Source organism: Clostridium liquoris (genome assembly GCF_002995785.1).
GTDB classification, from domain to species: domain Bacteria; phylum Bacillota; class Clostridia; order Clostridiales; family Clostridiaceae; genus Clostridium_AO; species Clostridium_AO liquoris.
Window position 1 is genome coordinate 1 of the sequence record NZ_PVXO01000068.1, and the last position, 51,101, is coordinate 51,101.

Here is a 51,101-nt window from a genome sequence, read left to right on the forward strand (position 1 = left end):
TCACCCGTCCGCCGCTAATCCATTCCCGAAGGAACTTCATCGCTCGACTTGCATGTGTTAGGCACGCCGCCAGCGTTCGTCCTGAGCCAGGATCAAACTCTCAATTTAAAAGTTTAATCAAAAATTGCCATAAGCTTCGCATTACTTCGTCATGTTGGCTTGCTCCGGTGCTCATTTACTGAAGTAAACTCCGCTCCTCACTGCACCACATTCCTTGTACTGCTTGTTTCTGTCAATTTTTTAGCTCATCGCTATTTTAACAGTTACCTGTTAAGAATTGACTGGTTTCTCTTCTCTGTTTAATTTTCAAAGACCAACTGCTGCATCACACAGCTTTTATATACTAACATATCTAAAATGTTTTGTCAACATTTTTTCGTGTTATTATGTTTTGTGTTTGCCGCCATATCATCTGACGACATTTGTTATTGTATCACATAGAATAGCTTGTACATTCTATCTATTTATCATTATTTAAGATTATCTCTTATATACTACTATATAATTTATATTCCTTTATGTTACGCATAATGACACACTAGAGTAAGTTTTCTTAATAATAACTTATACATTATTTTCAGATTTTTCAATAAATACTTGCTAAATTAATTTACATATATTTAGAAAGAGGGTATAATTATATTAAAACATTTATAGCTTTTAGAAATATAATTCTTATTAAAAATTAGAAAAGGTGGGGTATTCTATGATGAAAATAGTTATTTTTGAAAAAGGATCCTTAGATGGCTTACCTAATAATTATAGTGCTTACTTAGATTCCTTTATATGCAACTGTATAAAAGCTGGGGACTGCAGACTTTCCTCTATTATAAGTAACTATACAAAGGACTATGATATCTCAAAACGTCCCTTCTATTTTTCTGAATTATATTCAAACTATTGTGATAATCCCTATGAAAATTTTTCCCCTTTGCCTACAGTAAGATTAACTTTTTCCTCTCCTTATGAGGAAATTATTGATGCTTTCTGTAAAGGAGTAAAGGGAAAAACCTTTGAAGTAAACAATATTAAGCTAAAAGTATTGGACATATTAGACATGAGAAATGAAGCTCGTGAAGAACTCTTTAGTCTAGCATAATATTCCAGTGAAAAGTTAAAAGTGAAAAATTATTGAAGCTATTTTTTACAAAGTTAAAAAAATAGCAAAAGCCTTGCAAAATGCAAGGCTTTTAATTTTCCCTTAACCTATAATTTAATTACATTGGAAAATGCCATAATAAGAAGTATAGTTCCTATAATTATTCTGTATATAGCAAATATTCTCATAGGCTTTTTTTGAAGGAATTTTATAAATCCCTCAATAACAACTAAAGATACAATAAACGCTACTACAAAGCCTATTATCAATGAAATTATTTGAATATTACTCATAATAAGTTGACTTTTAATTAACTTAAATCCTGAAGCACCTACCATCATTGGTATGGCTAAAAAGAAGGAGAACTCAGCCGCTGCCACTGTGGAAAGCCCTGCTATCCATCCTCCCATTATAGTGGATGCAGACCTGGACATACCTGGCCATAAAGATAAACATTGAAATACACCTACAATTAATGATTGTCTCAACTTTATGTTATCTACAGATTTAGTTTTATTTCCTCTTCTATATTTATTTTCAATTATTATCATTAAAATACCGCCTACTAAAAGTGCTGCTGCTACGGTAACAGGATTAAATAATTTTGCATCTATAAAATCATTAAACAAAAATCCCAAAATAGCTGCTGGAAAAGCTGCTACAGCAATATTTATCCAAAACTTTAGACCTATTCTGTCCGGTACAAAAATATCTTTTACGCTTTTTACTAACTTGTCCCAATATAATACCACTACTGCTAGTATAGCGCCTAATTGAATAACTACTTCAAAAAGATTAGCAAACTCTCCTGTAAATCCAATTAAATTTCCTACAAGTATCATATGTCCTGTAGATGATACTGGCACAAATTCCGTTAGTCCTTCTACTATAGCTATTATAATAGATTGAAGTATAAGTAACATGGAATCACTCTCACTCTCTAAATTTTTTTAGCTGTCTTCCTTACATTTAAAAGGTTATAATGTAACCTTACTTTTCTATTTATATGACAAACTACTTTCCCATTATACTATTTTTTTGTCCTTATAGAAACAGGAATTTATTTTCTATATTCTATAGTTACTTCTCTTACAACACTTTTCTTATCTTCAGAGAGTCTAATATTGTTACTTCCATTGTTTAAAGTGAATGTGAAATATCTATTAACCTCTATCCAAGGCTTACCGTCAATACTTACATAATATCCTTGCAGCATACCACTATCTTTAAAAACCGCACCATTTAACGCTATGTCCTTAGTATTTTCATTTTCATCGGATTTCTTCTTAGAAAAAATAAGAGTAACTTTTTTATCACTATTATCATTTTTATACTCTATTCTAGGACATTTATTAAATAAACTATTATTTTTAACAAAAATGGTTGGTCTTATTTGATTTCCCTCTATTCTTATTTCAGGTAAATCCTTATCCCTGCTATATGTAATAAATGAATTACTTTTAGGTGTTCCATATATATTATTATCTATTTCTATAGTATAGGAATAACAGTAAGGTTTTATCTTTTTAATATATTTTTTTACATTCTTTACTCCCTTTGTATTTACATTTTCAAGCCCTGTATCTAAAATCTCCACTGCACTTAAAGGTTTCCCCCCTGCCTCCATATAGCAGTTATTCACTATATCTAACATGATCCATTTATTATATTTATCACTCCATATTTCACAAACTTTATAATAGGAGTCCTTTCCATCCTTTTGACTATTTTTTATTCTAAATTCTCCCCTTCTAGCATATATTCCCAAAGATGCAGCACACTGGCTATATACAATGGAAAAATCCTTATCTGAAAGAGTATTGTCATTTTCCGCTTCCTTTAATATACCTAAAGCATCTTCCTTAGTACTTATACTACTCTTACTATATTTCATTTTACTATTTACCCAATTCATAAGCTTTACAGCCTTTTCAAAATCATCTTTGCTATCCTTAACTACATCACCTAGCTTATAATTATTCTTTAGCTGTTGTAATTTAGGGTTTTTATCGCTTTCATAATAAAATTGTATATTTTGTTCTTCATAATAATTATCCCACTTAGTTACCACCACCCCCTTTTTCACATCTTCTTCCTTACATCCAGCAAAAATTGTGCATAATGTTACTAATATAATAAATAAACTAGTTTTTCTTATTAAACTCCTTTTGGGCATAATTATTCCCCCTTATCAACTAACCTTATGCTAATTATATCGAAATCATATGCTAAAAATAAATACTATGAAAGATAAAATAGTGAAAAGCCTTACGAAAAAAGCGCAAAGCTTTCCAATTATTCATTAATTGCCAACTTTTAGTTGTAAATTGCTAAACATTTGGCCCTGCCTGCACAATTTTCTCTGGCACATTTTTAAATTTCTTGAAGTTTTCTGTGAAGTTATTAGCAAGCTCTATTGCTTTTTCCCTATAAGCTTCTTTATCTTCCCAAGTATTTTCAGGATTTAAAAGTTCTTTTGGAACCCCTTCACACTCCTTTGGCATAAGTACTTTAAATATTGGATGCTCTTCAAACTCTACATTCTCCAATTTTCCCTCTAGGGCTGCACTTATCATAGCCCTTGTATAGGATAATTTTATTCTATCACCTTTACCATAGCCACCAAATAGCCATCCTGTATTTACTAAAAATACATTAGTGCCATGCTTTTCAATTCTTTCACCTAAAAGTTCTGCATATACTGCAGGGTTCATTGGCATAAAAGGTTCTCCAAAACAAGCGGAGAATGTTGCTTTAGGCTCTGTTATACCTCTTTCTGTACCTGCCACCTTGCTTGTGTATCCAGACATAAAATGATACATGGCTTGTTCCTTTGTAAGCTTTGATATTGGAGGCATTACTCCAAAGGCATCTGCTGTTAAAAATATTACTGTATGTGGTATTTCACCTACTCCGCTTAATTCTGCATTATCTATATAATTTATAGGATAAGCTGCCCTGGTATTTTCTGTTATACTCTCATCATCATAATCTGTCTTTTTATTTTCATCCAATATTACATTTTCAAGCACTGTACCAAATCTTATAGCATCATAAATTTCTTTTTCTCTCTCCCTAGAAAGTTTTATGGTTTTAGCATAGCATCCTCCTTCAAAATTAAATACACCTTTTTCACACCAGCCATGCTCATCATCTCCAATAAGATTTCTATTAGGATCCGCCGATAAAGTAGTTTTTCCTGTGCCAGACAATCCAAAGAAGATAGCTGTATCTCCACTCTTTCCTATATTAGCAGAAGCATGCATTGGAAATACTCCTTTTTCAGGAAGCAAGAAGTTCATTACAGTAAATACTGATTTTTTTATTTCTCCAGCATATTGAGTTCCACCTATTAATATTACTTTTTTATCAAAATTAATTATTACAAAAGCTTCAGAATTTACTCCATCTTCCTTTCCTCTGGCTTTAAACCCTGGAGCCGCAATAACTGTGAACTCAGCATTGAAATTATCTAACTCTTCTTTATTAGGTCTTATAAATAATTGATGTGCGAATAAACATTCATAAGCATATTCACACACTACTCTAATTTGCAATGTATGCTCTCTCATTGCTCCTACAAAACCATCAAATATATATAAATCCTTATCCTTTAAATATTCCAATACCTGTTTATAAAGTGAATCAAAAACCTGTTCCTCTATAGGCTTATTTACCTTCCCCCAGTTTATCTTGCTTTCCGTATTCTTTTGCCTTACTATAAACCTATCCTCCGGTGATCTTCCTGTGTATTTCCCTGTATTAACTACAATAGCTCCGTTTTCACAAAGTACTCCTTCTCTTTTTTCCAATGCCTTTTCTACTAGAGTAGATACAGGAAGGTTTCTATACACATTCCTATAATCCTTTATGCCTAAGTACCCTAAATTTACGCACATATCGATATCCCCCCAGATAATTTTCAAAATTTTCGGTTTATTTCTATTCTATAACATTTCTGTTAAAAAATAAAGTTAAAATTCTACCATAAAATAAAAATGAATAGCGCTGCACTATTCATTTTTTATTTATTCTTTGCCGTTGTAATGTTTCTAATAAAATAATATTAACTCAGGAATTTTTAATTTTTCATTTCCCTCAGATTTGCTATAGCTATCATAAAGTTTTTTAGATTTTTCATAGTTTTCTTTTATGGTCTTTCTAGTGTAATCATCCATAGTATTATCCATAGCCTTATAAGCCACCCCTAGATTATAAACCCCTCTTTGTAAATCCGCTGGAACCATTATATAATAGCATCCTGCATTATTTAACGTCAAAGGGTCATTTTTATCTGCATTATAAGCAAATCTTATTTCCTCTATAGCATCATTTGTGTTACCTTGAAGGAAATATATTGTTCCTAAAGTTCTATGGTATTTAGGCACATCATTTCTTAATTTTATACATTGTTTTAAAACCTTTATAGCTTCATCATCTTTTTTATTAGAAATGTATACTAAAGCTATATTATATTTAATTTCCACATCATTGGGTTTTACTATTTCCGCAAATTTAAAGTATTCCAATGCTTTATTCATATTATCAGTAGTTGCATTATAATAATTAGCAATATTCAACATAGTATTATAGTTGTAAGGTTCTTTTAACATGGCTGTTCTAAAATAAGGTTCTGCTTCTATGCTCTTTCCCTTTTGTCTAAGTATTTCAGGCATTAAGAATCCATAGTTATCAGGGTACTCTTGATTTTTATATAGGGATTTTGTGCAATACTCCTGGGCTTTGTCTAAATCTTTCTTATTAAGATAAAACCATGCTGCAGTATGCAATACTCTATAGTCATTACCATTTTCACTAAGAAGCTTATTTATAACTTCTTCAGCTTTATCCATTTGTTTATTATTTTCATAAATAGAGGCCTGTATTACATGCCCTTCTATTTTGCCTATATCCTTATCCTTTATTGATTCCATAATTTTAGAGGCCTCATCTGAAGTATCTGATGACATAGAATATATTTTAGCCTCCCACATTTTATAGGCTATGTCTTGAGGATTTTTGGATGAAAGCTCATGAATATATTTAAGAAGCTTGTCCTTATCATACATAGCAATCTGCACTAATACGTCATATATTTTGTACTCATCCTTATCTATATCCCAAGCCTTTCTAAGACTTTGAAAGCCCTTGTCCTTTTCTCCTATAACCATTAACATTCTTCCATACTCAGCCATATCATAAGATAATTTTTCATCCACAGGGTAGGAACTTAAAAGTTTATTAGCTTCTTCATATTTATTGTTAGCCATGTATACTGAAAACATGGTTTTTATTAAGCTCTTTTCCTTAGAATTATTTTTTAAGGCCTCTTCTCCATCCTTTAAAGCTCCCTTAAAATCCTTATTCATATATTCTGTAAAAATTATATAATTTAATACTTCTGGAGTTTTTTTATCTAGCCCTTTGCATTCATTAATATACTTTCTAGAATTTTCAATATCTCTCTTTACAGAATAAACTTGAGCAATCTTTGCCTTCCATAATGGAGATTTATCCTTATTATAAAGTATATTATATTCTTCTATTGCTTTATCAAAATCTGCAGCATAAAAATACTGTTCTGCCTTATTAGAAGCTATACTGTATTTATTTTTTGAAGTAATCTTATAACCTATTAATCCTCCTGCTACAGCTAAAGCTGCCAAAATACCCATAATAATATTTTTATTTTTACTTACAAAATTCTTATAATTGTTTTTTTTCTGCACACTAGTTATATTATTAGAAGTTTCTGCATTATTCATGTTACCCTCCTAATCATTTTTTAAAATTAATACAATATTCTATGATTTTATCAGATATGGTAAAAAAAAGCTACAAGTTTTTTTCTATTAAAATATATTTGAAAATACCCTATTATTAAGTATAATTTAAAGTTAAGGGTATAAAATTAATAATTATAACTGTTAATTTTTAGGGGGGTTGATTATGAGTAGAAAATTGAAATTTAACAGCAATGCGCTCTTATTTATACTATTGGGTTTACTTATTATGGCAGCTACAATCTGGTATGTAATATACTATTCTATAAACAATGCAGAAACTTCTACTAAAGATAAAGAAATTACCACATCAAAAGATAAGCTTGAGAATAAAAACACTAAGAAAGCTGCAAAAAAAGATGGTTACTCTGAGGTACTTATAAGCTTTGGAGGGGATTCTACCATTGGCCATGATACTAAATTTGCCTTTGCAAATAGTCTTCCTGATGTTTTAAGCAAAAATAATAATGACTTTTCCTATTTTTACAAAAATGTAGCTTCAATATTTAAAAACGATGATATATCTATTGTAAACTTAGAAACTGTCTTTACAAATTCAAAGGATAGAGCAGAAAAACAATTTAACTTTAAAGCAGATCCTTCCTATGCTCAAGCCTTACCTTTAGGACACATAGAGGGAGTAGATATATCGAATAACCATATATATGATTATAAGCAAAAGGGATTTGATGATACCTTAGAAGCTCTTAAAACTAATAATATAAATTATTTTGGAGAAGGTCATACATGGATTAAGGAGGTTAATGGCGTAAAATTTGCTTTCCTAGGCTACACTGGATATAATGACTATGCAGAATTTAGGCAAAAACTAGAAAAGGACATAAAAAAGTTAAAAGATGAAGGCTGCATTGTTATAATAAATCTGCACTGGGGATCAGAAAACAGTTATTATCCCACAGAAACTCAGGTAAACCTAGCTCACTTTGCCATAGATAAAGGAGCTGATTTAATTATAGGACATCATCCTCATGTAATACAGGGAATAGAACAATATAATGGAAAGATAATATGTTATAGTTTGGGTAATTTCTGCTTTGGCGGGAACTTTAATCCAAAGGACAAGGATACTTTTATATTTCAAGCTAAATATAAACTTAAAAACGGAAAAGCTGAATCCTATGGTGTAAAAGTTATTCCGTGCAGTATTTCCTCTGTAAATTATATTAATGATTATTGTCCAACTCCATTACAAGGAGAAGAAAAAGAACGTGTTCTAAAAAAACTAAATGGGCTATCTAGCAAAGCAGGTTTTAAAATAACCGATGAATTTTATAATATAGATGTAAAAAATTAATCTTTTGTATTATAATTATTAAATGTAATGACATTATTCTATACGAAGGATGTGTTTAAAATTAGTGTAAAATCTTATATCAGTATAATCAGTTCAAAATTAGTATTGAAACTTTCAAAAGCTTTATTTAAAGGTGGCACAAATTTCCCAGGAAAAGTGGCATTAAAATTAGATAAAGATATATTAAAAACTATAGCCAAAGACTATAAAGTAATAATGGTAACTGGAACTAATGGAAAAACTACCACCACTAGCATGATATATAATATGTTAAAGGATAGTGGGAAAAAGGTCATTACAAATAATACAGGTGCTAATATGCTTCCAGGCATAGTATCCTGCTTCATTGAACACTATAAATTTAATGAAGTTAATAATGGAGAAAAATATGCTGTAATTGAAACCGATGAAGCAAATGTACCATTGGTAACTAAATTTATCTCACCAGAAATAATAACTGTGACAAATTTATTTAGGGACCAGTTAGATAGATATGGAGAGGTATATACTACTTTAAAGAAAATACTTGAAGGTATAGAAAAGGTACCTTTTGCAGCTTTAGTCTTAAATGGAGACGAATCCTTGCTTGGAGATTTACCATTGCCAAATAGAACAGTATATTATGGATTTAATTGCCCTGTAGATGAGAATAATAAAATTGACGTAAATGCAGATTCAAAATTCTGCAAAAAATGCAAAAGCCCTTACAAATATAATTTCTTAACCTATAATCATTTGGGAGATTTTTACTGTGAAAACTGTGGATATAAAAGGCCTAAACTTAATTATACTTTAGATGAAATAAATGAGCTTACTCCTGAGGGATCTCACGTTATAATTGATTCTCAGAAATGTTATATAAATCAGCCAGGAATATATAACATATACAATGCACTATGTGCCTATGCCATAGGAAGGGAACTTAAAATTAATAAATCTACCATAATCGACTCACTAAAACGTCAAAAAAGTAGTTTTGGTAGGCAAGAAGAATTAAATATAGATGGTAAACAAGTTAAAATAATTTTAGTGAAAAATCCAGCAGGCTATGACCAAGCTATAAATACTATAACTTTAGATAAAAGAAATATAAATATTGCTGTGTTATTAAATGACAACTATGCAGATGGAAGAGATGTATCCTGGTTATGGGACGTTAAATTTGAAAAACTAGCTTTAATGGATATAGATAAAATAATGGTAGCAGGTATTAGACTTTATGATATGGCAGTTAGACTTAAAGTAGCAGGTCTATCCTATGAGAATTTTTCTTTATGCGAAAATTACGATACTCTTTTAGAAGAAATTAAAAGCTGTAAAAGTGGTGTGATATATGTTCTTGCTACCTATACTGCTATGATTGATTTCAGAAAATACCTACATTCTAAAAATTATATTGAAAAACTATGGTAAAGGCGGTGAAAACAATGGAGCTTAATATATGTCACTTATATCCAGATTTATTAAATGTATATGGTGATATGGGCAATGTATTAATATTAAAATATAGATGTGAAAAAAGAGATATACATGTAAATATAATAAACCTTTCTTTGAATGAGGATTTTAAAGGTGAAAACTATGACATTGTGTTTTTCGGCGGCGGTCAAGATTATGAACAATCCATAGTTTCAAATGATTTAATTGGAAATAAAAAAGAAGCTATAAAGGAATATATTGAAGATGGCAAAGTTTTTCTTGCTATATGCGGAGGATATCAACTTCTAGGAAAATATTACACTACACCAGAAGGTGAAAAGCTGGAAGGATTAGGTATATTGGATTTATACACTGAAGCAGGAAATACAAGATTTATAGGAAATACTGTAATCAAAAATGAAGAGTTTGATGAAACCTATGTAGGTTTTGAAAATCATTCCGGCAGAACCTATATTGGGAATTTAAAACCCTTAGGGAAAATCATACAAGGCTATGGCAATAATGGTAAAGACGGCTATGAAGGTTGTGTCTATAAAAACACCTACGGAACATATTTTCATGGTTCCCTGCTATCAAAAAATCCTGAATTAGCAGATAGGCTTATAAAAACTGCCTTGGAGAAGAAATATGGAAAAGAAATAATTCTAGCTCCACTTGACGATTCTTTAGAACTAAAGGCTAAAAAATTTATTATAAACAGAAATAACAACTAAAAACTTTTTAAATAAGAGGATTAGAAAGGGATTTTTTCAATGCAATTAATTAAAAGAAATGTTAACAATTATCCATCATTAAATTACTTTAAAAAAATGATTATTAGCTTGTGTAAGAATCACTGGCTATTTATATTAATTGTGCTTTCTCTCTATTTAAAGTCCTTAGCTTTTGTAGGATATATTGCCTCTTCTTCAGGTAACTATATTGCAATTGCTAAGATTCCCATGTATTTAATGAGTTTTATTCTTTACACAAGTATAATAGTAGCTTTTGTATCCCTTGGATACATTTTCAAAGGAAGAGCTCAGTATATTGCCTTTTGGTGTATTGATTTAATTATATCTTTGTTTATGTTCTTTGACATAATATACTATAGAGGCTTTCAAGGACTTATGTCGCCTTACAATTTATCTCAAAAGGCAAACTTAGAAAACCTAGGTGGTACAATTTTATCTATGATGAAAGCTTCGGATATTGTATTCTTCTTAGATTTAATAATTTTAGCTTTTATATTTTTCATAAATAGAAAAATTTATAGCAGTGTTAAAAGAAGAATAATACTTTTTTTTGTTCTCCTTTTACTAGGTAGCGGGACAGCCTTTTATTATCATTATAGATATGATGTTATAGAAGCTGGAGCTAATAAACGATATTTCTTTGTTTATTGGTCACCTCTATATAATGTTTCTAATATGTCTCCTTTAGGATACCACATTTATGACAACTATTTATATTTTAAAAATTCAAAAAGGCTTCAGCTTACTAAAAATGATGTAGGAGAAATAAAAAAATGGTATGAGGATAAAAAAGAAATTCTACCAGATAATGAGTATAAAGCATCCCTTAAAGGAAAGAATTTAATAATTATCCAAGTAGAATCTCTTGAAAACTTCTTGATTGGGCAGAAAATCCAAGGTCAGGAAATAACTCCTAACCTAAATAAATTATTAAAAAATAGTTTATACTTCTCACAAATATATGAGCAGGTAGCTGGTGGTAATAGTTCTGATTCAGATTTAATGACTAATACTTCTACCTATCCTGTAAAAAATGGTTCTACCTTCTTCCGTTTTCCGGACAACCAGTATAATTCTCTCCCTAATCTCATGAAGGGGCTTGGGTACTACACCTCTGCTTTTCATCCAGATGGAGGAGGATATTGGAATTGGATGCCAGCTTTAACTTCTATGGGCTTCGATAAATGTACAGATGTTACCGGTTTTAACGTAGATGAAACCATAGGTCTGGGCTTAAGTGATGGAAGTTATTTAAGACAGCTTGGAGATAAAATAATCAATCAGCCTCAGCCCTTTTATTCTTTCTTTGTAACATTAACTAGCCATATGCCCTTTGATATTCCAAAGCAATATAGGGAAATGAAGCTTACAGATAATATAGATAAAACTGTAGTAGGAGATTACTTCCAAAGTATGCATTATACGGACAAGCAGTTAGGCAGTTTTATGGACAAATTAGACAAAAAAGGTGTGCTTAATAATTCCGTACTAGTCATATATGGAGATCATTGTGGTATTCATAAATATTATAAAGATAAATTAGATAATATTACTCCTAGAGAAAATTGGTGGTATGAAAATAATTTACGTGTTCCTCTTATTGTTTACTCAAAAGACATAAAGGGTAAAGAAATAAATACTATAGGCGGCCATATAGATATTATGCCAACCATATCTTATCTTATGGGAGTAGATGAAAATAAATATATAAATACTGCCATGGGTAGAAATCTTCTTAAGACAGATAAAAGCTTTGTTGTTTTAAGTAATGGAGTATATATAGGAAAATCCAAAAATGAAAAAGAAAAAAGAACAGCTATTAATGGTCTTAATATATCTGATAAGATGCTTAGAAGTAATTATTTTAAAACTAACTAGGCATATAATAGGAACATGGAAAAGGATTGTCCTGAAGCATGGCTATACTTTAGACAGTCCTTTTTACTTGCTAAAAAAATTCTCATAAAGCAACAATACTCTATCTTCTATTCATTACGCCTATTCTAAGCATAGTTCCCCTCTCCCAAGCACTTACATCTGAAAAGGTTCTAAACTGAAAACCATTGTCTTTTAAATATTTTATAGTATAAGGCAGTGCTTCTACTGTAGTTACCTTGTAATAACCATCATGCATAAGTACCACTGCAAAATTCTTGTCTCTGCATTGATTAAATATGTTGCCTTTTATGCTGCTAGTTGGTACAGTCTCTGCTTCTGCATCTCCAGAACTAACATTCCAATCTACATAATCTATTCCTTTAGCATTCAATTTATTCCTTATGGTTCTTAAATTTTCAGGCTTAGGAACTGAGTTATCTGAACCACCTGGCATCCTAGTATATGGAGGTGGTGTATTTCCTGTTATTCTTTTTATAACATCTATACATTTATTTAAATCATTAAAATAACTATCTGCAGTATTGTAAATACTTGTATAACTATGAGAATAACAATGAGGTAAAATACACATACCGCTATTCTTCATTTCCTTTAATATTTCAGGGTTAGCCTCAGCGTTAGCACCTACTACAAAGAAAGTTGCTTTTACATTATTTTCTTTAAGTATATTTAGTATTTTTCTAGTGTTATTTGGTGAGGGACCATCATCAAAGGTTAAGAATGCTACCTTAGATCTATTAATCCCATTAACAGCCATATCATCTACGGACACATTTTTTAAGTAATTTTCATTTAATTCATTGCCTTCACTAAATGTATTTTCACTCATTGCATTAATATTCATAAAAGGAGTAGAAAAAATAAAAATACAAAAAAAGAGATAAAGAACTTTAATTACTATTTTGTGTAAAGACAACTTTTTCATAAAAAGCACCTTCTTTTATAATTTAAAATATAATCCTTACACTATATAGATTAACCTTTATCTCTTCATTAATTCTTAGTATCTGTAGGTAATTTCATGAACTTTAGCCACTATTTTTCCAATTATTCATGAACCGTCCCTACTTATTTATTCTACTTATTTATTCTTTCTATAGTTATATTGTCTCCTTTAACATCTACACCTACAGTGCATCCTTCATAAATATCTCCTTTTATTATCTTCTTAGCTATATCTGTTTCTAAGGTATTTTCAATGTATCTCTTTAAAGGTCTTGCACCATATACAGGATCATAACCTTCTTTTGCCATAAGCTCTTTGGCTTCTTCTGTTACTACTAAGGAAATATTTCTATCTTTTAATCTATTGTTTATATCTTTTAAGAATATATCTATTATCTTTGTTATTTCTTTATTGGTAAGAGGTTTAAACATTATAATATCATCTAATCTATTTAAAAATTCAGGTTTAAATCTACTTTTCAGATCGTTCATTACCCTATTTCTAATATTTTCATCTATCCCAGTGGTGCTGCTATTCTCTAGAAGATAACTGCTTCCTATATTAGACGTCATTATGATTATACAGTTTTTAAAGTCTATTGTTTTACCTTTGTTATCTGTAAGTCTTCCATCATCTAAAATTTGAAGGAATACATTAAATACATCCTCATGAGCCTTTTCTATTTCATCAAAGAGTATTACTGAATATGGCTTTCTTCTAACTGCTTCTGTTAATTGACCTCCTTCTTCGTAGCCTACATATCCTGGAGGAGCTCCTATAAGTCTTGATACAGAATACTTTTCCATATACTCTGACATATCAATTCTTATAATATTTTCTTCACTATCAAAAAGGGTTCTTGCTAAAGTCTTTGCTAATTCTGTTTTACCTACTCCAGTTGGGCCTAGGAATATGAATGAACCAATTGGCCTTTTAGGATCTTTCATCCCTGCCCTTGCCCTAATAACAGCATTAGATACAGCTTTCACTGCCTCCTCTTGTCCTATTACCCTCTCAGATAGTTCATCATCAAGTCTTAATAGCTTTTCTTTTTCTCCTTCCACAAGCCTTGTTATAGGTATTCCAGTCCATTTTGATACAATTTCTGATATTTCATTTTCTGTGACTTCTTCTTTTAGCATATTGCCTTCATGATTATCATTTATTAAAGCTTCTTTTTCTTTTATTTCACTTTCTATATTTGGAATAACACCATACTTTAATTCTGCTACCTTATTTAAATCATATTCTCTTTCTGACTTTTCTAATTGTCCCCTTACTTCATCTAATTTTTCCTTTAAATTCCTTACTCCTACTATTTGTTCCTTTTCCTTTCCATATTTAGCTGTCATTTCTTTATCTTTTTCTTTTAGATTGCTTAATTCCTTTTCTAAGGCCTCTAACCTTTCCTGAGATTGAGTATCTTTTTCTTTAGATAGAGCTTCTTTTTCAATTTCCAGCTGAAATACCTTTCTCTTTATTATATCCATTTCTGTAGGAAGACTATCCATTTCTGATCTTATCATAGCTCCTGCCTCATCAATAAGATCTATGGCCTTATCAGGCAAATATCTATCTGTTATATACCTTTGAGACAACTTTACTGCAGCTACTATAGCTGAGTCATGTATTTTTATTCCATGATATATTTCAAATCTTTCTTTAAGACCTCTAAGTATAGATATACTATCTTCTACAGTAGGCTCCTCTACTATTACAGGCTGGAATCTTCTTTCTAGTGCTTTATCCTTTTCTATATACTGTCTGTATTCATCAAAGGTTGTGGCCCCAATGCAGTGCAATTCTCCTCTAGCTAACATTGGTTTTATAATATTCCCTGCATCCATAGCTCCTTCTGTTTTTCCAGCTCCTACTATGGTGTGGATTTCATCTATAAATAGAATTATTCTTCCATCGCTATTTTGAACTTCTTTTAAAACCGCTTTAAGTCTTTCCTCAAATTCTCCTCTATATTTAGCACCTGCAATTAAAGCTCCCATATCTAAAGAAAAAATTATTTTATTTTTTAATCCTTCAGGCACATCTCCTCTTACTATTCTCTCTGCTAAACCTTCCACAATAGCAGTTTTACCTACACCAGGTTCTCCTATGAGCACTGGATTATTTTTAGTTCTTCTTGAAAGAATCCTTACCACTCTTCTTATTTCTTCATCTCTTCCTATGACAGGATCAAGTTTATGCTTTTTTGCATCTTCCACTAGATTTCTTCCGTACTTAACTAAAGCCTCATAAGTCCCCTCAGGATCTTGAGTATCCACCCTTTGGTTTCCTCTAACTCCAGCTAATACATTTAAAAATGCCTCTTTTGTAATATTAAATTTCTTAAGTATATTTCCAACCACTCCATTTTTATCTACATCCATTATAGCCAACATAACATGTTCTACACTTATATAAGAATCTTTAAAATCCTTAGCTATTTTCTCTGCCTTTATAAATACTTCCTCAAATCTTCTGGTAGCATAAACCCCTCCGCTCTGAGCACCTTCTCCCAATACCTTAGGCATTTTATCTAGTTCTTTATTTGTCTCCTCATTTAATGATCTTATGTCAACTCCCATTTTCCCAAATATATTTGGGACTAATCCATCATCCTGAGAAATTAAAGCTGAGAAAAGATGAATTACATCTATTTGCTGATGATTATATCTTACTGCCACCAATTGAGCATCATTTATACACTGCTGAACCTTCGAAGTTAATTTTTCTACATCCATTAATAACACCTCCAATTTTCTAAATCCAGTAAACTTCGGTAAATTCCGGGGACGGTTCATTAATAATTGGCTTTTTATTCATAACTTTTTTGCTAAAATTAATGAACCGTCCCTATATATTTCTGATATATTAAATATTAATGCAAAGGTCAAAGAAAGTCAAAGTCTATAAGACTCTACTTATCGAAGTAAAATTATATATTAAAGAGAAAATCATTGATAAATTATGTTAATGCTTTTAAATTCTCTTTTTTATGCTGTTTTCCTTTGCGCATTATATTGTCTGCTGTATTAATGATTTCATTTAAAAAATATATAAAAAAATCCTATACATTTTATGCATAGGATGATAAATTAAATTTTCTTTGCTAAATTAATAGCTGAATTAAAATATTTTATTGATTCTGCAACGTTATTCATTTTATGATACATATTACCCATCTCTAAATATCTTTCATATATTTGCTTTTTGTTTCCAAATTTCATCAAAGCATCTAGAGATAAATTCATATACATTTCTTCTGATTGCAGTTCATTTTTCTTTCCAAGTATTAAAGCTTTACAATGATATGCTTTTTCTATATATTTTATGTTATCTATATCTATGGAATAATTTATAGCTTCGTCGCTTATTTTTTCTGCTTCATCTATGATATTATTTTTTATTAATTCGTCAATGCACATAATCATAAAACTTACTAGGCTTTCTTCCTTTTCCTTTGGATGGCATTCTAAAGCTTTAATTATATATTCAGCGCCACGTTCTTTAAGGCCTAAGGTAAACATAGCCTCTGCATAATTATATATAGCATTTGCTTTATAGATCTTATTTTCGCCATATAGTTTATAAGATTTTTGTTCATAATCCTCGAAGTCATTCTTTTTCATTCTTAAAGATAATATTGCCATCATATGATAAGATTCTGCCTTCTTTATATTATCTTGAAAACAATCCACTAATTCTATAAGGTATTTCGCTATTTCATAAGCCTTTTTGTAATCATTCATCATAATATAACAAGCACATTCATTAAATACAGCCTTTGCAAGGACTTCACTTTTCCCTGTCTTTTCCGATTCAGTTATTATAGTATTATAATATCCTGCAGCCTGACCATATTCGTTAGAATCATATAGATATGATCCTATATCCATATAATATGTTAACTGATTTTCTGAGGATTTAGATTTTAAACAAATATCATAATATTTAGGAATCAATATTTGCAGTTTTTCAAATCTTCCCTTATTTATATTGTAGCTAAATATCATATGCATTATTTTGAAGGCCTCTTCATAATAGTGATATTCCTCTGAAAAAGATAAATTATATTCTAGATCCTCTTCATAGTTTAACTTTTTATCACTTTTATTTAGAGTCTCTATATTATTCCTAATCTGGCTTCTTACATCATTTCTCAAATATTCTATATCTAAATCTAGCTTATTTGCTATAAACTTTAATATCCAATCTTCTGGTATCACCTTACCATTTTCTATACAACTCATTTTAGAAACGGATATTTTGTCCTCACATATATATTTCAATGTATATCCTTTGTATATTCTAGCCCTTCTTATTTTCTCCCCAGTAGAAAGTATTTCCATAATCCTTCACCTATCCATTTAAGACTCTTTTAATATGCCTAATTTTTTAAACAACTCAACCCCATTATTTAAATACTGGGCTGCTTCATTTTCTCTGCCATTATCTATATAAAACTTACCTATCATAATGGATATTTCTGCAGATTCCTTTAAATAATCCATGTTTCTTACAAAGTTTAATGCTAATAATAAAGTGCTTTCAGCCTCTTTTAAATTTCCTTCAAGCATATGAACCCTATATTTTAAAAGATAATACTGCACTAATGCATCATGATCTCCATCTTCGATATTATCCATAATTTCTTGAAGAACATCCTTTGCTTTATCTACCTTCTTAAGCTTAATATAATTTTCACATATATTTACTAGAGTTTCTATTAACTTTGAATCCTTTATATTCTTTCTTAATTCCTTAGCTTTATTTAAGTGAATGAAGGACTCCTCTATATTTTCAAATTCATAGAAAAGCCTACCTAGATTATTTTCAATTTGAGCTATGTATACCTGATCATCCATTTCCTTAAACAAACCTAGTGTCTTTTTAGAATACTTTATAGCATTATCTATATCGCCTTTTTTGCTATACTGATCAGCAATCATAAGAAGAGTATTAGCATATTCCTTTTTATTATTAATTTGTTTAAATTTCTCTTTTGCAAGGAAGGAATAGTCTATGGATTTATCTAAATTCTCCAATTTAAAATTAGTATAAGCCATGTAATAATATATTTCTCCTATTAAAAAGTCATTTCCAATATTATTATCATTATATACCTTCTCTGCCTGTTGAAAATAGCTAGAAGAAGAATGATAAGCCTTAAGCTCTAAAGTTATTTTCCCAAGATTAACAAATGTATTTATTGTTTCTTCATATTTATTATCCTTGATAAATATTACATTAGCAGATAAGAAAAATTGTTGAGCTAAGGGCATTTCCCCTTTAATCATATAGATTGTTCCTCTTAAATATAAATTTCTGGCCTTCCTATATTCTAAATTGTATTTTTCAGCATAATATAATGCCTGTTCTATATATTGTTCTCCCAAAGATAAGTCCTTATTCAGTATATATGACTCAGCTATGGTTTCAAAATATGTACATATTTTTTCTGCCTGACTTTCTTCGGATTCCATCAAATACTCTACAGATGTATTTAATGCCCCTGCTAGATACTCTAAAAGATCCATACTTGGATTTGATTTTCCAGATTCAACAAGGCTTATCTGTCCAGGAGTAATTCTTTCTCCGGCTAAATCCTTTAAAGTCATATTTAACTCTTTTCTTCTTCTTTTTATCTTTTCCCCTAGAGACAATATTTCCATAGTCCACTCTTCCTTTACTTCTTAATTGCAAACAGTAAACTGAATATATATATATCAAATTTAATTACATTTAATTATTCTATAAATTCTTAATATATTATAACATATTTTTTACTAAGTATATTATAATTTTCAAAATTAATATAAACATTACGCATAAATTAAAATATATGGCAAAAAAGGACAGATTACCCAAACCTGTCCTTTGCTACCTTTTTATATTTTTTCTTTGAATTAAATTTAGTATTTTACCTTATTTCATCCACCTTACCATGTTTTCATAAGTATCTCCTGCCATATTTCTCATTTGTTTATTTACTCTTTTTATTCTTCTTTGAGTGCTTCTATCCATTTCGGGAACCAATAGCATAGTAGCTGCTGCTCCTATAATCATACCTGATAAAAACCTTGTTCGCATAAAAATTCACCTCTCATAATTTATTCTTATGAATAGATTATGCAATTTAACATTTTTTAATCAAGGAATTTTTCCCATGGCAATTGCCTAAACACTATACTGTATTCTCCATAGCTTTAATATTTTACCTAAATGAAGCTATGCTCTATTTTGTAAAAGCTCATCCATAGCTTCGTTGGCAAGCTTATCACATCTATTATTATATTCATTATCAGAATGTCCTCTAACTTTTATAAATTTTACTTTATGGCACTTTAGTATATCCAACAGCTTTTCCCAAAGCTCTTTATTTTTAACTGGTTCCTTAGAAGAAGTTTTCCAACCATTTTTTAACCAAGAATTTATCCATTTATTATTTATAGCATTTACTACATAGGCGGAGTCACTATAAAGCTCTACTTCACAGGGCTCTTTAAGAATAGATAGCGCTTCTATTACTGCTGTTAATTCCATTATATTATTAGTAGTATTTGTAACGGCTTTTTTTATTTCCTTTTTTGCATCATTATATATAAACACTATTCCATAACCACCAACAGTATTCTCTTTTCCATTCCCTCTACAAGCCCCATCGGTGTATACAATCACCTTTTTCATCAGCCATGAACCCTCCTTTACTATCTTCTCTACTAACCTTATCCCTTTTTCAATTATTTATACGGCCTTTTCAGTGTTTTTGTTCTCCTCACTGCTTGTATCATTTTTATCTTCACTGGTATTTGATGTATTATCTTCACTAGCCCCTTTCTTTTCTCCTTTAGATAAATCTTTTATTGTAGAAATGAGCTTAGCTACATTTTCACTGCCTACCATACCTGAGATATATTTTATTCCCTCTTCTATAATGAGTATAATATTTTTATCTCCCTGCCAATTTTCTAATATTATTTCTTCAGGTATATCATCAATTATTGAATTTAAGCCATAAAACGCTACTGCCACATCATCAATTTTGCCTATAAAAGGTATAAAATCTGGTATTATATCAAAAGGCACAGCCAGGTATCCTATTACCCCTATGGCCTTTCCTTTAGCAGCAACACTTACTCTCTTATCTTTAAATATTCTCCATAATAAAGCAACAATATCAGGTATAATCATTGTATATTCAACAAGTTTCTTATATCTATCTGGTACATTCTCTTCTACATTTCCCCTAAATTTAGTATAGCAATCTTCCGGTACTTTATATTCTTTGTGTTTCTCCTTTTCATTTATATCCACAGTTTCTTTATCCTGTGCATATACTATATTTTCTATCTCTGCCTCTATAGATCCTTTGTTTAAAGTTATTTTATTTAACTTAAAATAAAATAATGGTACAAATCTTGAAACCCCATTAAGATCTAAAGATATATTTTCCTTATCTATCTTTATACCGTATTCCTCAAATTCTTTTAAGAATTTCTTTAAAGCAAAATTTTTAATTCCCTTTAAAATACCTATCTTAGCGACACTAACATTAAATACTTTTATATTTAATATATTATCCTTTATATTTCCCAAACCTAATTTTACTTTAAAAGGTATATTAATTCCTTTTTTATATGATCCTTCTAAAATTATAAAATCATCAATAACTAAACTCTCAAAGGACAATCCTTCTACATTTATATATTGTTTCATTATGCCTAATATATCTTCCTGTGTTAAAACAGCTTTAACTGCGGATATTTTCATAACGCTCCCTCCATTCTACATATATTTAAAGTATACAATAAATAATAATTTCTGCAATAAGATTTTTGACTACTATTCATATAATTAACACCCATCACCTGTTTTCTCATAAATTACTATAGCAAATTTTATGATTTTCATTGGACTAAAATGCAGAACTATTATAATATTATGGTGCAAAATAATTATTATTAGGTAATTATTTAGAAAAGTGTAAGAACTATAGAAATATTGTCTATAATTTTCATTTTTCAATGTCTAAAAATTATATTTATGGGGGTTAATTAATGAATAAGATAAAGAAGAAGCAAATTATTATTCCTATTATCACTGCGATAATTTCTTTGGTTCTATTACTCGGCGTAAATTATAGTTTTAAAGCAACAAAAGATAAGGGCTATGTAGAATTTTTAAATGATCTGTCTAAGAAAAAAGTATCTACAGTTTATTTTACAGATACTCCTAAAATAAAGATTAAGTTAACCGACGGAAAAATATATGAAACAGATAATCCAAGAATAGACAACTTTAAAGAAACTCTTTTACAACAGGGTGTAGAGGTTTCAGAAAATGCACCTTCAGATGTTCCATATATGATACTTATGGCTTCCTTTATGGTATCAATTATTTCTTTAATTATTGCTCTTATTAGATCCTCAAACATAACTTCTAAGGGCATGTTATCCGTAGACTCCTTAGATGCTTCAGCCATTGAAAATGCTCCTTTTACATTTAATGATGTAGCTGGCAATGAGGAGGCAAAAGAAAGTGTAATGGATATAGTTGACTTTCTAAAGAATCCAGAAAAATATAGTTCCTACGGTGCAAGAATGCCTAAAGGAATAATACTTTATGGAGAACCTGGAACAGGAAAAACTCTTTTGGCTAAGGCTGTAGCAGGGGAAGCTAATGTTCCTTTCTATGCCATGTCAGGCTCTGACTTCGTTCAGGTTTATGTAGGGGTTGGTGCTAGCAGAATAAGACAACTATTTAAAAAAGCAAAAGGACATGGAAAAGCAGTTATATTTATAGATGAAATAGATGCTATAGGTAAAAAGAGAGATAATACCAAAACTGGTGGTTCTGATGAAAGAGATCAAACCTTAAATGCCTTACTTACCGAAATGTCAGGCTTTAATGAAAAGGATGGTATTATAATTATGGCTGCTACAAATAGATTGGATATGCTAGACGATGCTCTTTTAAGGCCTGGAAGATTTGATAGACATATAGAAATTTCCTTACCAGACTTAACTGCAAGAGAAAAAATTCTTGCTCTTCATCTAAAAAATAAACCTATCAAAGATATAAGTGTAAGAGAATGGGCTCAAAAAACTGCTTACTTCTCTGGTGCTAAATTAGAGAATTTAGTAAATGAAGCAGCTATAATTGCCTGCAAAGAAGAAAGTGAGTTTATAGAGAACTATCATATGGACAAGGCCTTCTCTATTGTTATTGCTGGTTATGAAAAGCAAAATAGAGACTATATAAAAGAAACAGATAGAAAAATAACCGCTTTTCACGAAGTTGGACATGCTTTGGTGTCCTTAAAGGTTCTTCCTAATGAAAAAGTATCTAAGGTAACTATTATTCCAAGCACTAAAGGTGCTGGCGGATACACCTTAAGCATACCAGAAGATAGCCTATATCAAAACAAAGACTATTTAAAGAGAAGAATAATGGTACTTCTTGGTGGAAGAGCTGCTGAAGAATTAATATTCGGTGCAGATTACGTTACTACAGGTGCCCATAATGACTTAAAACAATGCACAAATATCGCATACCATATGATAACTCAATATGGCATGGGAGAAACACTAGGTCTTTTAAATATGCAGGAATTAATGAATATTAATATAAACAAAAATGCAATTATAAGAGAATGTAAAAAATTAGCTGACAACCTATACGAAGAAACAAAAGAACTTCTAAAAAAAGAAGAGACTACTCTCAATGCCATAGCAGAAGAATTACTTGAAAAAGAAACTCTTCACTATGAAGATTTGCAGAAATTTAATGGGACGGTTCATTAAATTTGACTTAATTTTTAGGCAAGTTTAAGCGAGTTTAAAGGGACGGTTCATTAAAAATGATGCCATTTTTAATGAACCGTCCCCTTATTTTTTTATTTTTCCCATATTAAAGCTCCTATAATTGTTCCGCCAATTAATCCACCAAGATGACCAAAGTTATCCACATTAGCTACAGAAAAACCTATTAAAAGGTTAACAAATATTACCGATATGATGTTACTAACAAAACTTTTCCCTACCTGATCTTTTAACTTTAAAGCAATTACTAAACATGCTCCTAAAAGACCAAATATAGCCCCAGAAGCACCTATAGATATACTATCTGATAAAAAATAACTTAATAATGAAGAAGTTATACATGAGATAAAGTATATCAAACCATACTTCCATTTTCCATAAACCTTTTCTATTAATGGTCCCAAAGCATAGAGGGAATACATATTAAGTCCTAAGTGTACAATGCCTCCATGTAAAAAAGCACAAGTTATAAGTCTATAATATTCTCCCTTAGCTATTAATTGGTTTACTTTAGCTCCTAAAAATATAAGCACATTTATGTTACTTTCCATTATATTTCCTGATAATACTGCTGTAATTAAATACATAAACACATTAATACCTATTATTACATATGTTAAACTAGGTATATCTTTTTTCCTAACAGTGCTTTCCTTTTTGCCAGCGACCTCATTTATAAAATACGATATTATATTTACCAATTCTTCGCTTCCACTGGTACTGGTATAATAAAGTATTTTATTAAAATCTGCATCTAAAAATATGTATTCTCCCATATGTAAATTATTTGGGGACGGTTCATGAATTATGTTTTCAATAATCATATTTGTCTTTTCTTTATTGTCTGTAAAAACAATTTTGGTAAGAATTAAATTAGGTGCATTATTATAATTATTTATAGCAAGTTTAATATAATAATCATTTTTATTTTCGTATTCTTCATTACAAAAGATTACACCTCTGCACCTTCCATCCCCCTCTTGTCTAATCATTACCCAAGGACTAACTATGCCATTATAACTATTATTAAGTTCTAACAAAGTATACCCTAAACCTCTTGTAGCATTTTCTATAATAAACTTTATAATATTCTCCTTGGTATCCATATATCTTTCTCCTTTAAATTAATAAAACCAGAGTACAGTTCACTATTTTATTAAAAAAGGGCTTAGCCACATAAGAGCGATCCCATAATATTTCTTTAACTTTTTAATTTCAAACACAATCTTCTAATTTATAAGTTTAGGCAATAGAATTTATAACAAGGTTTGGATTTTTTAATAAATCGATTTCATAAAAAGGTGTTGGTGCCTTTGTCTTGCTATCGTAAAGTATTCTTACAACCGGCCTGTCAGGGAACCCCTCATTTTGTTTTATAACATACCCTTCTTCACCATTGGAAAGTCTAATGCAACATCCTAATGGGTATATAGCAAAAGTATTCTTAAAACTTTTTACCAGGTTTTCATCAAAGCTTGTTCCAGATCCTGCAAGTATAAGCTCATAAGCATCATTAGGACTAAATTTTCTTCTATAACATCTATCATTGCTTATAGCATCATACACATCACATATACAAACTACCCTAGCAAATTTTGATATATGATTTCCTTGTAATCCATATGGATATCCTCTCCCATCTATCCTTTCATGATGCTGCTCAACAATATCTATTATTGAATATGGCATTGATATGTTTTTTCTTATTATCTCTCCACCATATACTGTATGCATTTTTATCTCATTAAACTCTTCTTCTGTTAACTTACCATTTTTTTTTAAAATTTTGCTTGGAATCATAGTTTTCCCAACATCATGTAATACTGCTCCTACACCTAATTCCTTTAATTCATTTTCTCTAAAATTAGAAGAAAGCCCTAAAAAAGATGTCATTATACAAGTATCCAAAGAGTGCATATATGTATAATTATCATAAGTTTTTATATCATAAAGACTTTTATTCACATCTCCAAGGTCAATTATGTATTCCACTAATTCTTCAACTACTCCCAAGGATTGTCTTAGTCCTTTTCCATTACAACTATGGATATTTCTAACTATTTGAGACATGCTTTTCATTGTATATTGTTTTAGTTCACTTAACTGCTCATCTTCAACCTGCACATCTTCTAATCTTTCATCCTCAACGTAAATATAGAATACACCTATTTCCTGAAGCTTTTTTATATATCTATCTGTAAGTTTTATGCCTGCTTTTAAAAGGATCTTTCCGTCACTAGATAAAATACTCTTCCCCAGTACATCATTTTCCTTTGCTCTATTTATAAACTCAAGCCTCATAATAATTTCTCCTTAAATATCAATTTATCTACATAATTACCAAACATATTGGTTAAAATATCTAGTTATGATAATATCACACTGTTTAATAAAATTAAATACTTATATGAACATTTCTAAAAAAAATTCATTATTAATTTAATAAATATATTATAAAAAAATTAAAAGTTTAATAAAACTCTATGCATTTTATGTAAGTTATCCTAGTTATTATAAATATTATCTATATTCATTTTTCTTATTTTGCACCTCTCCAAAGGTCCTTTCCATTTCTTCTTTAATTAAAGTGCATAATTCCTGTAACTTTTCTTCCATAATATTTATCTCTTCAATATATGGGAAAGTTATATGCCACGTAGGATTATATTCATCATCCACAATTTCAATTTTATAATCTTTATCTGTAAACACATTCTCATTAAATAAATGAAATATAGCTGTATATTCCCAATCCTCTACATCTTTCTTAGTATCAAAAAACAAATGTACTGATTCTCCATCATAGTACATTTTTGTAATATACTCTGCCCCATCATTTACTTGGTAGCTTCCAAGCTCTCTTACGAATTGATTAGATTTTCTATCTCTTTCCATTAAAACTAATGAAGAAAAATCCATATATAGCCCTCCTTTGTTACTTACATATATTTACTATTTTTCATTTTTGCTCTATAATTATATTATACTATGTTTGTATATATTTAATTATCGTAAGTTTATTATTATTTATTAGAATTTATCATTTATTGCAGGGGGTAAAAATGAAAAGAAAAAATATCTCCAAACCCATATATATATTATTGCCAATCATTATTATAATATCTTTAGTTATAAGGTACAGAATTATATACTACAACTCAAGAGAAATAACCTATGTTATAGAGAGATATCTAACTACAGGAATATTTAATCCTCATAAGTTATTTGATATTAATAATTTTCAATTATCCTTTTCCGATGGAAGACTGGCAGTAGTAAGAGTTAATGGTTTACAAAAAAAGTCTCCACATAAAAAAATTGATTATGATGTGTTTTTAGAAAAAAATTCAAAAGGAATCTGGAAAGTAAAAAAACTATACCAGGTTCCTTGAGCCTATACTTATTTATGGACTTGTTTTATAGCACAGTCCTCACAAATGCCTTTTAATTTCAGATCTAACTCATCCTCTGCAATAGTAAAACCCGTTTTGTTCTTTATAATCTGCTCTACTTGACTAAGAGGACAATCTATTTCAACTTCTTTATGACAAATAGTACATTCAAGAATGTGCTTATGCTTGTTGAGATTTATTATATAGTTATATTTTCCATCACCTAAGTCAAATTTATCTACAATTCCCTTGTTATTAAATAATTCTAAATTTCTATATATTGTAGATAAATCTAAAATTATATTTCTATCTTTGCACTGTTCATAAATATGCTCTACAGAAACTGCAGAATTACATTCATGCAATATTTCAATTATACTTATTCTACCTTTAGTTACTTTTATACTATGACCTCTCAAAAATTCTTCCATATTCATACTACTATCACCTTACAATAATATTAATTTCATTATATCATAAAAACTGAGAGGTGGTTAGGTTTAAAAGAATATCATCTTTATACCAAAAATAAATAATATGATACCACCTATATAGTCTGCATATTTACCTACAGCTTTAATTTTCCTTAAGTATTTAGCAATAATAAATGCAAATGTACTTATAACCAGAGTTATAAGACCTATAAATAAAGTATCCTCTATTATTACAACGTTACTTACTATATTGTTTAAAGCTGTAAATCCTATAACCATAGCATCAATACTAACAGAAATTCCTAATACAATCCACATTCCTGGCTTTATAAGAGCACACTCTTCTTTATTTTCTAAACCTTCCTTAATCATTAATATGCCAACTAATGCTATAACTATTCCCCCTATTACCTTGGGAACAGAAACAATATATGTATTAAATAAAAAGCCTGCATAAGCCCCAACTAAAGAGAATAAAAATTGAAAAAAGCTAAAGGATAAGATACATAGGGTCTTATATTTTATTGTAGCCATTCTATTTAATCCTATGCAAAGAGCTACCCCAAATGCATCTAATGAAAGTGCTATAGCAATTGTCAATAAAGAATTAAAGTTCATATTATACCTCCAAAATCAATTTTGTAAGTTACATAATTATATATTCTTTGTTTTGTTTTTATTTGTTTGCATATTTGCATAAGCTTATTTTATTAAATAATAAGCAAGGTAAGCAAGGGACGGTTCATTAAAAATTGCAGATAAATTTACCTGAAATTAGCTAAAATCATAATACACTTTACTATTAGTCCATCTAAATAAAATAATATTGATTAAATATATAAAATATGTAAAGAATTAATAAAAATATGTTTTATGAAAGGATGATTCATTTGCCTAGAACCGCCAGAATCAAAGTCCATAATGGTATATATCACATTACAATGAGAAGTATCAAAGAATTTAACCTATTTAGAAATAAAAATGACAAAGATAAATTCTTGGAAATACTAAAAAAATATAAAGATATCTTTTTATTTAAAATATTCGCTTATTGTTTAATGGATACACATGTCCATTTGCTTATTTATTCAAATGAAGCTGATATAAGCAAATTCATGCATTCTATTAATCAAAGCTATGCTCAATATTATAATAAAAAATATGATCGACATGGTCATGTATTTTCAGATAGATTTAAAAGCAAAATCGCAAAAGAAGACGCAGATGTGGCAGTGATGTCAGCTTACATTCATAATAACCCTAAAGATATAAAAGGATATAAAAATTCTGTAGAAAACTATGAGTACTCTAGTTTTTCTACATATATTGGGACTAATAAAAATCAACTCAATCTTGTAGATTGCTTTTTTATTCTGAACTATTTTAATAAAAATCCTATATTATCAAGGAATCGCTATCTTAATTTTGTCAAAAATAGAATATCTAAAACTGGTGAATTTATAGACATTAAGTTGGATATTGATCCGGATAAATCCATAAATAACTCTATAGAATATATAAGTGGAAAAACGCCTCTATTAAGGACTCTATGTCCCGAAAAGGTTATGGAATTTATCTATGAAAACACTAACATTGACAAAGTAACTATCAATATAAAATATAATAGGGAAATCTCAGAGTATAGATGTCTTTGTGTACTAATAATGAGATGTTTTTGCGATTTTACCTTTGCCCAAATATCTCAAATAATCAATAACTATACTCAATCTTCTTTATCTCAGATGTGTAATAAAGCTTATAATCTTATTTGTAATAATGCTAAGTATAAAAATATACTAGAGAAATTTTTAGATAAATATTCTTTAGCCACTACATAGCTGCAGCAAATTCTCTATTATTGAATTAATCATTTCTTAGAATTTTTTATTCTATATTTTAGTATTGATTTGAATAAAGATGTACAAGCCTTTAATTTTTCTGCTAAATTCATCATAATTGCTTAAATATACCTAATTATTATAGCTTGTTTACAAAAACTTTGTCGAACAAATAAATAACTTACTAGCTATTTATCTAACTAATAAGTTATTTTTATTTATATATAAATATGATTTTAAGAATATACAAATTTTATAATTTTTATGAACCTTATAACTTTTATGAACCGTCCCTTATTTTCTTATTCTCTATTAAAGGTTACACTGCAAGTAGATAAATCAAATTCTTCATCTAAAATTAGTTCTTTTTCAAACACTAGACTTAATATTCTAGCCTTATGAGAATTTACTTCAAAATCATTTAAATCAAAGGTTCCAGAAAGAACTATTCTTCCATCAGAAGTCTTTATTGTCATTGGGAGCTTTTCTAATTTAATCGCTCTATTTGCTGCATTTCTTACCATTAATGTCATAAGTAAATTATTATTTTTATATTGAGTTATTGTAAACACAGATATACTAACTTGCCCTTCTTCTAACCTGGGCAATGAATTTAAAAATTGTTTGAAAGTATTTACTTCTTTTACTTCCATTTCCGATGGTATTTGCTCTAATTCTAAATTCACATATTTAACTGCTTTGATTTTGTTATCAAATACTATCTTCCAGTCGTCCTTAAGTATTTCATTAACAAATACATTCTTCTTATCAAAATATATTTTCCAAGGTCTTGCTGAATAAGGAGGTATATCTCCCATTTCATTAAGCTCAAAAATCTGGTAAGCTAATTGTTCCCCTTTGGAATTAACAATACAAAATGGAACCTTATCAAAATTTATTGGTGTAGAAAGTCCATTTACAATATATATTTTAACTTCTAATCTATTTCCTTCATCAAATACATATGCTCCAGATACATTAACTTGTCCATCTTCAATTTGAGGAATAACTTCTTTCATTTCCTCTTCTAAATAATCTTTCTGCATATCTGAAATTCTATCTGATTCATTTTCGTTTAATGAAAGTTTTATATTAACTGCATCCATTTCCTTTTTTCCTATTTTAACTGAACCGTCCCCATTTGTTCCTTTTGTTTTCATAATCTGTCCTCCAATTTCTTAATATATTGCTATAATTTCAAGATCTTGTTCTGATGTTCCTCCTACTATTTTATTTAAACTATTTTCTACATCTTGAGATAGAACTCCCACGCCGCCGACTAAAGTGATAACACTGTCTTCGTTAATATTATCTTTAATAAACTTTTCTGCTGATGCTAAATCCTTAGCACTTGCTGCATTTCCACTTAATACTACTGGTGATCCAGACTTTGCTGCAGCTGCTGAAGCTACTAGAGCATCTGCAAAATTTTTAACACTATCATTACCACCAGAAGCTACATATACCTTGTCAAAGGAATAATTAGGTTTAAAATAATTTAAAACAGCCATATTTGTCTTAAATCTATCCTTTCCTTGAGCAACTCTTGTTCCATTAGCTGATTTTACAATAGTATCAGGTAATACACTAGAACCGCCTACTGCCATAACTTCAAGTTTATATTCATCTATAACTTTTTTAACTCCAGGATCTAAACTAATAGAATTTGATATTAGTACTGGAATCTCTAGTTTTGCGGCAATAGATGCTACACTTAAAGCATCTGAATAGCCATCTCGTCCATTAACTAATATGGCCTTTTTAGCACCAGTTCTAGAAATTAATTCTCTAGCTACCATTGCATTAGTGTCATATCTGCTGCCGCCAGCCTTTGCATAACGAGTAACATTTAGTCCATTAGTTTTTAATGTAGCCTCAATCACTGGGCTTACTACTCCATCTCCTCCTACTATGTAAACATTACTAGCGCCTATTGTCTTTATAGTGTCAAGTACACCATCTGGTAATGCATCTTTTTTTGTTAATAATATAGGAGCATTCAATTTCTTTGCCAATGGAGTGGCACTAACCGCATCTGCATATCCTTCGCCATTTACTAATATCACGTTTTCGCTATCATTAAATATATCCTCAGCAACATTTCTTGCTGTGTTAAAACTATCATGTCCTTCAACCCTTTTCACTGAAGCTGCCATTGCATTAGTGGTGCTAAAAACTGTTGCCATAGCTAATCCAACGGCTGCAGCTTTTACCATTTTCTTATATTTCATACGTGTCATTTTTTCCCCTCCTCATATAATTTATCCACTCGTAGTTTATTATACCATATTAATAAATTGAACCAAAGTTTAATAAGCAAGAACTACCTGGATAATAAATAAATATTTTGAAGTTTCCTGAATTTTCATACTTGTCCCTTCAAACCTAGGCAAATTTATATGAACCGTCCCTTAAACTTTTCTTTAATTATCGTAAAAGTTCTTAAAAATTTTATGATTTATTTCCAGTTATTTCGCATTATTCTTATGCAAAATAATCACTATATTATCATATTTAGAGGAATTATCCGATTCCCATAGAATAGTAAGAATATGAACAAATTATGAAAGGACCTGAGAATATGAGGGTTAAAAAAGCTGTAATCCCTGCAGCAGGTTTGGGTACAAGATTTTTACCTGCTACAAAGGCTCAACCTAAAGAAATGCTTCCCATAGTGGATAAACCTACTATACAGTATATAATAGAAGAAGCCGTAGCTTCTGGTATAGAAGAAATACTTATAATAACAGGAAAAAACAAAAGAGCTATAGAGGATCATTTTGATAAATCTGTAGAATTAGAAAAAGAATTAGAAGAACATAATAAAACAGAATTATTGTCAATGGTTCAAGAAATATCAAAACTAACTAATATATATTACATAAGACAAAAGGAACCTAAGGGGTTAGGTCATGCCATTAGCTGTGCAAAAACCTTTGTAGGGAATGAACCCTTTGCAGTTATGCTGGGAGATGATATAGTTGATAGTTCTACCCCATGCTTAAAACAACTTATAGATTGTTACGATGAATACAAAACTTCAATTCTAGGAGTTCAACAAGTTCCTACAAAGGATGTATCAAAATATGGTATTGTTAAGGGTCTTCACATAGAAGAAAGAGTTTACAAAGTAAAGGACTTAATAGAAAAGCCCTCCGTAGAAGAAGCTCCATCAAATATTGCAATACTTGGCAGATACATAATAACTCCAAAAATATTTAATATATTAGAAGAAACTCCTCCTGGGAAAAATGGTGAAATTCAATTAACAGATGCTCTTAAAGCCTTGATAAAGGATGAGGCTATGTATGCTTATAATTTTCAAGGAAAAAGGTATGATGTGGGGGATAAACTTGGTTTCCTTCAAGCTACTATAGAATTTGCCTTAAAAAGAGAAGATTTAAGGAAACCTTTTTTGCAATATCTATCCACCTTAAGCCAAAAAGAAGTTTATAAAGAAGCATATGCTTCCTTAAATTTAGAACAGAATGTAGAAGATGGAAAACAGAAAACAAATTTGTAAGTAAATAGTGAAGAATAATGGAGGTTTTTCTTTCCATTACTCTTCACTATTAATTCTTCATATTTAATTAAATAAAGTTATTTATTCCTTTTTTCTATATGCTTTAATATTCCTGCTGCCAGAAGGCCTCCAGATGTGTCTATTAACACATCTGTGAATCTGCCGCTTCTTCCCGGCACAAACAATTGATGAATTTCATCACTGCATGCATAAAAAAAGGTTATTAATATTGCTATCTTAAAACTTTTACTCAAGGAATTGCCTTCTTTTACTGCATTTATAAGTAAAATAAAGAATATAAAGTACTCAGTAAAATGTCCAGCCTTCCTTACAACAAAGTTAGCTAAGTTTCCAAAAATCCCGTTAACATCTATGCCTAAAGATGTTAATTCCTGAATAACTAGTCCACTCTTACCATCGGAAACATCTGCTGGATCAGATGAAAATTTAAAAATTACAATCATCCATAACAATACTAATAAATACTTAAATAAGCTTTTATAATTTAATTTTGTCATGATATCTTAACATCCTAACTTCATTCCTTAATAAATATTCACTACATTTTTTATCTTATAAAATAATAATACCTATAATTACATTATAGTCAAGTATGCACTTAAATAATAATACAAAGTTCATACATTAGCCCATGGCATACATTGAAATATTGCTTTATTGTGAATAATTTGTTACAATTTTATTAACTATTGTACAATACTTTATCTTATAAATAAAAATTATTGTATTTTGAGGAGGACAATTATGAGCAAAATTGCATTGATCACTGACAGCACAAGTGATTTAAATAAAGATCAAATAGAAAAATATAATATTAAAGTACTTCCTTTAAGAGTTATATACAAAGATCGAGAGTATATTGACAGAGTAAACATTACTCCAAGTGAGGTATATGATAACCTTATAAATGAAATTCCTACAACTTCACTACCTTCAATTTCAGAAGCTAATAACTTATTTGCAAAACTAGTGGATGAAGGATATACACATGCTATTGCCATTTGTATTTCTTCTGGCGTTTCAGGTACATATAATATGCTTAATATTGCAAGTAAAGATTACTCTAGCATTACAACCCATGTCTTCGATTCCAAATCTCTCACTATGGGTGAGGGTGCTATTGTAGTTGAGTGTGGTAAATTGATTGCTGCAGGAAAAAGCTTTGATGAAATAGTAGAAATACTTCCATCAATTCAAAGCAGAATTAAGGTGTATTATGTATTGGAAACCCTAACATATCTTATAAAAGGCGGAAGAATAGGAAAAGTTGCGGGAACCGTTGGTGAACTTTTGAAACTAAAACCAATTATCTCCATAAATGATGAAGGTACTTATTACACTTATTCAAAAGTTAGAGGAAGAAATAAAAGCATAGCCAAACTTGCAGAAATAGCACATGATGCACTAATGAAAGCTAAATCAAAAATTTGGGTTCTACATGGAGGCGCACTGGAAGACGGAAAAGCACTATATGACACTATCTCAAAACTTCCTAATATATCGGAAATAAACTTTGGTGATATAAGTCCTGTTCTAGGAGTTCATACAGGCCCAGGATTATTAGGCATTGTTATTATGAAGGATAATTAAGCTAATAATAAAGCATCCATAGATTTGATTTACACTTCCATGGATGCTTTACCTTTTTATTACAAGTGCCTGACCCCTAACTATTTTACCTTTTTATTACAGGGGTCAGTCCCTCAACTGTTTTTATTTATGAAATATCATGTATTAAAGCTTTTATATCTACAGTCTTAGTTAACATTCCATTATCCTTTAAAAAGTCTTGAGTTTTTTCTAATTCTTGTATATCTTTATCTGTAATCTTTGGGTTAAAGTCATACAAATTATACATTTCCTTAACTTGATCTATAGACATTTTAGTTTCTTCAGAAGCTAGCTTATATGCTTCATCTGGATTGTTTTTCATAAAATCTAAACTCTTTTGGTGAACGCTCATATATCTTTTTGCTATATCCTCATGTTTGTCTAAGAAATCTCCTCTAGCTGCTATTACAATAGTAGCATCTACCAATCCTTCACCTGTTGTTATAATATGTGCACCTTTATCAACTGCTTGAGGCACTGCTGGTCCTGCTACTAAAGCTGCGTCAGCACTTCCAGACATCATAGCGGATACTCCCTGAGGTATTCCCATATTTATAAATTGTACATCATCTACTTTCATATTATCTTTTTTTAATGCTTCTAAAAGAAGTTGATGTAATATAGTACCTTTAGGTCCTACAATCTTTTTGCCCTTAAGATCTGCTACTGTCTTTATAGAAGAATCTTTTGACATAATAGTAAAGGCCTTTGGAGCTCTGCTATACATACCTATTATTTTTATATTCACTCCATTGGCTGCTGCTAAAATAACTGATGTGGCACCAATAGCATTACAAAAATCCAATGAACCAGCTGCTACAGCTTCTGTCATTTTAGAACCTTCTGTTATTTCAGGAAAAGAAACCTTTATGTTATCCTTTGAAAATTCATCTTCAAATAGACCTTTCTTCTTTTCAACTATTGAAGGTACGTTAAGTGGTGCCTTAACATAAGAAATATTTATGTTTTCAACCTTCTCCGCTGATTGCTGTTTGTTTTTAGCATTATTTGAATTCTCAGTTGAACCACATCCTGCTAAAGACATAACAGCTAATAGAACACAACAAAGTATAATACCTGCTTTTTTAAAAATTTTCAACTTTATTCTCCCCCTTAAATCTTTAATTTTTAAATAAAATACTATTGAGAATTTCTTCTCTAAGTGTTAAAAACTCTGGGCTTGTAATATCCCTGTAGTAATCCAATGGTACAGAAATTTGTTTTATAATACTGCCCTCATCCACAATTACAACATTCTGGCCTAAATATACTGCTTCCTCTACGTCATGAGTAACAAATATTATTGTCTTTTTATATTCCCTGAAAATATTAATAAATTCATTCTGCAGTTTTCTTCTATTAAAGGCATCCAAAGCTCCAAAAGGTTCATCCATTAATATTATTTCTGGATCATAGCAAAGCGTTCTGCCTAAAGAAACCCTTTGTGCCATGCCTCCAGAAATCTGTGAAGGATAGGCATCCTTAAATTTCTCTAGTCCTAACATGCTTAAGTATTTATGAACTATTTCATGAATTTCACTGTTATTTTTATTTTCCGCCATAGGGAAGGCCATATTTTGCTCCACTGTTAGCCATGGCATTAATCTAGGCTCTTGAAAAACAATTCCTACTCTTTTTGAATTATGGTCATTTTCATTACAGTGTGTAAATTCCAATTGACCTGTACTTTGTTTTTCTAAACCGCATATTATTCTAAGCAAAGTGGTTTTCCCGCAGCCGCTTTTCCCAACAATAGCTGTAAAGCTCTCATTTTCTATAGATAAGTTTATATCATTAAGCGCTTTTACTTTTTTATCATTTATAAGAAAAGTCTTGGACAGATTCTTTATTATCAGCCCCGCCATGTTTCACCCCTTTTCCATAAAAATTGATTATGCATATAAAAATATGATCTATAGCATATCCCAATAATCCTATAGACAATATTCCAACAATTATAATATCTGGTCTTGAAAGTTGCTCTGCATCCATTATCATATAACCTATGCCTGAAGATGCTGCTATTAATTCAGCAGCTACCAATGATCTCCAACTATACCCAAGCCCTAACTGTATACCAGTAATTATGGATGGAACTGCCTGTGGTAAAATTATTTTTAAAAATTTATCTTTAGAGCTAAAATTAAAAACCTCCCCTACCTCTAAAAGCTTTTTATCATAGTTAGTTATACCATTCAATGTGCTTGAAAAAACCGGGAAAAATGTAGCAAGAAATATAACCGCTAATTTTGAAGCTTCTCCTATACCAAACCATAATATCAACATTGGAGTAACCGCAATAGGTGGGACATGTCTACCAAACTCTAAAATAGGATCTACATAAGACTTAACTCCATCACTGATCCCAACTAATATGGCAGATGGAAAGGCAATTATGAAAGTTATAATAAATCCCAAGAAAACCCTGCCTAAGCTTACAGTCAAATTTTTTATTAAAATTCCACTTTTAAATAGTGTATATGCTGTTTCAGCTACAGTTATAGGGCTTGGTATTATATAATCATTAAATATATGTAACGCTGAGCCTGCCCACCATATAAAAATAATTATCAGTGGAATAAATAATCCCTTTAATCTTTTCATGAAATGATCCTTTCATAATAAAAATAAAAACTTTCCCATAAACATCATAAATTTAGGGAAAGTTAGATTACTTTTCTTGTATTCCAGCTCCCCTTTCAGATTAGATTTTCCTCTCTGTTAGGTTATACTTTTATTTATTTTCATTTGTTTATCCAATACTTCAGAAATTCTCCAAAGATATCCGAAATTAAAATTATTATAGCACGATTATTATATTTTCACAATGCCCGGGAATGGATCGTTATCCATGGTGTTTAACTTTACTAAAACTTAATTTAATTCAATTTAAAATAAAAAAACGCGCTAAGTTTTTACCTAACATGATTTTCCATCTTATAAACAATTATTTATAAAGAAAAACAGAGACAACCCTAATCCTAAATTAAAGTTATCTCTGTTCTTATATTATTGATTTTTCGTCATTTTTCGGGCGGGGTCTAACCTTGCGCTCCTAGTTTAACTACATTCCAAAAACATTTCTAAGTTCATTTATATTTTCTGGGTTTATATTAGAATATATAGCAGCTTTTACCGCAGCTTTTTGCTGAGAATTCAGTTTGCTGTATATGCTTTTTATTTTGGCCACATCTCTTTCATAATTATAGGAAGGATTTGCTGCCATATTACTTGAGCAGGATGCCATTATGCTTATTATTTGTTCTCCGCCTGCAGAACCTGCAGAATCTATAGCTTCATGTAATTGTCCACTTATATTTGAAAGTACTGCGGCTTTCGATGAATTCTTTTTTTCTATATTTTTCTCATTATTAGACAATGAATCTTTCTCAAATTTGCCAATTTTCATAGTTAGTATTCCATTGTTTATATCTAAAGAAGTTATGGAAAAAGGTATTAATTTTTTACTTATTTCAATGTTTCCATTTTCTATGATTAAATTATCCCCTGCATATTTTTTTAGCGTATTCATTACAAAGGACTTAGGTAAAGACAATTTACCTAACTTAAAGCTTTCTGGACTATAGATTATTTTTTCATCCTTACATTCTAAAGTTCCCTTGGTATAAAAAAGAATCTCCCTTCCTTTATATAATACAGGAACCTTAAAGCCTATATATTTATCCTGTAAAAATCCTTCCGGTGTTTTTATAGTTATATTTCCTTTTTTCTTAGGATTTTTATACAGTGCAGATAATATATCGTTAAATTCTGTTGAATTTATAGATATTGCTGTACCTTCTTTTTCTGCTCCTCTTATTTTATTTATACCAGCTATAGATGAGCTATTACCTTTAGTATAATTTCCTTTACTTAGAGTCAAAGTATATAATGTTCCAAAAGCTACTACAATTATTATTAAAAATATTACTATGAATTTAAATAATTTTTTCATGCTCTTCACTCCTATTCAATGGATCTTACATTGAATATTATAACATTTAATTTTATATCTAACTATTAATATTTAGAAAACTTTTAGGAAAAACTCAGACAATGGATTCACTCCAATTCCAATTTATTCTCCCAGGTATTCATCATAAGTCATTTGTTTGTCTATAATTCCATCTGGGGTTATTTCTATAATTCTATTGGCAACAGTTTGAACAAACTGATGGTCATGGGAAGTAAATAATATTGTTCCAGGAAAATTAATAAGTCCATTATTTACTGCTGTAATGGATTCAAGATCAAGATGGTTTGTTGGCTCATCTAAAATGATTGCATTAGCTCCACTTAACATCATTCTAGAAAGCATGCATCTAACTCTTTCTCCTCCAGATAGTACGTTAGCATTCTTTAATGCCTCTTCCCCTGAGAAAAGCATTCTTCCTAAGAATCCTCTTATAAAAGTTTCACTTTTTTCCTCAGAGAATTGACGTAACCAGTCTACTAGGTTTAGTTCTACTCCATCAAAGAACTTGCTGTTATCATTTGGGAAATAGGATTGGGATGTAGTTATACCCCATTTAAATTCACCACTGTCTGGTTCCATTTCTCCCATAAGTATTTGGAAAAGAGTAGTTTTAGCTATACCATTGTCTCCAACAAAGGCTATTTTATCACCTTTGTTTACCATAAAGCTTACATTATTTAAAACTTTTTCTCCATCTATAGTTTTAGTAAGTTCTTCAACGAAGAGTAAATCATTTCCCGCTTCTCTATCCGGCTTAAAGCCAACAAAAGGATATCTTCTTGAGGAAGGCTTTATATCATCTAAATTTATTTTATCTAACATTTTTTTACGAGAAGTTGCCTGTTTTGATTTAGATGCATTGGCGCTAAATCTAGCAACAAATTCTTGAAGCTGTTTAATCTTTTCTTCCTTTTTCTTGTTTTGATCCTTAGCCATCTGTAATGCTAACTGACTGGATTCATACCAGAAATCATAGTTACCTACATATAACTGTATTTTCCCAAAATCTAAGTCCGCTATATGAGTACATACTTTGTTTAAAAAGTGTCTATCATGTGATATTACTATTACTGTATTTTCAAAATTTATAAGGAATTCCTCTAACCAAGCAATGGATTTAATATCTAAGTGGTTTGTTGGTTCGTCTAGTAATAGAATATGCGGTTTTCCAAAAAGAGCTTGTGCTAAAAGCACTCTAACCTTTTGTGAACCATCTAAATCCTTCATCAACTTGCCATGTAATTCTACTCCTATACCAAGACCTGTTAATAGAGAAGCTGCCTCTGATTCTGCTTCCCAGCCATTAAGTTCTGCAAATTCTCCTTCTAATTCTGAAGCCTTTATTCCGTCCTCTTCTGTAAAGTCTTCTTTTGCATATATAATGTCTTTTTCCTTCATAATCTGATAAAGTCTTTCATGTCCCATTATTACTGTATCTAAAACTGGATGCTCATCAAACTGGAAGTGGTCCTGCTTTAAAACCGCCATTCTTTCTCCAGGAGTTATACTAACATCTCCTGTGTTTGGCTCAATTTCACCGGAAAGTATCTTTAAAAATGTGGACTTTCCTGCTCCATTTGCTCCTATAAGACCATAGCAGTTACCTGGTGTAAACTTTACATTAACATCTTCAAATAATGCTCTTGCTCCATACCTTAAACTTACATTGTTAGTACTTATCATGCCCTGTCCATTCCTCCATTTATTTTATTATATTTATCTTTATCCATTTAACAATTAACAATGAACAGAGAACAATTATGGGTAACTTTTATCTACTGTTCACTACTAAAGTTATTTATGCAAAAATTCCAAACGTAAACATCCAACATTATATCATATTAAACTTACGCCGGCTATATTTTTTATTTACTACTGTGCTCTATATAAAATCTCTTGCAGATCTTTATCTGTAAGCTCATAATGATAAAATTCCTTATAAAATTCCTTTGTTTCCTTAGCTATATCTACTTTTGTTTCATTTGGGTATAAAAGTCCACAAAGCCATTTGATACCTATTATCCTGTTTACAGATGTTGGTCTGTCAAACCAGTTATAGGGAACCTGTGGTATTTGATATACTTTTTTATCTTTAACTGCTTTTATGGCTTTCCAGTCCTTATTGTTAACTATATTCTCATAGGCACTATTTATTTTGCCATTTTCTATGACAGCTCTTGTTATTATAACTTCTGGATTAAGGGCTATAAGCTGTTCTAAAGATATTTGAGTATTTCCATAACTGCTTTTGTTGGAACTGGATTTTACTACATTTTCTCCTCCAGCAATTTGTAATACTTCATTTCTTTCAGAGTCCTTTGGTTCGGTTTCTAATCCATTTAACCCTTCTGCATAGTATACCTTTACCCTTTTATCCTCTGGTATTTTAGCAGTTTCATCTATGGTTTTCCTGCAGTAATCTCCTAACTTTTTAGCTCTTTCTCCTTCTTTAAGTGCTTTTCCTAAAAATTCATAGGTTTTATCTGCATTTAATAAACTGTTGTCCCCTATTATAACAGGTACATTTAACTGCTTCTGGATTCTATCTGCTGTGGATTTTTCCTTGTCGTTAATTGCAGAAACATGGATTATAATATCAGGCTTAGCCTTTAAAATTACCTCTGGATTCCCTGTGGTATCCTTCCCATACCATCCCCCTAGTTTAGGAAGATTTCTATACTTTTCCGGAATAAACTTCTTTTCTTCTTCTGTAAGTTTAACATTCCATCCTACCAGCTTGTCAGGATTTAAAGTATAAACCATAACTGTCCCCGCTGGATTAGTTGCATATATTCTTTCTATTTTATCTGGCAGCTTTACTTCTCTTCCTGCCATATCCTTTATTACATTGGATTCAGCTTTTTTAGTTTCTACATTTTTACTCACAGTTTCATCTTGTTTACTACCACAACCTGTAAAAAGAGTAATGATAAATACTATTGATAAAATAAGTGAAAATATTTTTTTCTTCATTGACGAATCCTCCTTATATTATGGGCAAAAAACCCTTTATATTTTCTTCATTAACAAAATGTGTATTTACTCCGTAGATTTCTTTTAGGTTTTCCTCTGTCATGATTTTTGATGGATCTCCATTTTTAAATATTTCTCCTCTTTCCATAAGGGCTACTTTAGTGCCACATAAAAATACATGATTTGGATGGTGAGTTGTCATTATTAGCCCTATATTTGAATAGGTTACAAGATTTCCTATATGTTCTAATACTCTAATTTGATTACCAAAATCTAAGTTAGAAGTAGGCTCATCCAATATTAGTATTTTTGGTTCCTGAGCCAAAGCTCTAGCTATTAATACAAGCTGTCTTTCCCCTCCACTTATTTCTGTATAATATTTTTCCTTCATATTATATATATTTAATTTAGAAAGAAGATTGTCCACAAGTTCCTCATCTCTATGGCTTGGTGAACTAAAGTTTCCTATGTAAGGGCATCTTCCCATAAGCACCACATCCTTAACCACATAGGGAAAAGGCGGCACATGGGCTTGAGGAACATACCCTATTAACTTAGCTATTTCTTTTCTCTGCATATTATAAATACTTTGCCCATCTAAAAGTATTTCTCCACATTTAGGTTTTATAAAACCTAATATGGTTTTAAAAAGAGTGGTTTTTCCAACACCATTAGCGCCTAAAATACAAAGTGCTTCTCCTGATTCTACCTTTAAACTTATGTTTTTTATTACTTCGCTGCCCTTGTATCCACTGCTTATATTTTTTAATTCCAATATCATACCCAACCTCTCTTTATATTCACCATAAGATATAGGAAAAATGGTGCTCCTATTATAGAAGTAAGTATACCTATGGGAATTTCTGTGGAAGCTATGTTTCTTGCTATATTGTCTACCAATATAAGATAACTGCCTCCTGCAAGTATGGATGTGGGAATAAGATACTTATAATTAGATCCCACAAGTATTCTTGCAAAGTGTGGAATTATAAGTCCGACCCAACCTATAAGACCGCTAACGGAAACAGAGGATGAAATTATAATGGTAGAAGCCGCTATTACAACTATTCTCAAGTTTTTTGTTTCAACTCCCATAGCCATGGCTTCCTCTTCTCCAAAGGCCATAATATTTAATTTCCATCTTACAAGCATAATTAGGATTATACCTGACAATATAGGAAGGGCTATAATGTATAGGTCGCTTTTATTTATAGAGGAAAGGCTTCCCATAAGCCAAAATGTTATGTCCGGAAGCTTACTATAAGGATCTGCAACATATTTTATTAAAGAAACAAGTGAGGAAAAGAGAGTGGATATAAGCATGCCTGACAGAATCAATATCAATGTAGAATCACCATGCTTACATATCTTTTCACTTATCATATAGGTTATAACCACTGCAGTAATCCCAAATAAAAATGACATTATTTGAATTCCAAATATGCTAAAAGAATAAAGTATCCCTAATGCCGCTCCAAAGGCTGCTCCTGAGGAAGCCCCCAATATATCTGGAGATACCATAGGATTTTTAAACATACCTTGATAGGCCACTCCAGCTGTTCCAAGGCCTGCCCCTATAAGAAGCCCTGCAAAAATTCTAGGCAGTCTTATATTAAATATTACAGTATATATTTCTTCTGGCATATTTAAGTCTTCCCTAAGTATCTTACTAACAATACTATTTAACACTTGTATTGGTGATATGTAGTACTTTCCGATAATTAAAGATATAAATATTAATACCATTAAAAAAATAAATAAAATAATATTTACTTTGCTTTCTTTTGAAATTCTACGTGTTTTATTACCAATATTTGCGGCTGCTGACTCTAATGGCAAACCCTTTCCCATAAACACTTCTCCTTTTTTAGTTGACAGAAGACAATTGACAGTTATGGATGCTTGATTATTTGATCATTAGTTTCTAAATTGCAGTAACTTTCAACATCATCAATATCACGTCCCTGCTTTTCATCCCGTATATTTATAAATTTTACGCTGTTTATGTTATCTTTTATTATGCCCCTTGCCCCTATATCCCCTTGAAGTTTTAATAGGTCTTCTTTAAATTTAACTGGAAATATAACAGGATTTCCTCTATTTTCCCCATAGATAGGTACTACAATGTGGTCTTTGTCTTTGTTAAATTCATCAATCAATTTATTTATGGTGTCACATTTTAAGTAAGGTTGATCCCCTACAAAGAACATATATGCTTCTGTTTTATTATTAGAACCTTTTACACCTAGCTTTATGGATTGACTTTGCCCTAAATAAGCTTGATTATTATAAATAGTTTTTATGTGGTATCCATTTAATATAGATTTTACATTGGAGTTTCTATATACTAAAATAATTTCCCCCACTTTTGAGTTTTTTGCTTCTTTTACTACTCTTTCCACCATAGGAATATTTTCAATAGTCATTGCTAACTTTTCTTTTTTCATTCTCCTTCCAAAGCCTGAGGCCATTACTATAGCTGAAATCAAAATAACCACCCCAATATTTTTGTCTAAATTTTATTTACTATATTTTCATTATGTACAAATAAGGTTTAATTTATTAAGGTTGTAATAATATTTCTAAATCTTTTGCAAATAATTTGTTATAATAATGCTTAGGTGATAGAATTATGTATAATATCTTTTTAACCGGCGAAAAAGGTATAGGTAAAACTACAATTATAAATAAAATATTAAGCCGTATTAATTGTGAAGCCGATGGATATACTGTAAAGCCTATAATTGAAGGTACTTTAAAACATTTTTACATAACTTCTATTAAAGATGATGCTAAAAAAGCTTTAATGGCCACAGGAGATACTACTAAAAGGAAAATTATTAATATTTATGGGGATTCTCTAAATAAATTTGGAACTGAATTAGTAAATAACAGCGTTAATACAAAAGATATAATTATTCTAGATGAAATAGGTTTTATTGAATCCAAATGCAGCAATTTTAAAAACTCCATAATAAACGCTTTAAATTCAAACAAAATAGTCATTGGAGTGTTAAAAGAATTCAATGGCGATTTTATCAACAGCATTAAAAAAAGAGAAGATGTGATTTTGTTTACGGTTAGTGAAAAGAATCGTGACGAACTGCCAGGGGTTATTTTGAATATTTTAACTAGAAGGGGTGATACAAATGATTCGACCTGTAAAAAGAGTAGCAGCTATTCATGACTTATCTGGATTTGGCAGATCTTCTTTAACTGCTATTATACCAATACTTTCAACCATGGGAATACAGGTTTGTCCTGTGCCTACTGCTATATTGTCTACTCATACTGGAGACTTTGAAGGCTACAGTTTTGTGGATCTTACAGACTCCATGGAGGCCTATATAGAACATTGGCACAAACTTAATATTGATTTTGACTGCATCTACAGCGGTTTTTTAGGTTCTGTTAGACAAATTAATATTGTTTCAAAATTTATAGATTTATTTTACCATGATGACTGCCTGGTTGTTGTAGATCCTGTTATGGCCGACAATGGTAAACTTTATACTACCATGACAGAGGAAATGGTAGAAAATATGAGAAAACTAATTAGTAAAGCAAATATAATAACTCCTAATTTTACGGAAGCCGCCTATCTTTTAGGAGAAGAATACAATACAGATATTAATGAAGATAAAATTAAAAAATGGATGATAAGACTTTCAGAAATGGGGCCAAATACTGTAATAATAACCAGTGTACCCGATATTAAAGAAGATAAAACTACTAGCGTTATAGCTTATAACAAAGAAGATGATGTATTCTGGAAAGTAAGTTGTAAATACATTCCTACATTTTATCCTGGCACAGGAGATGCCTTTACCAGCGTTTTAGTTGGAAGTCTTCTTCAAGGTGATAGCCTGCCTATAGCCCTAGATAGAGGTGTTCAATTCATAACAGCCTGTATAAAAGCAAGCTACGGGTTTAAATATCCACACAGAGAAGGAGTTCTCTTAGAAAGAGTTCTTGACACTTTGAGGTTACCTATGACCAGTAGCAGTTATGAACTTTTGTGAAAAAAGCCCTTGTTGGCTTTTTCACTTTTTACAGGAATTCTCTCCCAGGGGTCAGTCCCCTGAATCCATTCTTTCCCAGGGGTCTGTCCCCCAAATGCCAAAAAATGGCATGGAAGCTTTTAAGCTTTCCATGCCTATTAAAATTTATTTTATTGCTCTTATTTGTTTAATAATTGATTCATGATCTTCTACTTCTGAAGTTAATCTAGTTACTTTCCCTTGTATATCTGCAACCATATGCATCATTTTATCCTGCTCTGCTCTTGTTACTTTTACATTTTCCTCAAAAGCTTTCTGTAATGAATACATTTCATCTTGTCTTTTCCCCATGGTTTCTAGATTTTTATCCATGGTATCTAGATTTTTATCCATGGTATCTTGCCTGTTATCCATGGTATCTAATTTGTTTAATATTAGTTCAAACATCTGCTTTGTTTCTTTATCCATTTTTCCACCACCCAATAATACTAGTAAAGATATTATATCATTGTCAATTTAATACTTCAATGATATATTTGTAAATGAAAGATGAGGTGTTGATGTTACAATGAAACTGAATTTTTTAGGCGGGGCTTATGAAATTGGTGCAAGTTGTATATTAGTGAAAATAGATAGTAAAAATATACTTTTAGACTGTGGAATAAGACAAAGTGCCTTAAAAGACCCCTTACCCAATTTTAGAACAATACAAGAATACGGTGGAGTAGATGCAATAATCATTAGTCATGCTCATATGGATCATATAGGAAGTCTTCCAATAATAAGTAAAGAATATCCTCAAGCTAGAATATATATGAATAATATGACAAAAGATTTAGTAAGGGTTCTATTGTATGACAGCATAAAAGTTATGAATAATAGAGAAGCTGAAATGCCCCTTTATGCAGAAACACAGGTAGAAGATATGCTAAATAGGGTTTTCACCATAAATTACGAAGTGGAATTTCCTATATTTGATAATATAAAGCTTACATTTTATAATGCAGGACACATAGCAGGAGCTGCCTGTGTATACATTCAAAGCAGTGAAGGAGCTTTATTTTATTCAGGAGATTTTTCTATATTTCCACAAAAATCTATAGAAGGAGCAAAAATACCTAGATTAAGACCTGATGTAGCTATTTTTGAGTCCACTTATGGTGATAAACTTCATGCAAATAGGGAATTAGAAGAACAAAGACTTATAAATTTAGCAGCAGAATGTATAAATAATAAAGGTAAAATGCTTATTCCAGCCTTTGCTTTAGGAAGATCTCAGGAAATACTTTTAATATTAAAGAGAGCTATAAATAAAAAGCAGCTAAGCAAAGTTAATATTTATGTTGATGGAATGGTTAGAAACATCAACAGTGTATATAAATTAAATCCTCTTTTCCTAAAAAATACCTTAGGGAAAAAAGTATTGAAAGGCATAGAGCCTTTTTATGATAATAATGTTAAAAAAATAAATAAAAAAGAAGAAAGAGATACCATTCTCCAAAGTGATGAAAGTTGTATTATAGTTTCCAGTTCAGGAATGCTTACTGGAGGTCCTAGCACATATTATGCAGAAAAGATAGCTCCCATGGAAAATGGTTATATTGTTATAACTGGATATCAAGATGAGGAATCTCCTGGAAGAAAGCTTTTAAATCTTTATGATGAAGATGAAAGGGTTTTATCTATAGGTGAAAAATCCATACCAGTAAAATGTAAAGTAGAAAAAGTTGGCTTATCAGCTCATGGCGACAAAGGAGAGATTAAAGCCTTAATAAATTTGCTTTCTCCAAAGAACCTACTTTTGGTACATGGTGATGGTGATGTAATAGATTCTTTAGGTACAGAAATTTCTATGGAGTTGAACAGTAACGTATTTGTACCTAGATGCGGCGAAGATTTTCACATAGTTATTAAAAAGCCAAGAAAGCAGTGGAAGAAATCTCTTCCCCATACTTTAAATAAGAAAGAAGAATTTAATGAAAATAATTTAGAAACACTATGGAATTTTATAAGAGAATACTATGGAGAAAAGTTATTTACCATAGAAGAATTATTATATATTTGGAGTGGTAATAGTAAAATTAAAGTTTCTTGTATAGAAAATATGCAAAAATTAATTGTACCATCAATATATTTTCAATCTGACAATAAAAGACTGTTTCTTTTTAAAGTTGCAAATAAAGAAGATGTTGAAGAAGCCTTAAAACCTAAGGAATTAAAGCCAAATGAGTTAAATGGGCTGATAGAAAATTATTTTTCTCAATATAATTATAAAAAAGCTAGTCTTATTTATGAGCATAAAAAAATAATATTAAACTTTGATTTTCCTAAGACAGTAGATAGTTCTATATACAATAATATTGAACTTTTCCAAAAGGAAAGCCATTGGAATGTAGAAATAAATACTGTACTAAATAATAATGCAGCAGAAGCTTTAATAAGAAACCTTTTAAAGGAAGCTGATATTAAAAAAATATCCTTTATGTTAAGTGATGGAAAAGTTATTGTAAATTTGAATTCCCCTTATGAACTAAAAAATGAACAGGATATTTTTAGGGAAACCACTGGTTACAAACTAAAAATACTTCAGGATGAAGTGAAAAATGATGCTATAAATAATGATAATAATTCTACATTTACAACTAATTCAAATTTTGTAATGGAGCAAAATGAAGCATTAAAATCTATTGATGAAAACTTTGAAAATGAGGATTTTAAGCCATACAAAAAGGGAATTAAGAATAATTCTCTTGGAAAGTATATTGAGCTTTCATTTATAACTCCTAATATTGGGAGAAAATACGCTGAAAAAATAGAAAAACTAAGCCATGCTACTGGCTGGAATATAGGCATTTCAAAATCAGCTAACATGAACGAAATAATAAATATAGCTAGTAGTTTATGTACCAAAAAAGGAATAGTCCTTAAAAAGAATCCTTCTTTTAACAGTGCATTATTAACTGTTACTTTAAAGCTGCAAAACACTAAAAATATTAACTTAGAATCTCTAAAAGAAGAATTCGAAACTAAAACTGGATGTAACATAATATTTTTATAAAATCACTGTTTATTATAATAAAAATAGAAAAGGATAACCTTTTTTAACTATCCTTTTCTATTTTTTTATTAACTTATAATTATCCCAAATTGCCCCAATCTATTTCGGGGATTCGTTCCATCCAATTTATCCCAGGGGTCTGTCCCTCCATACAAACACTCTCTACAAATTTTTTATATAACTCTCTTTTATTTTCTTGTTCGAAATAGCAAAGGACTTTATCAGAAGATATAAGCCTTTCTCTTTTTTGTCCTATATACATGCTATAACTACTCCACTGGTATTCCTCTGGTTTTGCAACCATATTAGCCCTTACTGGATTTAAATGAACATACCTACTGACTTCTAACATATAACCATCATCTTGTATTAATTCTCCTTTATATCTTCCCTGAAACAAATGCCCTACATAATTATACTTTCTATTAAAATTAGATGCATATCTACTGTGTACCCTTTTTACAAAATCAGATACATCCTTATCAGTTGTTTCAACTACAATATGCACATGATTGGTCATCAAAACATATGCAATAATATAATATTTATTTTTATAATATTCCATAGCTTCTTTTAAATAATTTAGGTATAGCTTATAATCAGTATAATCCCTAAATATATCATTTCTATGATTTCCTCTTGCGATAACATGTACTCTGGCTCCAGTATACCATTGATGCTTTTTCCTAGGCATATACTATCATCCTTTATTTTAAATTCATTTATATTTAATTCTATACATATATTCAAATTTTAAACAACGATCTTACCATTTAATTAATTAGTCAACAAAAAAGAACAACCTATTATAGATAGCTGTTCTTTTTAATTTTACATTTTTGCCCAGGGGTCAGTTCCCTGCTTACATTTTTACCCAAGGGTCAGTCCCCATACTTGTCCAATTCCGGTGTCAATAGATTTACTTTACTATTAGGTATGATCTTTTCTCCACCTATAGCTATGATTTGTGTGCTATCTTTAAAATTGCTGTAAGCAAAATCTCTTGTGTTATTTAATACCCCAGTATTCATTGGTATTAACAAAACTGGTGATTTGGTCTTGGCAGCCAGGGGTGCTACGGATAATCCATCGGCAAAGTCCTTGGCTCCTGGCCCTCCAATGGCCACATAGGCTTTGGTTAAATCCAAATCATTTATAAATCTTTCCAGTACTTTTGTATTTGTTTCATATCTATCCTTTCCGCCTAGTCTTTCCGCATTGTTAAAGTTGTTTTCTACTTTATTAGATATAACACTAGTTCCTCCTATAATATAGGCTTTATCTATTATCTCCTTACTTTTTATATAGTTATTTATAGGATCTGGTATGGTATCTTTTTCTGTAAGCAATACAGGAACTTTCTTTGAGGCAGCTATAGAAGCTATGGATAAAGCATCAGCATAGTTTCCACCGGAGGTAAGCATAATCTCTTTAGAATCCAAATTACCTGCAATTAAAGCTGAGGTTTCATATCTGTCCTTTCCGCCTATTCTATCTATGGTTATATTATTATCTATAGATTTAATTTCATTTTCTATATCCTTTGACACAGCTCCTTCTTTTCCAATAATTATAACATTGGAAGGATTTAATCTCCTTATTTCATCCTTTGTTTCTTCACTTAAGGCTTTACTACTGGTTAGAAGAATTGGGGCATTATATTTAGAGGCTAAAGGCGCTGCACATAGAGCATCTGCAAAGATTTCTCCATTTACCACTAGTACATACTCTGAATTTCCTTCTATTTCATTCCGAGAAATAGCAACAGATGTAGCGTACCTATCCCTTCCGCTTAATCTAGTAACGGGAGCTGTATCCACATAGGATTTCCACAATCTATAATAATTGTATAAGCTTTTATCTCCAGTTATAGAATAAAGTGCTCTTAATAAATATATATGTACTCCATGATAATTAACCCCTATATGAGGTTTTTCGTCTTTATTAACTATATAACTCAAATCATAGGCTGTAAAACCACCTAAATCATAGTATGGCAGTATTACCTTTAGGGTTTCAATGCCTTTATTAAAATAATTTTTACTAATATATTTGCTGCTATCATCAATATCAATATTAGACCAATCATATAATCCAAGTAATGTAAACATGAATCCATTTAAAGTATAAGCTGGAGTTTCAGATATATATTCTTCAAATATTATGTAGTCTTTTAAAGAGCTATCTAAATAACTAAGATTCTCCATAACTCCACCCTTGCTTACAGGGGTAATTAAAAATTTTAAAGCTTTTTTCCCTGCCTCTATGTATTTTACATCTCCTGTTAATTTATAGACTCTGCTAAGAAGGCTTAGCCCTTGGCCCTGAGCCATGCCTGATACCCAACCAGGTTTATAGGGTTTATCGTTTAAATAATATTTCCAGGGAAAATTATAGAGAAAGGCTCCATTGCTTCCTTGTAAACTAATTAAAGTATCCGCTGCCTTTATAAGTTCATCTTTTGTATTTTTACCCTTTAAAAATTCTCCGTATAAACTGAGTCCATATTGGGCCAATGTAACAGGATTATAATAATAATTATCTCCATAAAGCACCTTTGGCAATCCTTCATTATCAAATATAATATTTGATGAATTAAAAAATAAATCTTTATTGGTACCATAATTTAAATAATCCCCAAAGGAATCATAATCAGCTAAAAATAAATTATAGTCCCTGGCTTCATTAGGGAATCTATCAATGGCATCCTGTACCAAATACTCATATTCACCATTTGAAGTATATGCCGCTTTGACTTCTACAGTACTTACAAAAATGAATTGAAATAAAATAATAAGAATCAATATTTTGTTATACTTCTTCATATAGTCCTCCTATGTTTAAAATGCGATTGTACCATATATATATTAACATATTATTATAATGCTATCCATCAATCTTATTTGTAAGTTTGTGTCAAGTTAAAGTGGGCAATTTATTTTTTGAATTTTTTCCATTATAAATTCGGTTGAAAATTTTATCCAAATAGGGCTTCGCCCACAGCCCGAAAGGGCGTACTTATCCCCTTAATTTTTTATCTAAAATTTTAAAACTATCTATAAATAAGTTCGCTAAAATTTCTTTCTTGAAAAAGGCTTTGTATGGCTTTTCTGCCATTAGTCATGGCGCAGCCTGTAAATGGTATCCTTGCTTGTTTTACAGGGTAATACTTGCTTCCCTTTGCTTTCTTATTTACATCAGCTGCTGTTAGCGTAATCATTTCTGTTATTGTACCTAATT

The 51,101-nt window shown here is 30.4% G+C and carries 44 protein-coding genes, 1 rRNA gene and 1 pseudogene; 13 read left to right on the plus strand and 33 right to left on the minus strand.

What is annotated here, in order from left to right; translation table 11 throughout:
- Nucleotides 1-108, minus strand: a 16S ribosomal RNA gene (locus CLLI_RS12680); the annotation flags it as partial.
- Nucleotides 109-706: 598 nt separating this feature from the next.
- Here CLLI_RS12680 and CLLI_RS12685 point away from each other — a divergent pair.
- Nucleotides 707-1,099, plus strand: a complete 393-nt coding sequence (locus CLLI_RS12685) for a hypothetical protein (protein WP_106064575.1) — start codon at nucleotides 707-709, stop codon at nucleotides 1,097-1,099.
- Nucleotides 1,100-1,206: 107 nt separating this feature from the next.
- Here CLLI_RS12685 and CLLI_RS12690 read toward each other — a convergent pair whose 3' ends face one another.
- The 4 genes from CLLI_RS12690 to CLLI_RS12705 all read right to left on the minus strand — a co-directional run bounded on the left by CLLI_RS12690 (nucleotide 1,207) and on the right by CLLI_RS12705 (nucleotide 6,864).
- Nucleotides 1,207-2,022: an undecaprenyl-diphosphate phosphatase gene (locus CLLI_RS12690; RefSeq protein ID WP_106064576.1), complete on the minus strand. Its 816-nt coding sequence runs from the start codon at nucleotides 2,020-2,022 to the stop codon at nucleotides 1,207-1,209.
- Nucleotides 2,023-2,159: 137 nt separating this feature from the next.
- Entirely contained in the window at nucleotides 2,160-3,275 is a 1,116-nt protein-coding gene (locus CLLI_RS12695) for a transglutaminase domain-containing protein (protein WP_106064577.1), read from the minus strand.
- A gap of 154 nt (nucleotides 3,276-3,429) precedes the next feature.
- Nucleotides 3,430-4,998 carry a phosphoenolpyruvate carboxykinase (ATP) gene (gene pckA / locus CLLI_RS12700; RefSeq protein WP_106064578.1) on the minus strand — a complete coding sequence of 523 codons (1,569 nt, stop codon included), beginning with the start codon at nucleotides 4,996-4,998 and terminating at the stop codon, nucleotides 3,430-3,432.
- A gap of 153 nt (nucleotides 4,999-5,151) precedes the next feature.
- Nucleotides 5,152-6,864, minus strand: coding sequence for a tetratricopeptide repeat protein (locus tag CLLI_RS12705; protein ID WP_106064579.1), 1,713 nt, complete (start codon nucleotides 6,862-6,864; stop codon nucleotides 5,152-5,154).
- 184 nt (nucleotides 6,865-7,048) lie between these two features.
- Here CLLI_RS12705 and CLLI_RS12710 point away from each other — a divergent pair, with 184 nt between their 5' ends.
- The 4 genes from CLLI_RS12710 to CLLI_RS12725 are packed head-to-tail and all read left to right on the plus strand — an operon-like array spanning nucleotide 7,049 to nucleotide 12,249.
- Nucleotides 7,049-8,197 (plus strand): CapA family protein, encoded by a 1,149-nt coding sequence (locus tag CLLI_RS12710; RefSeq protein WP_106064580.1) that lies wholly within the window; start codon nucleotides 7,049-7,051, stop codon nucleotides 8,195-8,197.
- A 51-nt stretch (nucleotides 8,198-8,248) separates the two neighbouring features.
- The gene (locus tag CLLI_RS12715) at nucleotides 8,249-9,610 is read left to right on the plus strand and encodes a Mur ligase family protein (protein ID WP_146127101.1); all 1,362 of its coding nucleotides are present in this window, start codon (nucleotides 8,249-8,251) and stop codon (nucleotides 9,608-9,610) included.
- Between the two features lie 14 nt (nucleotides 9,611-9,624).
- On the plus strand, nucleotides 9,625-10,350 hold the full coding sequence (locus tag CLLI_RS12720) for a type 1 glutamine amidotransferase (RefSeq protein WP_106064582.1): 726 nt from the start codon (nucleotides 9,625-9,627) through the stop codon (nucleotides 10,348-10,350).
- A 39-nt stretch (nucleotides 10,351-10,389) separates the two neighbouring features.
- Complete coding sequence (locus CLLI_RS12725) at nucleotides 10,390-12,249, plus strand: LTA synthase family protein (protein WP_106064583.1); 1,860 nt, start codon at nucleotides 10,390-10,392, stop codon at nucleotides 12,247-12,249.
- Nucleotides 12,250-12,349: 100 nt separating this feature from the next.
- Here the strand turns inward: CLLI_RS12725 and CLLI_RS12730 are convergent, their stop codons facing one another.
- The 7 genes from CLLI_RS12730 to CLLI_RS12755 form a co-directional block, all read right to left on the minus strand.
- On the minus strand, nucleotides 12,350-13,195 hold the full coding sequence (locus CLLI_RS12730) for a polysaccharide deacetylase family protein (RefSeq protein ID WP_106064584.1): 846 nt from the start codon (nucleotides 13,193-13,195) through the stop codon (nucleotides 12,350-12,352).
- Nucleotides 13,196-13,347: 152 nt separating this feature from the next.
- Nucleotides 13,348-15,954, minus strand: a complete 2,607-nt coding sequence (clpB, locus tag CLLI_RS12735; RefSeq protein ID WP_106064585.1) for an ATP-dependent chaperone ClpB — start codon at nucleotides 15,952-15,954, stop codon at nucleotides 13,348-13,350.
- Between the two features lie 354 nt (nucleotides 15,955-16,308).
- On the minus strand, nucleotides 16,309-17,562 hold the full coding sequence (locus CLLI_RS12740) for a helix-turn-helix domain-containing protein (RefSeq protein WP_106064586.1): 1,254 nt from the start codon (nucleotides 17,560-17,562) through the stop codon (nucleotides 16,309-16,311).
- Nucleotides 17,563-17,580: 18 nt separating this feature from the next.
- The gene (locus CLLI_RS12745) at nucleotides 17,581-18,885 is read right to left on the minus strand and encodes a helix-turn-helix domain-containing protein (RefSeq protein WP_106064587.1); all 1,305 of its coding nucleotides are present in this window, start codon (nucleotides 18,883-18,885) and stop codon (nucleotides 17,581-17,583) included.
- 253 nt (nucleotides 18,886-19,138) lie between these two features.
- Nucleotides 19,139-19,303 carry a YtxH domain-containing protein gene (locus tag CLLI_RS14375; RefSeq protein WP_146127102.1) on the minus strand — a complete coding sequence of 55 codons (165 nt, stop codon included), beginning with the start codon at nucleotides 19,301-19,303 and terminating at the stop codon, nucleotides 19,139-19,141.
- A gap of 138 nt (nucleotides 19,304-19,441) precedes the next feature.
- Nucleotides 19,442-19,900: a ribonuclease HI gene (gene rnhA, locus CLLI_RS12750; RefSeq protein ID WP_106064588.1), complete on the minus strand. Its 459-nt coding sequence runs from the start codon at nucleotides 19,898-19,900 to the stop codon at nucleotides 19,442-19,444.
- 57 nt (nucleotides 19,901-19,957) lie between these two features.
- Nucleotides 19,958-20,983, minus strand: coding sequence for a YkvA family protein (locus CLLI_RS12755; RefSeq protein ID WP_106064589.1), 1,026 nt, complete (start codon nucleotides 20,981-20,983; stop codon nucleotides 19,958-19,960).
- 287 nt (nucleotides 20,984-21,270) lie between these two features.
- On the opposite strand from CLLI_RS12755, the gene CLLI_RS12760 reads away from it, so the two are divergent.
- Nucleotides 21,271-23,016 carry an ATP-dependent metallopeptidase FtsH/Yme1/Tma family protein gene (locus CLLI_RS12760; RefSeq protein WP_106064590.1) on the plus strand — a complete coding sequence of 582 codons (1,746 nt, stop codon included), beginning with the start codon at nucleotides 21,271-21,273 and terminating at the stop codon, nucleotides 23,014-23,016.
- 92 nt (nucleotides 23,017-23,108) lie between these two features.
- Here CLLI_RS12760 and CLLI_RS12765 read toward each other — a convergent pair whose 3' ends face one another.
- From CLLI_RS12765 to CLLI_RS12775, 3 genes are all read right to left on the minus strand, one after another.
- Nucleotides 23,109-24,140, minus strand: coding sequence for a rhomboid family intramembrane serine protease (locus CLLI_RS12765; RefSeq protein ID WP_242975603.1), 1,032 nt, complete (start codon nucleotides 24,138-24,140; stop codon nucleotides 23,109-23,111).
- A gap of 136 nt (nucleotides 24,141-24,276) precedes the next feature.
- Nucleotides 24,277-25,335 carry an HD-GYP domain-containing protein gene (locus CLLI_RS12770; RefSeq protein ID WP_106064591.1) on the minus strand — a complete coding sequence of 353 codons (1,059 nt, stop codon included), beginning with the start codon at nucleotides 25,333-25,335 and terminating at the stop codon, nucleotides 24,277-24,279.
- A gap of 219 nt (nucleotides 25,336-25,554) precedes the next feature.
- Nucleotides 25,555-25,953 (minus strand): DUF6762 family protein, encoded by a 399-nt coding sequence (locus tag CLLI_RS12775; protein ID WP_106064592.1) that lies wholly within the window; start codon nucleotides 25,951-25,953, stop codon nucleotides 25,555-25,557.
- 143 nt (nucleotides 25,954-26,096) lie between these two features.
- Here CLLI_RS12775 and CLLI_RS12780 point away from each other — a divergent pair, with 143 nt between their 5' ends.
- Nucleotides 26,097-26,426: a hypothetical protein gene (locus CLLI_RS12780; RefSeq protein WP_242975604.1), complete on the plus strand. Its 330-nt coding sequence runs from the start codon at nucleotides 26,097-26,099 to the stop codon at nucleotides 26,424-26,426.
- Between the two features lie 8 nt (nucleotides 26,427-26,434).
- Here CLLI_RS12780 and CLLI_RS12785 read toward each other — a convergent pair whose 3' ends face one another.
- Both CLLI_RS12785 and CLLI_RS12790 read right to left on the minus strand, forming a co-directional pair.
- Nucleotides 26,435-26,863 carry a Fur family transcriptional regulator gene (locus tag CLLI_RS12785; RefSeq protein ID WP_106064593.1) on the minus strand — a complete coding sequence of 143 codons (429 nt, stop codon included), beginning with the start codon at nucleotides 26,861-26,863 and terminating at the stop codon, nucleotides 26,435-26,437.
- Between the two features lie 63 nt (nucleotides 26,864-26,926).
- The gene (locus tag CLLI_RS12790; protein ID WP_106064594.1) at nucleotides 26,927-27,478 is read right to left on the minus strand and encodes a manganese efflux pump MntP; all 552 of its coding nucleotides are present in this window, start codon (nucleotides 27,476-27,478) and stop codon (nucleotides 26,927-26,929) included.
- 272 nt (nucleotides 27,479-27,750) lie between these two features.
- On the opposite strand from CLLI_RS12790, the gene CLLI_RS12795 reads away from it, so the two are divergent.
- Complete coding sequence (locus tag CLLI_RS12795; protein WP_170063733.1) at nucleotides 27,751-28,698, plus strand: transposase; 948 nt, start codon at nucleotides 27,751-27,753, stop codon at nucleotides 28,696-28,698.
- 302 nt (nucleotides 28,699-29,000) lie between these two features.
- Here the strand turns inward: CLLI_RS12795 and CLLI_RS12800 are convergent, their stop codons facing one another.
- Nucleotides 29,001-29,858, minus strand: a complete 858-nt coding sequence (locus tag CLLI_RS12800; protein WP_106064596.1) for an SLAP domain-containing protein — start codon at nucleotides 29,856-29,858, stop codon at nucleotides 29,001-29,003.
- A gap of 18 nt (nucleotides 29,859-29,876) precedes the next feature.
- On the minus strand, nucleotides 29,877-30,938 hold the full coding sequence (locus CLLI_RS12805; RefSeq protein ID WP_106064597.1) for a cell wall-binding repeat-containing protein: 1,062 nt from the start codon (nucleotides 30,936-30,938) through the stop codon (nucleotides 29,877-29,879).
- Between the two features lie 341 nt (nucleotides 30,939-31,279).
- Between CLLI_RS12805 and galU the strand changes: the two genes are divergently transcribed.
- Nucleotides 31,280-32,221: a UTP--glucose-1-phosphate uridylyltransferase GalU gene (gene galU, locus CLLI_RS12810; protein ID WP_106064615.1), complete on the plus strand. Its 942-nt coding sequence runs from the start codon at nucleotides 31,280-31,282 to the stop codon at nucleotides 32,219-32,221.
- A 77-nt stretch (nucleotides 32,222-32,298) separates the two neighbouring features.
- Here galU and CLLI_RS12815 read toward each other — a convergent pair whose 3' ends face one another.
- Nucleotides 32,299-32,739 carry a VanZ family protein gene (locus tag CLLI_RS12815; protein ID WP_106064598.1) on the minus strand — a complete coding sequence of 147 codons (441 nt, stop codon included), beginning with the start codon at nucleotides 32,737-32,739 and terminating at the stop codon, nucleotides 32,299-32,301.
- Between the two features lie 247 nt (nucleotides 32,740-32,986).
- On the opposite strand from CLLI_RS12815, the gene CLLI_RS12820 reads away from it, so the two are divergent.
- Nucleotides 32,987-33,832, plus strand: a complete 846-nt coding sequence (locus CLLI_RS12820) for a DegV family protein (protein WP_106064599.1) — start codon at nucleotides 32,987-32,989, stop codon at nucleotides 33,830-33,832.
- Nucleotides 33,833-33,959: 127 nt separating this feature from the next.
- Here CLLI_RS12820 and CLLI_RS12825 read toward each other — a convergent pair whose 3' ends face one another.
- From CLLI_RS12825 to CLLI_RS12865, 9 genes are all read right to left on the minus strand, one after another.
- Nucleotides 33,960-34,952, minus strand: a complete 993-nt coding sequence (locus CLLI_RS12825) for an ABC transporter substrate-binding protein (RefSeq protein ID WP_242975605.1) — start codon at nucleotides 34,950-34,952, stop codon at nucleotides 33,960-33,962.
- A gap of 22 nt (nucleotides 34,953-34,974) precedes the next feature.
- Nucleotides 34,975-35,718 (minus strand): ABC transporter ATP-binding protein, encoded by a 744-nt coding sequence (locus tag CLLI_RS12830; protein ID WP_106064600.1) that lies wholly within the window; start codon nucleotides 35,716-35,718, stop codon nucleotides 34,975-34,977.
- The gene (locus CLLI_RS12835; RefSeq protein ID WP_106064601.1) at nucleotides 35,669-36,457 is read right to left on the minus strand and encodes an ABC transporter permease; all 789 of its coding nucleotides are present in this window, start codon (nucleotides 36,455-36,457) and stop codon (nucleotides 35,669-35,671) included. Before CLLI_RS12835 ends, CLLI_RS12830 begins: the two co-directional genes overlap by 50 nt.
- Nucleotides 36,458-36,917: 460 nt before the next feature.
- Complete coding sequence (locus CLLI_RS12840; protein WP_106064602.1) at nucleotides 36,918-37,808, minus strand: hypothetical protein; 891 nt, start codon at nucleotides 37,806-37,808, stop codon at nucleotides 36,918-36,920.
- A gap of 123 nt (nucleotides 37,809-37,931) precedes the next feature.
- Entirely contained in the window at nucleotides 37,932-39,512 is a 1,581-nt protein-coding gene (locus CLLI_RS12845) for an ABC-F family ATP-binding cassette domain-containing protein (RefSeq protein WP_106064603.1), read from the minus strand.
- A gap of 189 nt (nucleotides 39,513-39,701) precedes the next feature.
- Complete coding sequence (locus CLLI_RS12850) at nucleotides 39,702-40,802, minus strand: ABC transporter substrate-binding protein (protein ID WP_106064604.1); 1,101 nt, start codon at nucleotides 40,800-40,802, stop codon at nucleotides 39,702-39,704.
- Between the two features lie 13 nt (nucleotides 40,803-40,815).
- Nucleotides 40,816-41,583, minus strand: coding sequence for an ABC transporter ATP-binding protein (locus tag CLLI_RS12855; RefSeq protein WP_106064605.1), 768 nt, complete (start codon nucleotides 41,581-41,583; stop codon nucleotides 40,816-40,818).
- Nucleotides 41,580-42,653 carry a FecCD family ABC transporter permease gene (locus CLLI_RS12860; RefSeq protein ID WP_106064606.1) on the minus strand — a complete coding sequence of 358 codons (1,074 nt, stop codon included), beginning with the start codon at nucleotides 42,651-42,653 and terminating at the stop codon, nucleotides 41,580-41,582. Before CLLI_RS12860 ends, CLLI_RS12855 begins: the two co-directional genes overlap by 4 nt.
- A gap of 41 nt (nucleotides 42,654-42,694) precedes the next feature.
- A complete protein-coding gene (locus tag CLLI_RS12865) occupies nucleotides 42,695-43,291 on the minus strand; it encodes a nucleotidyltransferase family protein (protein ID WP_106064607.1) in 597 nt (198 codons plus the stop codon).
- A gap of 143 nt (nucleotides 43,292-43,434) precedes the next feature.
- Between CLLI_RS12865 and CLLI_RS12870 the strand changes: the two genes are divergently transcribed.
- Both CLLI_RS12870 and CLLI_RS12875 read left to right on the plus strand, forming a co-directional pair.
- Complete coding sequence (locus tag CLLI_RS12870) at nucleotides 43,435-43,989, plus strand: nucleoside-triphosphatase (protein ID WP_106064608.1); 555 nt, start codon at nucleotides 43,435-43,437, stop codon at nucleotides 43,987-43,989.
- Nucleotides 43,952-44,824 carry a pyridoxamine kinase gene (locus CLLI_RS12875; protein WP_106064609.1) on the plus strand — a complete coding sequence of 291 codons (873 nt, stop codon included), beginning with the start codon at nucleotides 43,952-43,954 and terminating at the stop codon, nucleotides 44,822-44,824. Before CLLI_RS12870 ends, CLLI_RS12875 begins: the two co-directional genes overlap by 38 nt.
- Before the next feature lie 144 nt (nucleotides 44,825-44,968).
- Here CLLI_RS12875 and CLLI_RS12880 read toward each other — a convergent pair whose 3' ends face one another.
- Nucleotides 44,969-45,271, minus strand: a complete 303-nt coding sequence (locus CLLI_RS12880; protein WP_106064610.1) for a hypothetical protein — start codon at nucleotides 45,269-45,271, stop codon at nucleotides 44,969-44,971.
- 100 nt (nucleotides 45,272-45,371) lie between these two features.
- Here CLLI_RS12880 and CLLI_RS12885 point away from each other — a divergent pair, with 100 nt between their 5' ends.
- Nucleotides 45,372-47,861 carry an MBL fold metallo-hydrolase gene (locus CLLI_RS12885; protein WP_106064611.1) on the plus strand — a complete coding sequence of 830 codons (2,490 nt, stop codon included), beginning with the start codon at nucleotides 45,372-45,374 and terminating at the stop codon, nucleotides 47,859-47,861.
- A gap of 79 nt (nucleotides 47,862-47,940) precedes the next feature.
- Here CLLI_RS12885 and CLLI_RS12890 read toward each other — a convergent pair whose 3' ends face one another.
- The 3 genes and pseudogenes from CLLI_RS12890 to CLLI_RS14640 all read right to left on the minus strand — a co-directional run.
- Nucleotides 47,941-48,555 (minus strand): transposase, encoded by a 615-nt coding sequence (locus CLLI_RS12890; RefSeq protein ID WP_242975606.1) that lies wholly within the window; start codon nucleotides 48,553-48,555, stop codon nucleotides 47,941-47,943.
- Between the two features lie 187 nt (nucleotides 48,556-48,742).
- Nucleotides 48,743-50,686: a cell wall-binding repeat-containing protein gene (locus tag CLLI_RS12895; protein ID WP_106064612.1), complete on the minus strand. Its 1,944-nt coding sequence runs from the start codon at nucleotides 50,684-50,686 to the stop codon at nucleotides 48,743-48,745.
- Between the two features lie 227 nt (nucleotides 50,687-50,913).
- Nucleotides 50,914-51,101 (minus strand): annotated as a pseudogene (locus CLLI_RS14640) (ISLre2 family transposase); the annotation flags it as partial.

Bases quoted from the DNA above. Each gene is read 5' to 3' on its own strand.
- CLLI_RS12685 (WP_106064575.1), top strand. From the start codon at position 707: ATGATGAAAATAGTTATTTTTGAAAAAGGATCCTTAGATGGCTTACCT.
- CLLI_RS12690 (WP_106064576.1), bottom strand. From the start codon at position 2,022: ATGTTACTTATACTTCAATCTATTATAATAGCTATAGTAGAAGGACTA.
- CLLI_RS12695 (WP_106064577.1), bottom strand. From the start codon at position 3,275: ATGCCCAAAAGGAGTTTAATAAGAAAAACTAGTTTATTTATTATATTA.
- pckA (WP_106064578.1), bottom strand. From the start codon at position 4,998: ATGTGCGTAAATTTAGGGTACTTAGGCATAAAGGATTATAGGAATGTG.
- CLLI_RS12705 (WP_106064579.1), bottom strand. From the start codon at position 6,864: ATGAATAATGCAGAAACTTCTAATAATATAACTAGTGTGCAGAAAAAA.
- CLLI_RS12710 (WP_106064580.1), top strand. From the start codon at position 7,049: ATGAGTAGAAAATTGAAATTTAACAGCAATGCGCTCTTATTTATACTA.
- CLLI_RS12720 (WP_106064582.1), top strand. From the start codon at position 9,625: ATGGAGCTTAATATATGTCACTTATATCCAGATTTATTAAATGTATAT.
- CLLI_RS12725 (WP_106064583.1), top strand. From the start codon at position 10,390: ATGCAATTAATTAAAAGAAATGTTAACAATTATCCATCATTAAATTAC.
- CLLI_RS12730 (WP_106064584.1), bottom strand. From the start codon at position 13,195: ATGAAAAAGTTGTCTTTACACAAAATAGTAATTAAAGTTCTTTATCTC.
- clpB (WP_106064585.1), bottom strand. From the start codon at position 15,954: ATGGATGTAGAAAAATTAACTTCGAAGGTTCAGCAGTGTATAAATGAT.
- CLLI_RS12740 (WP_106064586.1), bottom strand. From the start codon at position 17,562: ATGGAAATACTTTCTACTGGGGAGAAAATAAGAAGGGCTAGAATATAC.
- CLLI_RS12745 (WP_106064587.1), bottom strand. From the start codon at position 18,885: ATGGAAATATTGTCTCTAGGGGAAAAGATAAAAAGAAGAAGAAAAGAG.
- CLLI_RS14375 (WP_146127102.1), bottom strand. From the start codon at position 19,303: ATGCGAACAAGGTTTTTATCAGGTATGATTATAGGAGCAGCAGCTACT.
- rnhA (WP_106064588.1), bottom strand. From the start codon at position 19,900: ATGAAAAAGGTGATTGTATACACCGATGGGGCTTGTAGAGGGAATGGA.
- CLLI_RS12755 (WP_106064589.1), bottom strand. From the start codon at position 20,983: ATGAAAATATCCGCAGTTAAAGCTGTTTTAACACAGGAAGATATATTA.
- CLLI_RS12760 (WP_106064590.1), top strand. From the start codon at position 21,271: ATGAATAAGATAAAGAAGAAGCAAATTATTATTCCTATTATCACTGCG.
- CLLI_RS12765 (WP_242975603.1), bottom strand. From the start codon at position 24,140: ATGGATACCAAGGAGAATATTATAAAGTTTATTATAGAAAATGCTACA.
- CLLI_RS12770 (WP_106064591.1), bottom strand. From the start codon at position 25,335: ATGAGGCTTGAGTTTATAAATAGAGCAAAGGAAAATGATGTACTGGGG.
- CLLI_RS12775 (WP_106064592.1), bottom strand. From the start codon at position 25,953: ATGGATTTTTCTTCATTAGTTTTAATGGAAAGAGATAGAAAATCTAAT.
- CLLI_RS12780 (WP_242975604.1), top strand. From the start codon at position 26,097: ATGAAAAGAAAAAATATCTCCAAACCCATATATATATTATTGCCAATC.
- CLLI_RS12785 (WP_106064593.1), bottom strand. From the start codon at position 26,863: ATGAATATGGAAGAATTTTTGAGAGGTCATAGTATAAAAGTAACTAAA.
- CLLI_RS12790 (WP_106064594.1), bottom strand. From the start codon at position 27,478: ATGAACTTTAATTCTTTATTGACAATTGCTATAGCACTTTCATTAGAT.
- CLLI_RS12800 (WP_106064596.1), bottom strand. From the start codon at position 29,858: ATGAAAACAAAAGGAACAAATGGGGACGGTTCAGTTAAAATAGGAAAA.
- CLLI_RS12805 (WP_106064597.1), bottom strand. From the start codon at position 30,938: ATGACACGTATGAAATATAAGAAAATGGTAAAAGCTGCAGCCGTTGGA.
- galU (WP_106064615.1), top strand. From the start codon at position 31,280: ATGAGGGTTAAAAAAGCTGTAATCCCTGCAGCAGGTTTGGGTACAAGA.
- CLLI_RS12815 (WP_106064598.1), bottom strand. From the start codon at position 32,739: ATGACAAAATTAAATTATAAAAGCTTATTTAAGTATTTATTAGTATTG.
- CLLI_RS12820 (WP_106064599.1), top strand. From the start codon at position 32,987: ATGAGCAAAATTGCATTGATCACTGACAGCACAAGTGATTTAAATAAA.
- CLLI_RS12830 (WP_106064600.1), bottom strand. From the start codon at position 35,718: ATGGCGGGGCTGATAATAAAGAATCTGTCCAAGACTTTTCTTATAAAT.
- CLLI_RS12835 (WP_106064601.1), bottom strand. From the start codon at position 36,457: ATGAAAAGATTAAAGGGATTATTTATTCCACTGATAATTATTTTTATA.
- CLLI_RS12840 (WP_106064602.1), bottom strand. From the start codon at position 37,808: ATGAAAAAATTATTTAAATTCATAGTAATATTTTTAATAATAATTGTA.
- CLLI_RS12845 (WP_106064603.1), bottom strand. From the start codon at position 39,512: ATGATAAGTACTAACAATGTAAGTTTAAGGTATGGAGCAAGAGCATTA.
- CLLI_RS12850 (WP_106064604.1), bottom strand. From the start codon at position 40,802: ATGAAGAAAAAAATATTTTCACTTATTTTATCAATAGTATTTATCATT.
- CLLI_RS12855 (WP_106064605.1), bottom strand. From the start codon at position 41,583: ATGATATTGGAATTAAAAAATATAAGCAGTGGATACAAGGGCAGCGAA.
- CLLI_RS12860 (WP_106064606.1), bottom strand. From the start codon at position 42,653: ATGGGAAAGGGTTTGCCATTAGAGTCAGCAGCCGCAAATATTGGTAAT.
- CLLI_RS12870 (WP_106064608.1), top strand. From the start codon at position 43,435: ATGTATAATATCTTTTTAACCGGCGAAAAAGGTATAGGTAAAACTACA.
- CLLI_RS12875 (WP_106064609.1), top strand. From the start codon at position 43,952: ATGATTCGACCTGTAAAAAGAGTAGCAGCTATTCATGACTTATCTGGA.
- CLLI_RS12880 (WP_106064610.1), bottom strand. From the start codon at position 45,271: ATGGATAAAGAAACAAAGCAGATGTTTGAACTAATATTAAACAAATTA.
- CLLI_RS12885 (WP_106064611.1), top strand. From the start codon at position 45,372: ATGAAACTGAATTTTTTAGGCGGGGCTTATGAAATTGGTGCAAGTTGT.
- CLLI_RS12890 (WP_242975606.1), bottom strand. From the start codon at position 48,555: ATGCCTAGGAAAAAGCATCAATGGTATACTGGAGCCAGAGTACATGTT.
- CLLI_RS12895 (WP_106064612.1), bottom strand. From the start codon at position 50,686: ATGAAGAAGTATAACAAAATATTGATTCTTATTATTTTATTTCAATTC.